Source organism: Buttiauxella sp. S19-1 (assembly GCF_022134725.1).
GTDB lineage: Bacteria > Pseudomonadota > Gammaproteobacteria > Enterobacterales > Enterobacteriaceae > Buttiauxella > Buttiauxella ferragutiae.
The window spans coordinates 1-42,560 of record NZ_JAHWLU010000034.1 but is presented as its reverse complement, the minus strand read 5'-3'; the positions used below and the strand labels follow the sequence as shown (position 1 = coordinate 42,560).

General features: G+C 50.9%; 33 protein-coding genes and 1 pseudogene. 23 read left to right on the top strand and 11 right to left on the bottom strand.

Annotation, left to right across the window (positions count from 1 at the left end; all coding sequences use genetic code 11):
* Positions 1–636 (bottom strand): flap endonuclease Xni (gene xni, locus MES37_RS10220; RefSeq protein ID WP_237931254.1); only part of this gene is annotated, 636 nt, incomplete at its 3' end.
* Positions 637–856: 220 nt separating this feature from the next.
* Between xni and MES37_RS10215 the strand changes: the two genes are divergently transcribed.
* Complete coding sequence (locus MES37_RS10215; protein WP_064543837.1) at positions 857–2,041, top strand: aminotransferase-like domain-containing protein; 1,185 nt, start codon at positions 857–859, stop codon at positions 2,039–2,041.
* Between the two features lie 53 nt (positions 2,042–2,094).
* On the opposite strand, the gene kdgT is transcribed toward MES37_RS10215, so the two are convergent.
* A complete protein-coding gene (kdgT, locus tag MES37_RS10210) occupies positions 2,095–3,087 on the bottom strand; it encodes a 2-keto-3-deoxygluconate transporter (protein ID WP_064543839.1) in 993 nt (330 codons plus the stop codon).
* Positions 3,088–3,497: 410 nt separating this feature from the next.
* Between kdgT and kduI the strand changes: the two genes are divergently transcribed.
* Positions 3,498–4,334: a 5-dehydro-4-deoxy-D-glucuronate isomerase gene (gene kduI / locus MES37_RS10205; RefSeq protein ID WP_232886954.1), complete on the top strand. Its 837-nt coding sequence runs from the start codon at positions 3,498–3,500 to the stop codon at positions 4,332–4,334.
* Positions 4,335–4,819: 485 nt separating this feature from the next.
* Here kduI and MES37_RS10200 read toward each other — a convergent pair whose 3' ends face one another.
* From MES37_RS10200 to queF, 4 genes are all read right to left on the bottom strand, one after another.
* Positions 4,820–6,184, bottom strand: coding sequence for an L-serine ammonia-lyase (locus MES37_RS10200; protein WP_121815000.1), 1,365 nt, complete (start codon positions 6,182–6,184; stop codon positions 4,820–4,822).
* 69 nt (positions 6,185–6,253) lie between these two features.
* On the bottom strand, positions 6,254–7,552 hold the full coding sequence (locus MES37_RS10195; RefSeq protein ID WP_064543846.1) for an HAAAP family serine/threonine permease: 1,299 nt from the start codon (positions 7,550–7,552) through the stop codon (positions 6,254–6,256).
* A 485-nt stretch (positions 7,553–8,037) separates the two neighbouring features.
* Positions 8,038–9,402: a nucleotide 5'-monophosphate nucleosidase PpnN gene (ppnN, locus tag MES37_RS10190; protein ID WP_121815002.1), complete on the bottom strand. Its 1,365-nt coding sequence runs from the start codon at positions 9,400–9,402 to the stop codon at positions 8,038–8,040.
* Positions 9,403–9,517: 115 nt separating this feature from the next.
* The gene (gene queF / locus MES37_RS10185) at positions 9,518–10,360 is read right to left on the bottom strand and encodes an NADPH-dependent 7-cyano-7-deazaguanine reductase QueF (RefSeq protein ID WP_121815003.1); all 843 of its coding nucleotides are present in this window, start codon (positions 10,358–10,360) and stop codon (positions 9,518–9,520) included.
* Positions 10,361–10,427: 67 nt separating this feature from the next.
* Between queF and syd the strand changes: the two genes are divergently transcribed.
* The 8 genes from syd to MES37_RS10145 all read left to right on the top strand — a co-directional run bounded on the left by syd (position 10,428) and on the right by MES37_RS10145 (position 18,840).
* Complete coding sequence (syd, locus tag MES37_RS10180) at positions 10,428–10,976, top strand: SecY-interacting protein (protein WP_064543852.1); 549 nt, start codon at positions 10,428–10,430, stop codon at positions 10,974–10,976.
* A 670-nt stretch (positions 10,977–11,646) separates the two neighbouring features.
* A complete protein-coding gene (locus MES37_RS10175; protein WP_121815004.1) occupies positions 11,647–11,976 on the top strand; it encodes a YqcC family protein in 330 nt (109 codons plus the stop codon).
* Positions 11,976–12,746 carry a tRNA pseudouridine(65) synthase TruC gene (truC, locus tag MES37_RS10170; protein ID WP_064543856.1) on the top strand — a complete coding sequence of 257 codons (771 nt, stop codon included), beginning with the start codon at positions 11,976–11,978 and terminating at the stop codon, positions 12,744–12,746. The genes MES37_RS10175 and truC overlap by 1 nt, the downstream gene beginning before the upstream one ends.
* A 27-nt stretch (positions 12,747–12,773) precedes the next feature.
* The gene (locus MES37_RS10165) at positions 12,774–13,223 is read left to right on the top strand and encodes a flavodoxin (protein WP_064543857.1); all 450 of its coding nucleotides are present in this window, start codon (positions 12,774–12,776) and stop codon (positions 13,221–13,223) included.
* A 337-nt stretch (positions 13,224–13,560) separates the two neighbouring features.
* Complete coding sequence (locus tag MES37_RS10160) at positions 13,561–14,922, top strand: MFS transporter (protein ID WP_232886953.1); 1,362 nt, start codon at positions 13,561–13,563, stop codon at positions 14,920–14,922.
* Positions 14,919–16,259, top strand: coding sequence for a glucarate dehydratase family protein (locus MES37_RS10155; protein ID WP_237931253.1), 1,341 nt, complete (start codon positions 14,919–14,921; stop codon positions 16,257–16,259). The genes MES37_RS10160 and MES37_RS10155 overlap by 4 nt, the downstream gene beginning before the upstream one ends.
* A 28-nt stretch (positions 16,260–16,287) precedes the next feature.
* Positions 16,288–17,622, top strand: a complete 1,335-nt coding sequence (gene gudD / locus MES37_RS10150; RefSeq protein ID WP_133523155.1) for a glucarate dehydratase — start codon at positions 16,288–16,290, stop codon at positions 17,620–17,622.
* 72 nt (positions 17,623–17,694) lie between these two features.
* Positions 17,695–18,840 (top strand): glycerate kinase, encoded by a 1,146-nt coding sequence (locus MES37_RS10145; RefSeq protein ID WP_133523156.1) that lies wholly within the window; start codon positions 17,695–17,697, stop codon positions 18,838–18,840.
* 51 nt (positions 18,841–18,891) lie between these two features.
* Here MES37_RS10145 and barA read toward each other — a convergent pair whose 3' ends face one another.
* On the bottom strand, positions 18,892–21,651 hold the full coding sequence (barA, locus tag MES37_RS10140) for a two-component sensor histidine kinase BarA (RefSeq protein WP_237931249.1): 2,760 nt from the start codon (positions 21,649–21,651) through the stop codon (positions 18,892–18,894).
* Positions 21,652–21,711: 60 nt separating this feature from the next.
* Here barA and rlmD point away from each other — a divergent pair, with 60 nt between their 5' ends.
* The 6 genes from rlmD (at position 21,712) to adhP (ending at position 30,655) form a co-directional block, all read left to right on the top strand.
* Positions 21,712–23,025 carry a 23S rRNA (uracil(1939)-C(5))-methyltransferase RlmD gene (gene rlmD, locus MES37_RS10135; protein ID WP_237931248.1) on the top strand — a complete coding sequence of 438 codons (1,314 nt, stop codon included), beginning with the start codon at positions 21,712–21,714 and terminating at the stop codon, positions 23,023–23,025.
* 53 nt (positions 23,026–23,078) lie between these two features.
* On the top strand, positions 23,079–25,307 hold the full coding sequence (gene relA / locus MES37_RS10130) for a GTP diphosphokinase (RefSeq protein ID WP_064543865.1): 2,229 nt from the start codon (positions 23,079–23,081) through the stop codon (positions 25,305–25,307).
* 114 nt (positions 25,308–25,421) lie between these two features.
* Positions 25,422–26,213 carry a nucleoside triphosphate pyrophosphohydrolase gene (gene mazG / locus MES37_RS10125; RefSeq protein WP_237931243.1) on the top strand — a complete coding sequence of 264 codons (792 nt, stop codon included), beginning with the start codon at positions 25,422–25,424 and terminating at the stop codon, positions 26,211–26,213.
* Between the two features lie 225 nt (positions 26,214–26,438).
* Positions 26,439–28,079, top strand: a complete 1,641-nt coding sequence (gene pyrG, locus MES37_RS10120) for a glutamine hydrolyzing CTP synthase (protein WP_064543868.1) — start codon at positions 26,439–26,441, stop codon at positions 28,077–28,079.
* Positions 28,080–28,163: 84 nt separating this feature from the next.
* Positions 28,164–29,468 (top strand): phosphopyruvate hydratase, encoded by a 1,305-nt coding sequence (gene eno / locus MES37_RS10115; protein ID WP_064543870.1) that lies wholly within the window; start codon positions 28,164–28,166, stop codon positions 29,466–29,468.
* A 170-nt stretch (positions 29,469–29,638) separates the two neighbouring features.
* On the top strand, positions 29,639–30,655 hold the full coding sequence (gene adhP, locus MES37_RS10110) for an alcohol dehydrogenase AdhP (protein ID WP_064543872.1): 1,017 nt from the start codon (positions 29,639–29,641) through the stop codon (positions 30,653–30,655).
* 48 nt (positions 30,656–30,703) lie between these two features.
* On the opposite strand, the pseudogene MES37_RS10105 reads toward adhP, so the two are convergent.
* Positions 30,704–30,916: pseudogene (locus MES37_RS10105) on the bottom strand (M20/M25/M40 family metallo-hydrolase); the annotation flags it as partial.
* Between the two features lie 98 nt (positions 30,917–31,014).
* A complete protein-coding gene (locus MES37_RS10100) occupies positions 31,015–31,842 on the bottom strand; it encodes a MurR/RpiR family transcriptional regulator (protein WP_237931240.1) in 828 nt (275 codons plus the stop codon).
* 177 nt (positions 31,843–32,019) lie between these two features.
* On the opposite strand from MES37_RS10100, the gene MES37_RS10095 reads away from it, so the two are divergent.
* The 3 genes from MES37_RS10095 to queE all read left to right on the top strand — a co-directional run bounded on the left by MES37_RS10095 (position 32,020) and on the right by queE (position 35,057).
* Positions 32,020–33,576, top strand: coding sequence for a maltose/glucose-specific PTS transporter subunit IIC (locus tag MES37_RS10095; protein WP_237931238.1), 1,557 nt, complete (start codon positions 32,020–32,022; stop codon positions 33,574–33,576).
* Positions 33,573–34,274 (top strand): N-acetylmannosamine-6-phosphate 2-epimerase, encoded by a 702-nt coding sequence (locus MES37_RS10090; RefSeq protein WP_237931237.1) that lies wholly within the window; start codon positions 33,573–33,575, stop codon positions 34,272–34,274. Before MES37_RS10095 ends, MES37_RS10090 begins: the two co-directional genes overlap by 4 nt.
* A gap of 111 nt (positions 34,275–34,385) precedes the next feature.
* The gene (gene queE / locus MES37_RS10085) at positions 34,386–35,057 is read left to right on the top strand and encodes a 7-carboxy-7-deazaguanine synthase QueE (protein ID WP_237931236.1); all 672 of its coding nucleotides are present in this window, start codon (positions 34,386–34,388) and stop codon (positions 35,055–35,057) included.
* Positions 35,058–35,240: 183 nt separating this feature from the next.
* Here the strand turns inward: queE and queD are convergent, their stop codons facing one another.
* The gene (gene queD / locus MES37_RS10080) at positions 35,241–35,603 is read right to left on the bottom strand and encodes a 6-carboxytetrahydropterin synthase QueD (protein ID WP_202914405.1); all 363 of its coding nucleotides are present in this window, start codon (positions 35,601–35,603) and stop codon (positions 35,241–35,243) included.
* 309 nt (positions 35,604–35,912) lie between these two features.
* Here queD and cysJ point away from each other — a divergent pair, with 309 nt between their 5' ends.
* The 3 genes from cysJ (at position 35,913) to cysH (ending at position 40,301) form a co-directional block, all read left to right on the top strand.
* Positions 35,913–37,718, top strand: a complete 1,806-nt coding sequence (cysJ, locus tag MES37_RS10075; RefSeq protein WP_133523160.1) for an NADPH-dependent assimilatory sulfite reductase flavoprotein subunit — start codon at positions 35,913–35,915, stop codon at positions 37,716–37,718.
* A complete protein-coding gene (gene cysI, locus MES37_RS10070; RefSeq protein ID WP_121815013.1) occupies positions 37,718–39,430 on the top strand; it encodes an assimilatory sulfite reductase (NADPH) hemoprotein subunit in 1,713 nt (570 codons plus the stop codon). Before cysJ ends, cysI begins: the two co-directional genes overlap by 1 nt.
* A 139-nt stretch (positions 39,431–39,569) precedes the next feature.
* Positions 39,570–40,301: a phosphoadenosine phosphosulfate reductase gene (cysH, locus tag MES37_RS10065; protein WP_133523161.1), complete on the top strand. Its 732-nt coding sequence runs from the start codon at positions 39,570–39,572 to the stop codon at positions 40,299–40,301.
* Positions 40,302–40,371: 70 nt separating this feature from the next.
* Here the strand turns inward: cysH and MES37_RS10060 are convergent, their stop codons facing one another.
* Complete coding sequence (locus MES37_RS10060) at positions 40,372–41,412, bottom strand: aminopeptidase (protein WP_237931235.1); 1,041 nt, start codon at positions 41,410–41,412, stop codon at positions 40,372–40,374.
* A gap of 268 nt (positions 41,413–41,680) precedes the next feature.
* On the opposite strand from MES37_RS10060, the gene cysD reads away from it, so the two are divergent.
* On the top strand, positions 41,681–42,560 hold an 880-nt coding region (cysD, locus tag MES37_RS10055; protein ID WP_237931234.1), incomplete at its 3' end, for a sulfate adenylyltransferase subunit CysD.

Here is a 42,560-nt window from a genome sequence, read left to right as displayed (position 1 = left end):
CTCCGGGACTTCATCCAGCCGTTCGTACAGTGCTTCCAGCGTAGAAAATTGAGCGATCAGTTGTGTGGCACTTTTCGGCCCGATCCCCGGAACGCCGGAAATTTTGCTGCTGCTTATCCCCGCAAGTCCCCAGAAATCAGCGAGCTGTTCAGGCTGCACGCCATATTCCTGCGCAATAAACGGCGCGTCGAGCCAGCGTTTTTGGAAATAGTCGCGGATTTGAATGGTTGGCGCGAGTAACTGGCAAAAACCTTTATCAGTCGAGACAATGGTGGCGCGATGCCCACTTGCTGCTACTTTTACAGCGAGGGTTGCTGCCAGATCATCTGCTTCATTTCCTTGAGAATGCCAACACGCCACGCCTCTTTTGGCGAAGGCTGCACGTAATATTGGCATTTCTTGATGTAAGGTATCTGGCATTGGCGCACGGCCAGCTTTATAGTCTGGCAAGACCTGATGTCGCCAGCCTTCGCGGCGGTCTTCGTCATCAAACACGGCGACAGCGTGGGTGGGCTGACTGTGTGTTATCAGCGCATCCAGAGCGTGCAGGCAAGTATCAACGCAGGGTGAGCCTTGAACCGCATGAATCCGGCGTATTAAATTCAGGGCATCAACGATAAGTAAATGAATCATCATGGATATTTCGCTTTCAACATTCGCTTTGCACACACTAACATTTCTGTGGGGTGACCGCGAATACGAAAGGTTGATTCAGGAAAGCCGCTCGCAATAAATACATTGCTAACAAATTAGGTTGCTATGTAATACCCATTAGCATTCGAGTTGCAGCCAACACCCCTGCGGCTTGAAGGATGATGGGGATATTTTTAATGAATAAAAAATCAGAGATAACAACATGAGTCATAGTTCACACCTTGCACAACGTATTCAGGCCCTACAACCGTCAGCAATCAGAGAATTGTTAAAGCACAGCAAAATGCCAGGCGTTATTTCCCTTGCTGGTGGCATTCCTTCCAGTGAGTTATTCGATAAAGAAGGTCTGGGCATTGCGACACAAAAAGTGGTCGCTGAGAACTTTAACGACGCGTTTCAGTACGGTTTGACTGAAGGTACTGTCGAATTGCGTCAGCAATTAGTCGGGTTGTGCCAGGAACGGGGAATTACCACCAACCCGGAGCAGCTGCTGATTACCTCTGGTTCACAGCAAGCACTGGATTTGTTGATGCGTGCGTTAGTGAACCCTGGCGATGTTTTTGTTGTTGAACGCCCGACTTATCTGGCAACACTGCAAATTCTCAGCCTGAATGAAGCCGATGTGAAATCAGTTGGTAGCGACGAGCACGGTATGAAAGTCGATGAGCTTGAGGAATTGCTGAAAACCACGCGTATCAAAGGCGTCTATCTGGTGCCAACGTTCGGTAACCCAAGCGGCACAACGTTGAGTGCCAGCCGTCGTGAGCAACTGGTCAAACTGGCCGAAGAGCATCATTTCGTCATCGTTGAAGATGACCCGTACGGTGCGATTAGCTTTACCGATACCCGTGAGAAAACCTTGCTGCAAGTCGCCACTGAACGTGGTAGCCAGGAAAACGTGGTTTATACCTCGACGTTTTCTAAAATCCTGGCGCCAGGGCTGCGTGTTGGCTGGATTGTGCTGCCAGAGTGGATGAAGCAAAAAGTGGCTATCATTAAGCAAGCTACCGATTTGCACGCCAACTCATTTACGCAATCACTGGTATCGGCGTACCTCACGCTGGATCGTCTGAACCCGCAGATTGAGCTGATTCGCGAAGCGTATAAGAAGAAGTGCTTGAGTTTATCGAAGTTCTTACATCAGGAACTGAGCGAGCACATTACCTTTAACCAGCCGCAGGGCGGGATGTTCCTGTGGGCCGCTTTCCGCTATGAATTTGATACCACGCGTTGGTTACAGCAGACACTGGAAAAAGGCGTGGTGTATGTGCCTGGTGAGTTCTTCTTTAGCGATCATGCAGACAAAAAAACGCTGCGTTTCTCTTACGCTACGGCCACAGAAGAACAGCTTTATGATGCTGTTCAGCGACTGAAGTCCGCGCTATAAAATAAAAAATGGAGCCGAAAGGCTCCATTTTATTATGCAATTAAAGAACAATATTAATGAGATAACTCGACTGGCTCATCGTCATTATTATTTTTGGCAGTACCACCCATACGTTTTGAATATAGTGCGGTAATAATTGGCACCAGAATCGCGGTCACAATCACGCTGGCTGCAACCAATGCCGTTGCAGAGGCGGCCACTGGCTCAAACGCTGGGTTGATTTGTGCAATGATAACCGGGTTTGCGACTGCCGCACCTGCGGCGGATGAAGCTGCAATCCCTGCGGTACCGTTGCCACCACCAATGAATTTATCTGCCAGAATCAACGGAATACCGGTGATGACGATAACAGCTACACCCAGCAAGATACCCAGCAGGCCAGTGTGCATAATCACATTCAGGTTGATGGTGTTACCTAATGCAAAGCCGAAGAATGGAATCAGTACCGGCGTTGCTTTGCTGAAGAAGGTACGGAAATCGTGGTCAAGGTTACCTAATGCAAAACCAATCAGGAATGGCAGAACAGCGCCGATGAAGTGGTGCGGTTCAAAAGAGCCCAGACCGGCTGCACCCAGAATAACCATGGTCATCAGTGGGCCAGATTCCAGCGACATCAGAACAAAAGCACCCGATTCTTCTTTAGTACCATACTGGTTCATCAGGCTCGCATACAGGCCGCCGTTGGTCATGTCCATCGCAGAAACGAGGGCCAGAACAGACAAACCTGCAAACATCCCCGTCTGAATGCCACCTTCAGGAATAAACGAGGCGGCAACCATTGCCACAACCCAGGCCACGGCAATTTTAGTCAGAACCAGCGTACCGGACTTACGCAGTACCGTGCCGGTTGCTCGTAGATCTATAGAGGCTCCAATACAGAAGAACCAAACCGCCAGAATGGGAACGGTGCCAGTGATCATCCCTTTAGTAAATGAACCAAAATATGCGCCAGTGTCTGGAGCGAAAGTATTCAGCATTGCCCCAAGTAACAACGGGACTAGCATCATCCCACCAGGAATGCGTTCAATGGTGGCTTTAATTTTCATGGTAATTCCTTATTATTTTTTCATTATATACAAAGTGTTAATGAAAAAATTTCGTAATAATTAACGGTGAGAGCCGTTTGTATTCCTTGGTTGTATAGAGTGTCAGGTCAGTGATGTTGTTTGCTCTGAATGGCTGTTTCATTAACCTTATCGAGTGATTTACCGTAGCATCAATGCCTCGGTGATGATCTCTCCAGACAAACTATCCATCCATTGGAATGATGATTCAATCAAATTGAAACAATATTTCAATTTGGATCACATTATTTTTCTATACAGGTGATAAACTGTCTAAGTGGTGCGGTTAAATGTGGATTCTTTGTGATCAACAATATTTTAATTGCTAAATTTTTATTAATAGTAATGAGTGTTTCTTTTATTGCGCTCATTAATCCCAGTAAGGAAAAGTAATGGACATTCGTCAAAGCATTCATAGTGATCATGCAAAAACCCTGGATACTGCGGGCTTACGTAAAGAGTTTCTGATTGAAACCATCTTTACCGCTGATGAGTACACCATGACTTACAGCCACATCGACCGCATCATTGTTGGTGGTGTGATGCCCGTCACTCGCACTGTGAGTGTTGGCGGTGAAGTCGGTAAGCAGTTGGGCGTAAGCTACTTCCTTGAGCGTCGCGAGCTGGGGGTTATCAACATTGGCGGCCAGGGCACCATTACTGTCGATGGGACTTGCTATGAAATCGGTACCCGCGATGGTTTATATGTGGGTAAAGGCGCTAAAGAAGTGGTGTTTGCCAGCATTGATCCGGCAAACCCTGCACGTTTCTATTACAACTGTGCTCCTGCTCATACCGCTTACCCAACTAAGCGTGTGACTCCAGCCGATGTTGCTCCGGTGACTTTGGGCGACAGCGTTACCAGCAACCGTCGTACTATTAACAAATACTTCGTTCCAGATGTGCTGGAAACCTGCCAGTTGAGCATGGGTTTGACCGAGCTGGAACCAGGTAACCTGTGGAACACCATGCCTTGCCACACGCATGAGCGCCGTATGGAAGTTTATTTCTACTTCGGTCTGGAACAAGATAGCTGTGTCTTCCACATGATGGGCCAGCCGCAAGAAACTCGTCACATCGTGATGCAGAATGAGCAAGCTGTGATTTCCCCGAGCTGGTCAATTCACTCAGGTGTGGGTACGCGTGCGTACACATTTATCTGGGGTATGGTGGGTGAGAATCAGGTGTTCGATGATATGGATCACGTGAAGGTAGGCGATTTGCGCTAGTCGATTTTTGGGTGAGGAGTTGTTTGTTTCCCCTCACCCTAACCCTCTCCCAAAGGAGAGGGGATTGTCCGGTTTTCTCCCTATCCTAAAGGCTGTCTCTTAGTCACATCTTTGAGGGCCGCTTCCTGCCAAGCCGGAGAAGGTTCCGTTCACCAGGCGAAAGTGTATTTATGTCGCCACGGAACCGGTGAACGTCTTAGGGTGACCACCGTCGCCACCCTAAGGACCCGGACTCCCGGCGATTGATTTTCCGGGCGCCTGGATTATCAAGGGGTTGGCGTTAACCCCTTGATACGTTCACCGTTTTCTAGAATTAAAGAGATAACTGAACGCACGGGTGAACGGAAAATCAGCGAGGCTTGCAGATCTTACCCTGACAAAATTGCCAGGGCGAGTTGTGTATAAGAGACAGAGCCTAAAGGAGAGGGGATTGTGCGGTTTTCTCCCTCTCCCGTGGGAGAGGGGCGGGGTGAGGGCAATGATCCCTAATCGCAGGAAACTTTCATCGCCAGGCCACCGCGTGATGTTTCACGGTATTTGGCGTTCATGTCCTTGCCAGTTTCGTACATCGTTTCAATGACTTTATCGAGACAGACTCGTGGTTCACTGGTACGGCGCAGTGCCATACGAGCCGCATTCACTGCTTTCACCGCAGCAATCGCATTACGCTCGATGCATGGTACCTGAACTTGTCCGGCAACCGGGTCGCAAGTCAGACCGAGGTTGTGTTCCATACCAATTTCAGCCGCAATACAAACCTGAGTAGGGCTACCGCCCAGTAACTCAGCAAGACCCGCCGCCGCCATTGAACAGGCCACGCCAACTTCGCCCTGGCAGCCCACTTCGGCTCCTGAAATCGAAGCATTCATCTTATACAACGAACCAATTACACCTGCGGCAAGGAAGTATCGTGCACAAGAGTTAGTGTTCACTTCACGGATAAATTTGTCGTAATAGGCCAGAACCGCAGGAACGATACCGCAAGCGCCGTTAGTCGGTGCGGTGACAACACGCCCACCTGCGGCGTTTTCTTCGTTCACCGCCAGTGCAAACATGTTAATCCAGTCGACAACTGCCATTGGATCGGAGTTGTTCTTATCGCTGCTGACCAACATTCTGCGCAATGCCGCAGCACGACGAGGTACGCGCATCTTCCCCGGTAGCACGCCTTCGGTGGTGATACCACGTTCAATACCGCTGCGCATCACATCCCAGACATTGGCAAAGTGCGCGTCGATTTCAGCCTGTGGGCGCATTGCACGTTCGTTAAGCATCATCAAACCAGACAGCGAAAGCCCGGTATCTTTGCAATGACGCTGTAAATCAACCGCGCTTTTATACGGATATGGGACGGCAACTTGTTGAGTGTCTTCCACGCCAAAATGCGCTTCATCAACGATAAAACCGCCGCCGATAGAGTAATACGTTTGGCTGTAGATAACGCTTTCGCCTGCGAGCGCGGTAATGCGCATCCCGTTTTCATGCAGTGAAAGGTTGTCTTCGTGGAAGTTCATGCAGCTATCGACCGGGAATTCCACTTCATGCTGACCGTTGGCTAACAGCAGACGACCGTGTGTATTCACATCCTGAATGAAATCAGGGATAGCATCGATATCGACAGTGTCCGGCAGATTACCTGCCAGGCCCATAATAATGGCGATATCGGTATGGTGACCTTTACCGGTGAGGGAAAGTGAACCGTAGACATCTACGACGACACGCGTGACGTTGTGCAAAATCCCTTGCGTTTTCAAATCGTCAGCAAATTGAAAACCGGCTTTCATCGGGCCGACGGTATGGGAACTGGATGGGCCAATACCGATTTTGAAAATATCGAATACGCTAATCATGTTGCGTCCGTTGCCTGAGTAACTTTAGAAGCGAAAAAACCGCCCGCATGAGCAGGCGGTTTAGAGCGGTTAGATGAACAGAGAGTATAAAGAGTAAGAGATAGCAGAAATAGCGACCAGACCCATAATTACCACAAATACATTACTGATATGACCACTGTATTTGCGCATGGCTGGGACTTTCTGAATCGCGTACATCGGCATCAGGAACAGAATCATCGCGATGATTGGGCCGCCGAGGGTTTCAATCATACCCAGAATGCTTGGGTTCAGAGTGGCAACAATCCATGTTGTCACCAGCATAAAGATCGCGGTAATGCGGTTCAGTTTACTCACTTCAATGCTCTTACCTTTACCACGCAGGGATTTGATAATCATCCCGTTGAAGCCTTCACGCGCACCTAAGTAGTGGCCGAGGAAGGATTTGGTAATGGCCACAATCGCGATAATCGGTGCCATCCAGGCAATAACTGGCGCGTTAAAGTGGTTAGCCAGGTAAGACAGAATTGAGATGTTCTGTGCTTTTGCTTCAGCCAGGTTTGCTGGAGACAGGCTCAGTACGCAGCTGAATACGAAGAACATCACGGTAATCACCATCATGATGTGTGCGTATGACAGGATGCGAGAACATTTCTTCTCAGCGTCTTCGCCGTATTCATTACGTTTTGCTACCGCAAAAGCAGAAATGATAGGTGAGTGGTTGAAGGAGAACACCATCACTGGGATTGCCAGCCACAAAGTCATCCACAGGCCGCTGCCTGTTGCCGGTGAGGCGCTGAAAGACATAGTTTCAAATGCGGCACTGCTCCAGTTAGGAATCAGATACAACGCCAGAACCATCAGTGCGGCAACAAACGGGAACACCAGAATGCTCATCGCTTTAACAATCATCTGCTCGCCGAAACGAACGATGGTCATCAGGCCAACGATTAGCAGCAGAGATAACAGCGCACGTGGCGGTGAAACCATACCCAACTGGTGAGTGATGAAGCTATCGACGGTATTGGTGATTGCTACGCTGTAGACCAGCAGAATCGGGTAGATAGCAAAGAAATAAAGCAGAGTGATGACTTTACCTGCCCCCACACCGAAGTGTTCTTCAACAACTTCAGTAATGTCTTCACCAGGGTTTTTGCCTGACAGCACGAAGCGAGTCAGCCCGCGGTGGGCGAAGAAGGTCATCGGGAATGCCAGAATCGCCATGATGAACAGCGGAATCAGGCCGCCAACGCCGGCGTTAATTGGCAGGAATAATACGCCTGCGCCAATCGCTGTGCCATACAGGCCCAGCATCCACATGGTATCGGACTTGCGCCATGAGCTTTTGCTCTCGGCTGCGGCAATACTGCCGGTTTGAGTGGTTTCCATCTACTACTTCTCCAAAGGAACATATTGATTCGAAATCTGAGTCAACCGCGATGTATTGCCATTGACCACTGAAACTAAATGCTGTTTCACGGCGCTTTTATAGTAATTTTTGCCAGTGATAATCAGAGGGCGGAAAGATACATTCATGACGTCAATTCATCAGTGATCAAGATCGCAATTGTAAGAATCCACTATTTGTGTGGTTTTTTGCAGTTTTTATGCCTGCGTTTGAGATTTTGATTGATATTTATACCCTTAAAAGTGTTTTATTTTAGATAATAAACCGTCGTTTCATTTTTATCGTGTAGCGTAATTGTCTGTATAAACACGGTTTCTGGAACGAGTGCGCACAAAATCATCACCTTTTGTGTAGATGAATATGCTGATACCGGTAACACTATGGTTGGAGGAATTGACGGTAATTTGTCAGAAAAAGTGGGAGAAATTCAGGAAAAAAAAAGGCGGAGTTGCTCCGCCCTGGGGATTCAGGTACAGATTTCGTAGCAAGGAATGTAGGCACTGCCTGGTAATTTCATGCGGTGCTGGGCAACAAAGCCTTTCAGCAGATCGTCCATGCGCTTCATCATTTGTACGTCGCCGTGGATTTTATACGGCCCGTACTGTTCAATTGCGCGGATCCCACCTTCTTTAACGTTACCCGCAACAATACCAGAAAACGCCCGGCGCAAAGAGGCGGCCAGTTGTTCTGCCGGTTGATCCGGGTACAACTTGAGGTTAGCCATGTTTTCATGGGTTGGCTCAAACGGGAGTTGTAGATCTGGCACAATACGAATCGACCAGTTAAAGCTGTAAGCATCGCCAGTTTCACGGCGATTCTCTTTCACTCTTGGCATCGCTTTTTTCATCTGACGTGCCACTTCAGCCGGGTCGTCGATAATGATTTGATAATGACGACGCGCCTGCTCACCCACGGTATTGACGATAAATTCGTCCAGTACGCGGAAGTAATCAGCACTCTCTTTTGGTCCGGTTAAAATTAATGGCAGCACTTGATCGTGATTGTGCGGGTTCATCAAAATACCGAGCAGATAAAGCAGCTCTTCTGCAGTACCCACGCCACCCGGGAAGATGATGATGCCATGCGCGATACGAACAAACGCTTCAAGGCGTTTTTCGATATCCGGCATGATGATCAGCTCGTTCACCAGCGGGTTTGGTGGCTCAGCAGCAATAATTGACGGTTCCGTCATACCGATAAAACGGCTTTCTCTGTAACGTTGCTGCGCATGACCCACCGCTGCACCTTTCATGGGCGCTTCCATCGCACCTGGGCCACAACCGGTACAGATGTTGAGCTCACGCAGGCCTAATTGAGTACCGACGCGACGCGCATAGAGATATTCGTTTTCGTTAATGGAGTGGCCGCCCCAGCAAACGACAAGGTTTGGCGCTTCGCCAACATGTAGTGCGCGGGCATTGCGTAAAATCGAGAACACCATATTGGTGATATTGGCAGGGTCTTCCAGGTCGAGATTCTGGAAGCGACCAGCGCTAGAAAGCTGGCCGTTGACGAACAAAATATCGCGCAACACGGCAAACAGGTTAGCTTGCAAAGCCCGGATGATTCGCCCATCGACAAAAGCGTCATCAGGCGGATTTATGAGTTCGAGTTTGACACCACGCTCGCGGCGCAAAATGTTGATATCGAAGTTTTCGTAACGCGACAACAGCTCTTTACTGCTATCCGTCTGGCTTCCTGAGTTAAGTACGGCAAGTGAACAATTGCGAAACAGTTGATAAAGGTCGCTACTGGCCGTGCGTTTAAGCATATCGACTTCCAGTTGCGACAACATATCCATTGAGCCTAGCGGGCTAATATGTGTAATCAAGTTAACTCCTTACGAAGCGTAAAGTGCTGCTCCCAATGATTACAATAGCCCTGGCGCGTTGAATTTAACAACCTGAAAACAACATTCCCTCCGCAGGCTGCGAGGTGTTTCGCACTTATTGACGAACCAGACGGCCAAATGCCGGATGGAAATCGGTATTTGTACGCCACGGGTTGATGTCCAGACCGCCGCGACGAGTGTAACGTGCATACACGCTCAGGCTTTGCGGCGCGCAGAAATGCTGGATGTCGTTGAATATGCGCTCAACACACTGCTCGTGGAATTCGTTATGCTGGCGGAACGAAATGAGATAACGCAGCAGCTTTTCGCGGTCGATACGTGGGCCACGGTAGCGAATTTGAACAGAGCCCCAATCCGGCTGATGGGTAATCAGGCAGTTGGATTTCAGCAAATGACTGACCAGCGTTTCTTCGACAATCTCATCGCCCGCCGCACCGCTCAGGTAATCGGCGTTAAATTCGTAATTCTCAATCGTGATATTTTGCTCATCAATACACTCGCCAGTGAACGCGGCGATCTCCTGGCCTTCAAGCTCATGCAGGCGGAATAGCACCACGCTGACGTCGCCTTGTGCACAGGCACTTAAATCGCGTCTTAAGGCTTCTTCGACGGCTTCCCAATCGGCAAATTGCGTCTGGTTAAAGCTGTTCAAATAGAGTTTGAAGCTTTTGGACTCGACCAGGTTTACGCTGTTGGCATCAAGCTGTACATGCCCAACGGCGACCTGCGGCAAACCGTTGCTGTTTAGCCAGGACAGTTCGTATAGCGTCCAGATATCGCCGCCACTAAACGGTAGGTTATCCGCCTGTAGGCCGAGTGGATCACGATTCAGGCTACGTGGTACGGCTTGTAATAACGACGGTTGGTATTGATCCTGGTAAGCGGTTGGCTTACCTAGCGTCAGGCCGCTCAGCGCCTGGTGTTTTTCATAAGACATGTGTCACCGATAGAATGCAGGTACAATTGGTCTTTATTGTACCGCACCTTGAGAGAGTGAGAAATTGGTGGATAACGACGTACGTCAGGCGCTGGAAGATTTTACGAATCGCTTTTGTCACGCATGGCGTGAACAGGCTGGGGGATGGCCCGCGAGTGAAGAACTCTATGGTGTACCTTCACCATGTATCGTGACAACAACCGGTAATGATGTGCGCTGGCAACCACAGCCTTTTACTCCTGCAAACGATCTCAGCGCAGTCGAACGGGCGATGGATATTGCTCTGCAAGCTGGTGCGCATCAGTTTTATACCACTCAGTATGCTGGCGACATGCCCGCTTTGTCTGGTCATCAGGCATTAACGCTTTTGCAGGCCTGGAGCGAAGAGGATTTTCAGCGCGTTCAGGAAAATCTGATTGGCCATCTGGTGACACAAAAGCGCCTGAAGCTCTCTCCGACTCTGTTCCTTGCTACCACGCCTGACGAAATGGAAGTGGTTTCACTTTGCAATCTCACGGGAGAAGTCGTGCTGGAAAAAATCGGCACTAAACAGCGGACAACACTCGCACCGTCATTGAGTTTGTTCCTTCAGGAGCTTCAACCGCAGGTTATTTAAGCGTTGATCGCTGCTGAGTTTGTGAGAGATCTCTTACACAAGCTGTAAGAGATCTCTAACTTTTCATTCGGAGTTTTATTAATAATTAATGTAATAGTTGTTATTTATTAATTAGTTGTGTTGATTTCTTGTCGCTTTTGAATGAAAGGAAACGTAAGCATTGGTTGTGAGTGCCTTGCGAGATTGAACGAAATAGAGGATTCTATGTCCGTCGACAGGATGTCGGGAAATGAAGGAGATGTCAGGATGATGTCACTTCATTGAAGAAGGGGAACACACCAGGATGGTGTTGCACGGAAGGCTTCATGATGAAGCAAGGAGCACTCAGGAAGAGTAAGGGACACCTCCAGGATGGAGAATGAGAGCCGAGCCAGGACGTTCGGTGGGTCTGGAAGACTAAAGGATATTGCATCAGGACGATGCCGGAACACCTCAGGATGATGGTAGCAGGACGCGAGTACGATGGATTGTAGGTCAGGAGACCACAGGACATAGTTGTCACGGACGAGCAGGGAGCAACAAAAGTAGCCGGATTAGCTGCGAAACGAACCGGGAGCACTGTTTATACAGTGCTCCCTTTTTTTATGCTTTTTTCACCCGCACTAAGAAATCATGAAAGTAAGAAGTGGTATGCTTGCCGGCTTCTTTTTAACTGATGCCTGAGGTTTTCATGGAACGCCACGCGCTGGTTCGCCAGCATCTACAGATCATCGAACAGGTTTTGCGTGACCATCAACTTTGGCAGGGCTGCGCCCCGAGTGCCGAAGCCTTTGAAAGCACGCAACCATTTTGCCTGGATACTCTGCAACCGACCGAATGGCTGCAATGGGTTTTGATCCCGCGTATGCACGCCCTGATTGAGGCGCAACACCCTTTGCCCGCTGATTTCGCCGTAGCACCCTATTACGAAATGGCGCTCGATGCGGCACACGCTGGCCGTGAGCCGCTATTAAAAGCCCTGCAAGAACTCGATGCGCTGTTTGCGAGCGACAAATCCTGATGCTGGAAATTATTTATCAGGATGAATGGCTGGTGGCGGTGAACAAACCCTCGGGTTGGTTAGTCCACCGAAGCTGGTTGGACAGGCATGAAACCGTGTTTGTGATGCAAACCGTGCGCGACCAAATCGGTAAGCACGTCTTTACCGTTCACCGTCTCGACAGGCCCACTTCCGGCGTCTTATTGATGGCGCTTTCCAGTGAAGTCGCGCATTTGTTATCCCAGCAATTTGAAAATCACCAAATCCAGAAACGCTACCATGCGGTTTCTCGTGGCTGGCTGGAAGATGAAGCGGTGCTTGATTACCCGCTGGTTGAAGAGCTGGACAAAATCGCCGATAAAAAAGCGACACAGAATAAAGACCCGCAACCAGCAGTTACGCATTATCGCGGTCTGGCAACGGTTGAAATGCAAGTCCCGGTTGGCCGCTACCCAACGGCACGCTACAGCCTGGTAGAACTGGAACCTAAAACCGGTCGAAAACACCAGTTACGCCGCCATTTATCGCATTTACGCCATCCCATTATTGGTGATTCTAAACATGGTGATTTGCGCCAGAACCGTGGTGCTGCCGAGCATTTTGGCTGTGAACGTTTAATGTTGCACGCAAGCCAGCTTTCGTTGACTCACCCGATTACCGGTGAACCTTTATGCTTAAGGGCAAATCTTGATGATACCTGGATGCAGATGATGTCACAGTTTGGCTGGCGCGGATTGCTCAGTGATATAGAAAGGGTTGAGTTTGTGGCGAGCAACGGCCAGGATGAATAATACAGCCGTAACGCAAGGAGTTAACTGATGGCCGAAGTGGGGATTTTTGTCGGAACAATGTACGGAAACTCGCTGTTGGTGGCGGAAGAAGCCGAAGCGATTCTAAAAAAGAAAGGTCATAAAGCCACAGTATTCGAAGATCCTGAGCTGGCAGACTGGCAGAAATATCGCGACCAATATGTGCTGGTTGTCACTTCAACCACCGGTCAGGGCGATTTGCCAGACAGCATCGTCCCTCTGTTTCAGGCAATTAAAGATGAAGTCGGATACCAGCCTGAATTGCGTTACGGTTTGATAGCGTTAGGTGACAGCAACTACGAACATTTTTGTGGTGGCGGTAAACAATTCGATACCTTGCTACAAGAGCAGGGCGCAAAACGCATTGGCACCGTGTTAGCCATTGATGCCAATGATCATCCTGAGCCAGAAGCTGTCTCCAACCCATGGGTTGAGCAGTGGGCTGCGTTGTTAGATTAAGCCAATATCCTGGGTGGATTAGCGCCAGCGACATCCACCACTTTGCAGTGAACCCTGAACGTGATTTACCCCTCCTGGTTATAGTGTTGTTTCAAAAATCGTGAACCATCCCGCAACGTGTTGGACAGACGCCATAAAGTGCTCATTTAGCGAGCGGTAAACTTGTGTCTTTGCACGATGAGGCGTTGTAACTCCCTTCATATACTTTCTCTCGGTCAAATATAAAAACCACAGATACAGATTCACAAAAATACTGTGGACAGGCCAATACCTCATTCTGATAACCCTACAAGTGCAGAATGGACTGTAGCTAAAAGCTATGTTTCAGGAGTGCCACATGAATACAATTAGCCAGGCAGCGAGCGTTGCTGAAAAAAGAACCAACGCTCGTTATTGGATAGTAGTAATGCTCTTCATCGTCACCTCGTTTAACTATGGCGACCGCGCCACGCTATCGATTGCCGGTTCCGAAATGGCAAAAGATATTGGCCTTGACCCGATTGGCATGGGTTATGTGTTCTCTGCATTTTCATGGGCATACGTCATCGGGCAAATCCCCGGCGGCTGGTTGCTGGATAAATTCGGTTCAAAACGCGTTTACTTCTGGTCGATCTTTATTTGGTCGATGTTTACCTTGCTGCAAGGTTTCGTCGACATCTTCAATGGCTTTGGCATCATCATCGCGCTGTTTACCTTGCGCTTCCTGGTGGGGCTGGCCGAAGCACCTTCTTTCCCTGGCAACAGCCGAATCGTCGCAGCGTGGTTCCCGGCACAAGAACGCGGCACCGCGGTGTCCATTTTTAACTCCGCACAGTATTTTGCCACCGTTATCTTCGCGCCAATCATGGGTTGGCTGACCCACGAAGTGGGCTGGTCACATGTGTTCTTCTTTATGGGTGGGCTGGGCATCATCATCAGCTTCGTGTGGCTAAAAGTGATTCATGAGCCGAATAACCATCCAGGCGTAAATCAAAAAGAACTGGAATACATCGAAGCCGGCGGCGCGCTGATCAACATGGATCAGAAGAAAGCCAAAGAACATATCCCAATGGCGCAGAAGTGGGCGCAGATCAAACAGTTGATCGGATCACGCATGATGATTGGGATCTATATCGGCCAGTATTGTATCAACGCCTTAACTTACTTCTTCATTACCTGGTTCCCGGTTTACCTGGTACAGGAAAAAGGGATGTCGATACTGAAAGCCGGTTTTGTGGCTTCTGTTCCAGCGGTGTGTGGGTTTGTCGGCGGTGTGCTCGGTGGTGTGATTTCAGACTGGCTGATGCGCCGCACCGGTTCGTTAAATATTGCGCGTAAAACGCCAATCGTACTGGGGATGTTGCTCTCCGTCAGCATGGTGTTCTGTAACTATGTCGAATCAGAAATGATGGTTGTCGGCTTTATGGCAATGGCGTTCTTCGGCAAGGGTATTGGGGCACTGGGCTGGGCTGTTATGGCCGATACCGCACCAAAAGAGATCAGTGGCTTGAGCGGCGGCCTGTTTAACATGTTCGGTAATGTCTCCGGCATCGTGACGCCAATTGCTATCGGTTACATTGTCGGCACAACCGGTTCATTTAACGGCGCGCTGATCTACGTTGGGGTTCACGCAGTTATCGCGGTACTGAGCTACCTGGTCATTGTTGGCGATATCAAACGTGTTGAACTGAAACCTGTCACGGTAGGGCAATCATCATGAATACTCAGGCAAGCCCGATTATTACTGATATGAAAGTCATTCCGGTGGCGGGGAATGACAGCATGCTGCTGAATATTGGCGGTGCGCACGGCGCCTTTTTCACCCGTAATATTGTGGTGCTCACTGATAACGCCGGGCATACCGGTGTGGGTGAAGCGCCAGGCGGCGAAGTGATTTATCAGACACTGGTGGATGCGATACCGCAGGTCGTCGGGCAAGAAGTTGCGCGAATGAATCGCGTGGTGCAAAACGTCCACCAGGGTAACCAGGCAGCGGATTTCGATACCTTCGGTAAAGGTGCATGGACGTTTGAATTACGAGTAAATGCAGTGGCGGCGCTGGAAGCCGCACTGCTCGACTTACTCGGCAAGGCGTTGAATGTCCCGGTTTGTGAGCTATTAGGGCCTGGCAAACAGCGCGATGAAGTCACTGTGCTGGGTTACCTGTTCTATATCGGCGATCGCAACAAAACTGATTTACCGTATCTGGAAGGGCAACATGCCCGTCACGACTGGTACGAGTTACGCCATCAGGAAGCGTTGGGTAGCGAGTCGATTGTGCGGCTTGCAGAAGCTGCGCATGACCGTTATGGATTCAAAGATTTCAAACTCAAAGGCGGTGTACTGCCTGGCGAGCAAGAACTGGATGCCGCAAGTGCACTGAAAAAGCGTTTCCCGGATGCACGAATTACCGTTGATCCGAATGGGGCATGGCTACTCGATGAAGCCATCGCGTTGTGCAAAGGCATGAGCGATGTGCTGACCTACGCTGAAGATCCCTGTGGTGCGGAGCAAGGTTATTCCGGACGCGAGATCATGGCTGAATTCCGCCGTGCCACAGGTTTACCGGTGGCGACCAATATGATTGCCACCAACTGGCGTGAAATGAGCCACGCAATCATGCTCAATGCCGTCGATATCCCGTTAGCCGACCCACATTTCTGGACGCTCAGCGGTGCTGTTCGTGTGGCGCAGATGTGCGATGAATGGGGCCTGACGTGGGGTTGCCATTCCAATAATCATTTCGACATCTCACTGGCGATGTTTACCCACGTTGGCGCAGCGGCGCCTGGCAAACCGACCGCCATCGACACGCACTGGATTTGGCAGGAAGGTGACCAACGCCTGACGAAAAACCCGCTGCAAATCGTTAACGGCAAAATTGCTGTTCCGGACGTTCCTGGATTAGGTGTGGAACTAGACTGGGAACAGGTGCAGAAAGCCCACGAAGTGTATAAATCCCTTCCGGGTGGCTCGCGCAATGACGCGACGGCAATGCAATATCTGGTGCCGGGCTGGAAGTTTGATCGCAAACGCCCGGCATTTGGCCGCAACTAATTCATCTTGATAACAAGGAATGAACAACATGACGACTTCAACCCCGAAAGTCACCGCAATGCAGGTTATTCCTGTTGCGGGTCACGACAGTATGCTGATGAACCTAAGCGGTGCGCACTCGCCATTCTTCACCCGTAATATTGTGATTATCAAAGATAACTCAGGCCATACCGGCGTGGGTGAAATTCCGGGTGGCGAGAAAATCCGTCAGACCCTTGAAGAAGCCGCCGCGTTGGTGATTGGCAAAACTCTGGGCGAATACAAGAATATCCTCAACCTGGTGCGTGCAGAATTTGCCGACCGTGATTCCGGTGGCCGTGGGTTACAGACTTTTGATTTACGCACCACCATTCACGTGGTGACGGGTATTGAATCGGCCATGTTGGATTTGCTTGGGCAGCATTTGGGCGTGAATGTGGCATCTTTACTCGGCGATGGGCAACAGCGTAGCGAAGTCGAAATGCTCGGCTATTTGTTCTTTGTCGGCAATCGCAAACAAACGCCACTGCCCTATCAAAGCCAGCCTGATGAGAAATGCGACTGGTATCGCATTCGCCACGATGAAGCGATGACGCCCGATTCAGTGGTGCGCCTGGCAGAAGCGGCCTATGAAAAATATGGTTTCAATGACTTCAAACTTAAAGGTGGCGTATTAGCCGGTAGCGAAGAAGCCGAAGCGGTGACCGCGCTGGCAAAACGTTTCCCACAAGCGCGTGTGACGCTGGACCCGAACGGTGCCTGGTCGCTTGACGAAGCGATTAGCATTGGCAAGCAACTGCGGGGTGTGCTGGCGTATGCAGAAGATCCGTGTGGCGCGGAACAAGGTTATTCAGGCCGTGAAATTATGGCTGAATTCCGCCGTGCGACTGGTCTGCCGACCGCAACCAATATGATTGCCACCGACTGGCGTCAGATGGGCCACACGCTTTCTCTGCAATCAGTCGATATTCCGCTGGCTGACCCGCATTTCTGGACCATGCAAGGTTCGGTACGTGTCGCGCAGATGTGCCACGAATTTGGCCTGACCTGGGGCTCACATTCCAACAATCACTTCGACATTTCGCTGGCAATGTTCACCCATGTCGCCGCCGCAGCACCTGGTAAAGTCACCGCGATCGACACGCACTGGATTTGGCAGGAAGGCAATCAGCGCCTGACAAAACAGCCTTTCGAAATTAAAGGCGGTATGGTGCAGGTGCCAACTACCCCAGGCCTGGGCGTGGAGTTGGATATGGATCAAGTGATGAAAGCGCACGAGCTTTATCAGCAACATGGTCTGGGCGCGCGCGATGACGCAATGGCTATGCAGTACTTGATCCCACAATGGACTTTCAATAATAAACGACCTTGCATGGTGCGTTAGACTATAGCTAATCCTTCTTACAAAAGAGATTTTGTAGGTTGGATTAGCGTAGCGACATCCGACGGAAGGCACATGAAAATTGTAATCGCACCAGATTCATACAAGGAGAGCCTCAGTGCTCTGGAAGTAGCGACACAGATTGAAGCAGGGTTTCGGGAAATCTTCCCTGAAGCCTGCTATGTGAAGTTACCCATCGCTGATGGGGGGGAAGGGACTGTTGAGGCGATGGTGGCCGCAACAAACGGTGACATCATTGAAGTGGATGTCACTGGGCCACTGGGTGACCCTATCCACTCTTTTTATGGAATTTCAGGCGACCGGCAGCAAGCCTTTATCGAAATGGCAGCGGCGAGTGGTCTGGAGCAAGTTGCACCTGAACTGCGTAACCCGATGAATACCACGTCGTGGGGAACGGGTGAGTTGATTCGTTATGCGCTCGACAGCGGCGTGCAAAGTATCCTGATTGGGATTGGCGGCAGCGCTACCAACGACGGTGGTATCGGCATGGTACAGGCGCTGGGCGCGCGTTTGCTCGACAGCGACGGCGAGCCATTGGGACTGGGAGGCCGGGAAGTTGCGCGCCTGGCTTCTATTGATATTTCCGGGCTGGATAAACGGCTGAAAGCGTGTCGTATCGAAGTTGCGTGTGATGTCACTAACCTGTTGACCGGCAAGGAAGGGGCGTCGGCGGTATTTGGCCCACAAAAAGGCGCCACTCCTGAAATGGTCACTAAGCTCGACCAGGCGCTGGAGCACTACGCAAAAATCATTTCCCGTGATCTCGATATTGACGTCATGACGCTTTCCGGCGGCGGTGCGGCGGGAGGTATGGGCGCGGCACTTTTTGCTTTCTGCGGTGCGCAATTGCAACAAGGTATTGAGATAGTCACTAGAGCGTTGAAACTAGATGAACTGGTGCGTGATGCAGATCTGGTGATTACCGGAGAAGGCCGTATTGATAGCCAGTCAATTCATGGCAAAGTGCCGATCGGCGTGGCAAAAGTAGCGAAGCGCTATAATATCCCGGTTATTGGGATTGCCGGAAGTTTAACGCCAGATGTAGCCGTGGTGTACGGCCATGGCCTGGATGCAGTTTTCAGCGTGTTGTATCGCATTTGTACGCTGGATGAAGCATTGAACGAAGCCGGAGATAATCTGCGAATGGCTGCACGAAATATCGCGGCAACCATTGCGATAGGTAAACACAAAACCTTCTGAATCCGCCCTGGTCGGATTAGCGATATTCGACATTAATCACCCACACGGCGCCTAACCGAACATCCGTTGGGCTTCTTTCGAGACATTATTCATCTCATCGAGTAGCTCAAAGAGTTCAGGCTCCAGATCTTCTGGCTTCACGCCACTGCGCAGTTCATGTTCCAGCGTCAGGCAGAGGTTTTTCAACCGTGGCACACCGCTGTAGCTACAACTTCCGTGAAGTTTATGAATGATATCAACCAACTCCTGCGGGTTTTCCCCGACCAGTTGTTCTTCAACGGTATTGCGGACTTCAGGTAAGAATGCCAGCAGCATCTGGAGGAGATCGCGCGCCAGATCTGGCTTGTTGGCGGCTTGTTGCAATGCAAGTCGCCAATCAAGAGTCTGGTTTGGGCTACTAGTTTGCGCAGCAGAATCGACATTCGCCACCAGCACAGGTGCGGCAATCGCCCCCGGCTGATAACGTAACAGCAGGCTATACAACTTTTTCTCTTCGATTGGCTTGGCAAGATAGTCGTTCATACCCGCGCTTAGCAGCTTCTCTTTTTGCCCTGCCATGGCGTGTGCCGTTACCGCGATAACCGGCGTTTGCTGGTGGTGTGGCAATTGACGAATGACTTCGCAGGCGCGAATACCATCCATCTCAGGCATCTGAATATCCATCAGAATGATGTCTATCTGCATCTGTTTTGCCCGCTCAATGGCTTGTAAACCGCTGCCACACAGCTCAACGTTTTGCACATGATCATCGAGCAATGCGCCGATCAGTTTTAGGTTGGCTGGGTTGTCATCAACGGCCATAACCGTCAGCGGTAATTTTTTGTTCTCAATGTTATCAGCCAGTGCCGGGTGCGCATTGAAGATGTGCTCAGCCAACAGCGGCAGCAGACGCGGTGCGGTGACCGGTTTCAGTAAGCAAGCAGCAACGCCTTCTTTTTTAAGCGATTCAGCATCAATCTGGCAATGGCTTGGCAGAGCCAGAATCAGGCAGTCTGTCATGGTGACGGCTTTCGCCAGTTTTGGATTTTTAATGGATAGCGTGTCACGGAAGGTGACCGGCATACCGAGCAGCATAATGTCGTAGTGCGCTTCGGCGAGGGCGGTAAACGTTGGGCTATACACCACCTCAAGCGGCGTATTGGCTAAAATGTTGAGCGTGCTTTGTGCCGCAGAAGCATTTTGTTCGATATAAGCGATGCGTTTGCCCGCCAGATTCTCGGTCGAATAACCGTCCAGCACCGCGTTAGAGTTCAGGTCCAGATTGATATAAAACCAGAAAGTAGAACCTTGATTTGGCTGGCTATGGAACGAGATATCCCCGCCCATTTCACTGACCAATTTCTGAGTGATAACCAGCCCCAGCCCGGTGCCACCATGACGCCGTGAAATACTGGCATCAGCCTGACGAAACGCCTGGAACAGACGCGACTGCTCCTGTTCAGGAATACCAATACCAGTATCATGAATGCGCATCTCAACCTGGACTTTATTGTTTCCTTGCGAGCGCTTCTCGACCACCAAATCAATATTGCCGCTCTCGGTAAACTTAATCGCATTTCCCACCAGGTTGGTCACTACTTGCTGCAAGCGCAGTGGGTCGCCAATCACGTTATCCGGCACATCGTTTTTAATGTTCAGCGTCAGCTCCAGACCTTTGTCATGGGCTGAATGCGCCAGCAATGTCACGACTTCATCGAGCGTATTACGCAGCGGGAATGGAATGCTTTCCAGAATCAGTTTACCCGCTTCCAGTTTGGAGAAGTCCAGCACGTCATTGATGATGGTGAGCAGGTTATTGGCTGAACGTTCGATGGTATACAGATGGTCGCGCTGGGTGGCATTCAAATCTGTTTTCAGCGTCAAACGAGTAAAGCCAATCACCCCATTGAGCGGCGTGCGCAGTTCGTGCGACATATTGGCGAGGAATTCAGACTTAATACGTGCAGCTTCCTGCGCGCGTTTCTTGGCGAGATCCAGTTCAACGTTCTGGATTTCCATCTGCTCAAGTGTTTCGCGCAGGTCAGAAGTGGCCTGGTCAATATTGTGCTGCATCTCTTCGTGATAGGCGGTCAACGACATCGCCATCGAATTGATACCGTTTTTCAGCATATCCAATTCGCCGAGCATGAAACCTTCGACGCGGCTATCGAGTTGACCGCGGCGTATCCGGTCGACGGTATTCACCATGTTACGGATTGGCCCTGTGACATCGCGCATCAGGCGATAAGCGAACAGCATGGCAATGCCAACGCAGAACAACATCATCAACGTCGAGATAAAAATTTCCCGGTATTGCTGCAAACGCACCGATTTCAGGTCGAGCTCAATCGCGACATAGCCGAGCGAATTGCCCGCAGGCTTAGCGTCGGTCACTTCAGATTCGTCTGGTGAATAACTTTCAGAAATAATGGGTGTGCGCAGAATTATTGAATCACCGTGACGTGAAATGCTCAGGCTGTGCGGCGGTTTTTCATGGTTTGGTAGCTTCAGTACCGAAGCATTTAACTGATAATTCGAGGTGACAAACAGCTTGTTGTTTTCATCGAATACTGAAATTGCCCGCACAATATCGGAGTGGCGGCGGTGCAACACACTGACCAACTGGCGTATCGATTCGCGGCTATGGAAACTCATGCCATATTCGCTGGCAACTGCCAGCGGCTCGATAATGTTGGCACCCGAGTCTTCGAGCTGACGCTGCAAGTCGTTGTAGCGATGGACGACAAAAAAGATACTGAGCAATAAACCGATCATTAATGTCGGTGCCAGAATCAGGATCATCATGCGTGCGCGCAGGCTGTAGTTGGTCATGGGGTTCCGATATGGGACAATTGAAGCAATAGTTAATATTTTGAGAGAGCATACAGGCTCATGGCGCAATTCTACTCTGCAAAGCGACGGGTTACGACTCGTCAAATCATAAGCGTGACGGTTAACGACCTTGATCCGTTTGGTCAGGGCGTTGCCCGCCATAACGGTAAAGCGCTTTTTATCCAGGGTGCACTGCCTGGCGAACAGGTCGAAGTCACGGTTACTGATGACAAACGTAACTTTGCACAGGCTAAAGTTAAGCGACGTTTAAATGATAGCCCGCAACGTGTTGCGCCGCGTTGTCCGCACTTTGGCATTTGCGGAGGGTGCCAGCAGCAACATGCCAGCATCGAATTACAGCAGCAAGCAAAATCCCGTGCGCTTGCCCGCATGATGGGGACGCGTGAAACCCCTGCGGTGGTCAACGAAATAATTTCTGGTTCGCCATGGGGTTATCGTCGCCGTGCGCGCTTGGGGTTGAATTACCTGCCTAAAACACAAACCTTACAGATGGGATTTCGCAAGTCGCAAGACAGTGAACTGGTGAATATTCACCATTGCCCTGTTTTGGAACCCCAACTTGAGGCATTGCTGGAACCTTTGCACCAATGTTTATCAACATTAAAAGCGGTGCGTCGTTTAGGCCATGTTGAACTGGTACTTGCAGATAATGGCCCGCTGATGGTGTTGCGTCATTTAGATGCACTAAATGACGACGACAGGCAAAAACTGGAATGCTTTTCGCATTCTACTGGCGTCGCGCTGTTTTTAGCGCCGGACAGTGAGACACTCACGGCGCTGGGTGAGGACGAGCCTTGTTATCATTCAGACGGGCTACGCTTAACGTTCAGTCCGCGCGATTTCATTCAGGTGAACGATGGTGTGAACCAGCAAATGGTTGCGCGTGCTATTGAATGGCTGGATATTCAGCCAACTGACCGCGTGCTGGACCTGTTCTGCGGAATGGGAAACTTTACGCTCCCGCTCGCAACCCGCGCTGAAAGTGTCGTTGGAGTGGAAGGCGTTGCTGCGCTAGTGGCGAAAGGCGAATATAATGCTCGATATAATTCGCTGAAAAATGTCACATTCTTCCATGAAAACCTGGAAGATGATGTGACTCGTCAACCCTGGGCTGCCCAGGGTTTTGACAAAATATTGCTCGACCCCGCACGAGCGGGTGCACCAGGCGTCATGCAACACGTGATCGCACTTGCTCCTAAGCGAGTGGTCTATGTTTCATGTAATCCGACAACACTTGCCCGTGATAGCAAGGCATTGCTGGCAGCGGGTTATCAACTGCGCCAATTGGCAATGCTGGACATGTTCCCGCATACCGGGCATCTGGAGTCGATGGCGCTGTTTGAGCGAAATTAAGTATTTGGATCAAGTCGTGTGAATGATTCAAGCCCCACCGAAGAGGACGGACAATGGTTGCGGTAAGAAGTGCACATCTCAATAAAGCTGGCGAATTTGCGCCCGATAGATGGATTGCTAGTCTCGGGATCACCAACCAGCAGTCATGTGAACGCTTAGCCGAAACCTGGCGGTATTGCGAGCAACAAACTAAAGGCCATCCTGACGCGGAGTTGCTGTTGTGGCGCGGCGTTGAAATGGTCGAAATCCTGTCGATGCTGAGCATGGACAACGATACGCTGCGAGCCGCCTTGCTGTTCCCTCTTGCCGACGCGGGCGTGGTCACCGAAGAGGTGATGCGCGAAAGCATCGATAGCCAGGTCGTCACGCTGATTCACGGCGTGCGCGACATGGCCGCCATCCGCCAGCTAAAAGCCGCACATACCGATTCAGTCTCTGCTGAACAGGTTGATAACGTGCGTCGCATGTTGCTGGCGATGGTGGACGATTTCCGCTGCGTGGTGATTAAACTCGCAGAACGCATCGCTCACCTGCGTGAAGTGAAAGATGCGCCGGAAGACGAACGCGTTCTGGCGGCAAAAGAGTGCACCAATATCTATGCGCCGCTTGCCAACCGCCTGGGCATTGGCCAGCTCAAATGGGAGCTGGAAGACTACTGCTTCCGCTATTTGCATCCCGATGAATACAAACGTATCGCGAAATTGCTGCACGAGCGTCGTATCGACCGTGAGCATTACATCGACGAGTTTGTCAGTGCGTTGCGTAAATCGATGAAAGAAGAGGGCGTGAAGGCTGAAGTGTATGGCCGCCCGAAACACATCTACAGCATCTGGCGCAAGATGCAGAAAAAATCCCTCGCCTTTGACGAGCTGTTTGATGTGCGTGCGGTGCGCGTGGTGGCGGAGCGTTTACAGGATTGCTACGCGGCACTCGGCATCGTGCACACCCATTATCGCCATATGCCCGACGAGTTTGACGATTACGTCGCCAACCCGAAACCCAACGGTTATCAGTCGATTCACACCGTGGTGTTGGGGCCAAATGGCAAAACTATTGAAATCCAGATCCGAACCAAGCAGATGCATGAAGACTCGGAACTGGGGGTTGCTGCCCACTGGAAGTACAAAGAGGGTAATGCCAAAAGCGGCAGTTCGGGCCACGAAGACCGCATTGCGTGGCTGCGTAAACTGATTGCCTGGCAAGAAGAAATGGCCGACTCCGGCGAGTTGCTGGATGAAGTGCGCAGTCAGGTGTTTGATGACCGCGTGTATGTGTTTACCCCGAAAGGTGACGTAGTGGACTTGCCTGCCGGTTCCACGCCACTGGACTTTGCCTACCACATTCACAGTGATGTTGGGCACCGTTGTATCGGCGCGAAAATAGGTGGCCGCATTGTGCCGTTTACCTATCAGCTGCAAATGGGCGATCAGATTGAAGTTATCACTCAGAAACAGCCGAACCCAAGCCGTGACTGGCTGAACCCAAACCTCGGTTACATTACTACCAGCCGGGGCCGCGCGAAAATCCACAACTGGTTCCGTAAACAGGACCGTGACAAAAACATACTGGCCGGGCGCCAAATCCTTGATGATGAAATTGAGCATCTGGGTATCAGCCTGAAAGAAGCCGAAAAATCGTTGCTGCCACGTTATAACTTCAATGAAGTTGAAGAGTTGCTAGCGGCGATTGGCGGCGGTGATATTCGTCTTAACCAGATGAGTAACTACCTGCAATCGCAGTTTAATAAGCCGACTGCAGCTGAACAGGATGAGCAAGCTCTTCGTCAACTGAAGCAAAAGACCCACACGCCACAATCGCGCAGCAAAGATAATGGCCGTGTGGTGGTGGAAGGGGTTGGCAATCTGATGCACCACATTGCACGTTGCTGCCAGCCGATTCCTGGCGACGAAATCGTCGGCTTCATTACACAGGGGCGTGGGATCTCTATTCACCGTGCAGACTGCGACCAGTTGGCGGAACTGCAATCCCATGCGCCAGAACGTATTGTTGATGCGGTTTGGGGGGAAAGCTATTCCAGTGGTTATTCGCTGGTGGTGCGTGTGACGGCTAATGACCGTAGCGGCCTGTTGCGAGACATCACCACCATTCTGGCGAACGAAAAGGTCAACGTTTTGGGTGTTGCAAGCCGTAGCGATACCAAACAGCAACTGGCGACCATCGACATGAATATCGAAATCTACAACCTGCAGGTATTAGGCCGTGTACTGGGTAAATTGAACCAGGTGCCGGATATCATCGACGCGAAGCGTTTGCACGGCTGATTTATTGCCCCTCACCCCGACCCTCGCCCCTTTGAGGCGAGGGAGAAAAGATCGTTCCCTCTCTATCAGGGAGAGGGCCAGGGTGAGGGTTGTTTTTATTTGTAAGGATTCCTAATGACTCAAATTACCCGCCTGCTGAATATCATGAAGCGCCTGCGCGATCCGGAAACGGGTTGTCCGTGGGATAAAGAACAAACCTTCGCCACTATCGCACCCTATACCCTGGAAGAAACCTACGAAGTGCTCGACGCCATCAACCGCGAAGATTTTGATGATTTACGCGGTGAACTGGGCGATTTACTGTTCCAGGTGGTGTTTTACGCGCAAATGGCTCAGGAAGAAGGGCGCTTTAATTTCGATGACATCTGCGAAGCCATCAGTGACAAACTTGAAAGTCGCCACCCACATATCTTTGCTGATGCTATTGCTGAAAACAGCACCGAAGTGCTGGCTCGCTGGGAACAAATCAAAAGCGATGAGCGTGCTGAAAAGGCGCAACATTCTGCGCTCGATGATATTCCTCATTCCTTACCTGCTTTGATGCGTGCGCACAAAATCCAAAAGCGATGCTCAACCGTTGGCTTCGACTGGACCACTCTTGGCCCTGTGTTAGACAAAGTCTATGAAGAGATCGACGAAGTGATGTTTGAGGCAAAACAGGTTGTCGTTGACGAAGCGAAACTGGAAGAAGAAGTCGGTGATTTATTGTTCGCGACCGTTAATCTTGCGCGTCATTTAGGCACCAAAGCGGAGACTGCTTTGCAAAAAGCTAATCTGAAATTCGAGCGCCGTTTCCGCCAGGTGGAACAGATTATCGCCGCCAGGGGCCTGACAATGACCGGTGTTGACCTGGAAATCATGGAAGAAGTCTGGCAAGAAGTTAAACGCCAGGAAACTGAAATTTAACGCGTTTTTGTGGTCAAACACATTTAATGGCAATTTCAATTTAACAAGCGATTGATTTACGTCAAAAACATTTATTCCAGACGGGCTATTTTCAGTGCCCTGACAAAGTGCGAGGTCAGGGCTTTGCAGACAGAATGAAAGTTTGTGGCGCCGATACTGTTCGGGTATACTACTTTCCCGTCCTGGTACTCCCATCGTCTTTAAACCTAACTTCTCAGGTTCAGCATGACAACGAACTATATTTTTGTGACCGGCGGGGTCGTTTCCTCTCTGGGTAAAGGCATTGCCGCAGCCTCCCTCGCAGCTATTCTCGAAGCCCGTGGCCTCAACGTATCCATCATGAAACTCGATCCGTACATCAACGTCGATCCGGGTACCATGAGCCCTATTCAACATGGGGAAGTGTTCGTTACAGAAGACGGCGCTGAAACCGACCTGGATTTAGGTCACTACGAGCGTTTCATTCGCAACAAAATGACGCGTCGTAACAACTTCACCACTGGCCGTATTTACTCAGATGTTCTGCGTAAAGAACGCCGTGGCGACTATCTGGGCGCGACTGTCCAGGTTATTCCACACATCACGAACGCTATCAAAGAACGCATCCTTGAAGGTGGCGAAGGCTACGATGTTGTTCTGGTTGAAATCGGCGGTACTGTAGGTGATATCGAATCCCTGCCGTTCCTCGAAGCGATTCGCCAGATGGCTGTCGAAGTGGGTCGTGAGCACACGCTGTATATGCACCTGACTCTGGTGCCATACATGGCCGCTGCCGGTGAAGTGAAAACTAAACCGACTCAACACTCCGTAAAAGAACTGCTTTCCATCGGTATTCAGCCAGATGTGCTGATCTGCCGCTCTGACCGCGTGGTTCCGGCAAATGAACGTGCGAAAATTGCATTGTTCTGTAACGTCCCGGAGAAAGCGGTTATTTCTCTGAAAGATGTCGATTCTATCTATAAAATTCCAGGCCTGTTGAAATCACAGGGGCTGGACGATTATATTTGTAAACGATTCAGCTTGAACGTTCCTGAAGCTAACTTGTCCGAATGGGAACAAGTTATTTACGAAGAAGCGAATCCGACAAGCGAAGTTACGATTGGTATGGTCGGCAAGTACATTGAACTGCCAGATGCCTACAAATCTGTGATTGAAGCGCTGAAACACGGTGGTTTGAAAAATCGTCTGACCGTTAACATCAAGCTGATTGACTCGCAGGATGTTGAAACTCGCGGTGCTGAAGAAATGCTGAAGGGATTGGATGCTATCCTTATTCCTGGCGGTTTCGGTTACCGTGGTGTGGAAGGCAAAATCGCCACCGCGCGCTATGCTCGTGAACAGAACATTCCGTATCTGGGTATTTGCTTAGGTATGCAAGTGGCGCTGATCGAGTTCGCACGAAACGTTGCAGGTATGGCTAACGCCAACTCAACTGAATTTGTGCCAGACTGTAAATACCCGGTGGTTGCCTTAATCACCGAGTGGCGAGACGAAGAAGGTAACGTTGAAGTTCGTACTGAAAAGAGCGACTTGGGCGGCACCATGCGTCTTGGTGGCCAGCAGTGTCAGTTGACCGATGGTAGTCTGGTGCGCCAGATGTACGGTGAACCGACAATTACTGAGCGTCATCGCCATCGTTATGAAGTCAACAACATGTTGTTGAAACAAATTGAAACAGCAGGTCTGCGCGTTGCGGGCCGTTCCGGTGATGACCAACTGGTAGAAATCATCGAAGTACCAAATCATCCGTGGTTTGTTGCTTGCCAGTTCCACCCGGAATTTACTTCGACTCCGCGTGATGGCCACCCACTGTTTGCAGGCTTTGTGAAAGCTGCAGGTGAGTACCAGAAGCGCCAGGAAAAGTAAGCAGAAAGTTAGAACGACAACGCGCGAATGTTTCGCGCGTTGTTTGTCTGGAGTTTTAGTTTAACTTGTACTGAGGAAAATCTAATGTCCAAAATCGTTAAAGTCATCGGTCGTGAAATCATCGACTCCCGTGGTAACCCGACTGTTGAAGCTGAAGTTCATCTGGAAGGCGGTTTCGTAGGTATGGCTGCTGCACCATCAGGTGCTTCAACTGGTTCCCGCGAAGCGCTGGAACTGCGCGATGGCGACAAATCTCGCTTCCTGGGCAAAGGCGTTCTGAAAGCCGTTGCTGCAGTTAATGGCCCGATCGCTGCGGCTGTAACTGGTAAAGATGCGAAAGACCAGGCTAACATCGATAAAATCATGATCGACCTGGACGGTACCGAAAACAAATCTAACTTCGGTGCTAACGCAATCCTGGCTGTTTCTCTTGCTGCTGCTAAAGCTGCTGCTGCCTCTAAAGGCCTGCCGCTGTATGCACACATCGCTGAACTGAACGGCACTCCAGGCAAATTCTCTATGCCACTGCCTATGATGAACATCATCAACGGCGGCGAGCACGCTGATAACAACGTTGATATCCAAGAGTTCATGATTCAACCAGTTGGTGCGAAAAACCTGAAAGAAGCCATCCGTATGGGTTCTGAAGTTTTCCATACCCTGGCTAAAGTTCTGAAATCTAAAGGCATGGGTACTGCTGTTGGTGACGAAGGTGGCTATGCGCCAAACCTGGGTTCCAACGCTGAAGCATTGGCTGTAATCGCTGAAGCGGTTAAAGCTGCAGGTTACGAGCTGGGTAAAGACATTACTCTGGCTATGGACTGTGCTGCTTCTGAATTCTACAAAGACGGTAAATACGTTCTGGCTGGCGAAGGCAACAAAGCTTTCACCTCTGAAGAATTCACTGCATTCCTGGAAGATCTGACCAAACAGTACCCAATCGTTTCTATCGAAGACGGTCTGGACGAGTCTGATTGGGATGGTTTCGCACACCAGACTAAAGTTCTGGGCGACAAAATCCAGTTGGTTGGTGACGATCTGTTCGTAACTAACACCAAAATCCTGAAAAGAGGTATCGACAACGGTATCGCTAACTCCATTCTGATCAAATTCAACCAGATCGGTTCTCTGACCGAAACTCTGGCTGCGATCAAAATGGCGAAAGATGCTGGCTACACTGCAGTTATCTCTCACCGTTCAGGCGAAACTGAAGACGCTACCATCGCTGACCTGGCTGTTGGTACTGCTGCAGGCCAGATCAAAACTGGTTCTATGAGCCGTTCTGACCGTGTTGCTAAGTACAACCAGCTGATTCGTATTGAAGAAGCTCTGGCTGCTGCGGGCACACCAGCTCCGTTCAACGGTCTGAAAGAAGTTAAAGGTCAGTAATTCGTTACTGCTTTAAATTCTTACAAAAAACCCGCTTCGGCGGGTTTTTTTATTTCTATTTTTGCTGGCTCCTGAACAACATATAGCCGATCTCACTAGTAGAGTTTGCAGATCCCCCACCTGTCGACCAGGCTTACGGGGACTTTTCACTCACAGGTCAGGAGACCGACATGAAAGCAGCAGTTGTTAATAAAGATCACTCTGTAGGGATCATCGACAAACCTGTTCGAGCCCTTAAACACGGCGAAGCATTGCTGACAATGGAATGCTGTGGCGTATGCCATACCGATTTACATGTGAAAAATGGAGATTTTGGTGATGTAACAGGCATTACGCTGGGGCATGAAGGTATTGGCGTAGTGAAAACAGTTGGCCCAGGGGTGACTTCCCTGAAAGTGGGCGACCGCGCAAGCGTTGCCTGGTTCTTCCGCGGCTGCGGCAACTGTGAATACTGTAATACTGGCAATGAAACTCTGTGTCGCAGCGTCACCAACGCGGGTTATACCGCCGATGGTGGCATGGCTGAAGAGTGCATTGTCGTTGCCGATTACGCGGTAAAAGTCCCTGATGGACTTGAATCTGCGGCGGCCAGCAGCGTGACTTGTGCTGGTGTCACCACTTACAAAGCGGTGAAAGTCTCGCATATCAAACCGGGGCAGTGGATTGCGATTTATGGCCTTGGCGGCCTTGGCAACCTCGCGCTGCAATACGCTAAAAACGTCTTTAATGCCAAAGTCATTGCCATCGACGTCAATGATGCACAGCTCGAATTCGCCAAAGAGTGTGGCGCGGATTTGGTCATCAACTCACGCAATGAAGATGCGGCAAAAGTCATCCAGGAAAAAGTAGGCGGTGCCCATGCTGCGGTAGTGACTGCGGTGGCGAAAGCGGCATTCAACTCTGCGGTAGACGCTGTTCGTGCGGGTGCGCGTATCGTTGCGGTAGGGTTACCATCAGAATCCATGAGCCTGAACATTCCACGTCTGGTACTTGATGGTATCGAAGTCGTCGGTTCTTTGGTTGGAACGCGCCATGATTTAGCTGAAGCCTTCCAGTTTGCTGCCGAAGGAAAAGTGGTTCCTAAAGTGACCATGCGTCCACTTGAAGATATCAATGCTATCTTCAAAGAAATGGAAGACGGTAAAATCAAAGGCCGCATGGTGATTGATTTTAAAACCAAAAAGTAAGCTATGTGATTAGCTAAAAGTGGCCGGGAAACCCCGGCCATTGGTTTTTTAAAGCGACTGAATCACCCGCTTAAGCAGGCGGATTCTTGGCTCAATGCTATCCAGTTCCAGATACTCTGACGTACTGTGGAAACCGGCACCTATTGGCCCGAAACCGTCCAGAGAAGGGATACCCAACTCTGCCGTATGGTTAACATCAGAGCCACCACCGACGGACTTCCACTTCACGTCGATACCTTCTGCGACACCGGCCTGCTCAACCCGTGGGTCACTAAACCGGTTTTGTAGGGTGGATAAGCGATAGCGCCATCCACCATTTGCGTCAGTTTGTCGGATGGCACTGCGCTTATTACCCGATATCAGATAAGCAATGGCAGCGTGGCGCTGGCGGTTTGCTGGCTCGTGGCGGCGTATTGGTTATCGTGAGTAATCAGCTCTCCCACCAGTACCTCCACCAACAACATGGCTCCCACTTTGGCGTTTAACGCACCGGCGCTTAATGGGCCTTCTGGTTTAGCGGCAACCAGCAACAGATCGGCAAGATCGGCGAGAGGGCTGCGCAAAGTGTTACTAATCAGCAGCACACAGGCATGGCGCTTTTTGGCGAGTTTCACCACATGCATTAAATCTTTGGTGGAACCGGAACTCGAAATCACCACTACCAGATCACGCTCGTTAAGCGTTGCTGCATTCATCGCTGCGCGGTGCATATCGCTAAACAACTGTGCAGGTTTGCCTAAGCGCAGCAATTTGTAATGCAGGTAATCCCCCATAATTGCGCTGGCTGCAACGCCATAAATTTGCACCGAAGTGGCACGATGCAGGGCAATGCCCGCCTGTTGCAGCACCTCGCGATTGAGCAGTTTCCCGGTATCTCTCAGCGCCTGCACAGACTCTTCGATTAACTCATCAATACTGTCTTCGCTCACGGGAGCGGGAGGCTGCTGCTGCTGAACATCCAGCGCCAGCGCCATCTTAAATTCGGTATATCCCTTGCAGCCTAAATGGCGGCACAGGCGAGTGACGCTGGCCTCGCTGGTTTCACTTTCACGCGCCAGCTCGGTGATGGTCAGATACAGCACCTTCTGCGGCTCGCCAAGAACGAACTCGCCTAGTTTTTGTAACGTTGGGCTGTAACCTGGCAGACCCTGACGCAAGTGCAGCAATAAATTTTCGTTTTCTGTCATCGGACCCATCCCACGGCCTTACTTAATTACTGGACATAGTGTGGAGGAAAGCGGCCCCGCAGTGCCAGCAGATTCGGTTAACTGTGATGTGGATCGTATTGATGGTGAAAATTTTCACTCTCTACGTCTTATTGTGGTAATAATTTTCATCACAATAATTTGGCAGGAAGAAAATTTATGTCAATCTTTAGCGGTACCTCTTCAGGGGGCTGGTTTGAAAAGGCCCAGCGTTTTGGCAAGTCGTTCATGTTACCTATCGCCGTTTTACCGGCAGCCGGGCTGTTGCTGGGGATTGGCGGTGCGCTGTCTAATCCCAATACTGTTGCGGCCTATCCCTTCCTGGATGTCGCCTGGTTGCAGGGTATTTTCACCATCATGGCGAGTGCGGGTTCAATCGTGTTTGCTAACCTGGCGGTGTTATTTGCCGTCGGCGTGTCTGTAGGGCTGGCAAAAGGGGATAAAGGCACAGCGGGTCTGGCGGCATTACTGGCTTATCTGGTAATGAACTCTACCATCAATGCGTTGCTGACACTGAGCGGCACACTGGCGGCAACCAATCCAGGTGCGGTCGGGCAGGGGATGGCATTAGGTATCCAGACGCTGGAAACCGGCGTTTTTGGTGGCGTGGTCATCGGTATCGTCACTTCACTGCTGCATAACCGCTATAACAAAATCGCGCTACCGCAATTCCTTGGTTTCTTCGGTGGTTCACGTTTTGTGCCGATAATCAGCTCGCTGGTCGCTATCCTGGTTGGCGCGGCGATGACCGTCATCTGGCCGCATTTCCAGAAACTCATTTTTGGCATGGGCGGCCTGGTGGATGCCACCGGTTACCTCGGGACATTTATCTACGGCTTCGTGCTGCGTATGCTCGGCCCATTCGGTCTGCACCATATCTTCTACCTGCCATTCTGGACGACGGCGCTTGGCGGTACCGAGATGGTTAACGGTCAACTGGTTGAAGGCACACAGCGCATCTTCTTTGCCCAGTTGGCTGACCCGAACACCCAGCAGTTCTACATCGGCACTTCACGTTTCATGTCTGGCCGCTTTATCACCATGATGTTTGGTCTGGTGGGGGCGTGCCTGGCGATGTATCACACTGCGAAACCTGAGAATCGCAAGCGTGTGGCGGGGCTGTTACTTTCTGCGGCGTTGACCTCTTTCTTAACCGGTATTACCGAACCTATCGAGTTCTCTTTCCTGTTTATCGCCCCGGTGTTGTACGTGATCCACGCGTTGTTCGATGGCCTGGCATTTATGCTGGCGCACATGCTGCACATCACCATCGGCCAGACATTCTCTGGCGGCTTTATTGATTTCATTCTGTTTGGTGTGTTGCAGGGCGAAGCTAAAACCCACTGGATGTACGTCCCGCTCGTCGGTATTCCGTGGTTCTTCCTGTACTACTTCACCTTCCGTTTCGTGATTACACGCTTCAATTTCAAAACGCCGGGCCGTGAAGATGCGGGAACGGAAAGCGTGCAGGTCACAGCAGGCGAGCGCCCGTTGCAAGTCATCATCGCGTTGGGCGGCAAAGAGAATATTGTCGAGCTTGATTGCTGTGCCACTCGTCTGCGCGTCACGTTACATGATGGTTCACTGGTTGATGAAGCCCTATTAAAAGAGACCGGCGCTCGTGCCGTTATCCAGCGCGGCAATGGCGTACAGGTGATTTACGGCCCGCACGTCACGATTATTAAAAATGAAGTAGAGGAGATTCTCGCCATATGAAACCGTCCATGTTGTCGCTGATTGAGGGAAAACTGATTGTTTCCTGCCAGGCGTTGGAAAATGAACCGTTACACAGCTCGTTTATTATGTCGAAAATGGCGCTGGCAGCCGCACAAGGTGGTGCTTGTGCGATTCGCGCCAACAGTTTGCCAGACGTTCAAACAATCATGGAAATGGTTGATTTACCGGTGATTGCTATCATCAAACGTGATTATCCGGGCAGCGGTGTTTACATCACGCCAACTCTCAAAGAGGTGGATGAGTTAATGGTCGCAAACCCAGCGATGATTGCGCTGGATGGTACCGGGCATGAACGCCCTGGCCAACTGGACTTGCGCGGCCTGGTGGCGGCAATTCGCCAGCGTTATCCGCAACTGCTGTTGATGGCGGATATTGCCACCGTTGAAGAAGCTCGTGATGCCGCCGCACTGGGTTTTGATTGTGTTGGCACCACGCTACATGGTTATACCGCTGAAACGAAAGGGCAAATTCTGGCAACGAATGGCTGCCAGTTCTTGCGCGATGTTCTGGCGGCGGTCGATGTGCCGGTTATTGCTGAAGGGAATGTGGAAACGCCGGAAATGGCTGCGCATTGCCTGGCTCTCGGGGCTCATGCGGTGGTAGTCGGCGGGGCGATTACTCGCCCGCAGCAAATCACACGCCGCTTCGTAAATGCCATCGCAACTTCCAGGTTGTGATGGCAGTGACAGGCCCAGTCTCCCCCTGATTGGGCCTGTCACACCGTTACGCATGATCTCAACCGTCACTTCTGCGATAATCACTCTTTACGCCCATTATTTGAGAAGACTATGCAGTATCCGATTAACGAGATGTTCCAGACCCTGCAAGGGGAGGGCTATTTTACTGGTGTGCCCGCCATTTTTATTCGCCTGCAAGGCTGCCCGGTGGGCTGCGCGTGGTGCGATACCAAACACACCTGGGATAGACTCGCGGATCGTGAAGTCTCTTTGTTCAGCATCCTTGCTAAAACCAAAGAAAGCGACAAATGGGGCAACGCTAGCCCTGAAGATTTGCTGGCGATTTTCCAGCGCCAGGATTACACCGCGCGCCATGTGGTGATTACCGGTGGCGAGCCATGCATTCACGATCTCACGCCATTAACCTCGCTGTTTGAGCACCACGGTTATAGCTGCCAGATTGAAACCAGCGGCACGCATGAAGTGCGTTGCACTGCCGGAACCTGGGTGACCGTTTCCCCGAAAGTGAATATGCGTGGTGGTTACGACGTACTGTCTCAGGCTTTAGAACGTGCCGATGAAATTAAACATCCGGTGGGGCGAATGCGGGATATCGAAGCGCTGGATGAACTGTTAGCGACCCTGGTTGACGATAAAAAACGGGTGATTGCGCTTCAGCCTATCAGCCAGAAAGAAGATGCAACGCGTCTGTGTATCGAAACTTGTATCGCCCGCAACTGGCGGCTTTCAATGCAGACGCATAAGTATTTGAATATCGCTTAAAACCAAAAAGGCACCTCTACGGTGCCTTCAGATTGCTGACAAAGGGTGATAAATGTGTTTTGTAGGGTGGATAAGCGCAGCGTCATCCACCATTTACGCCAGTGGTGTCGGATGACGCTGCGCTTATCTGACCTACGAAGAAGTTTGTCATCAGTCTCAAGGCACCTTTACGGTGCCTTTCTTTTAACCCTTATACACGCAACCGGCGGTACAGGTTTCTTTCACCATCACTGAACTTAGCAGCGGTACAAGCGGCTTCATTTCGTCCCAAATCCATTTTGCCAACACTTCGCTGGTTGGATTCTCAAGCCCAGGAATATCATTCAGATAGTAATGATCAAGCCTGTCATAAGTCGGTTTAAACGCCGCCTTCAGCTCAGAAAAATCCATAATCCAGCCGGTATACGGATCAACCTCGCCAGTGATTTCCAGGCGCACCATAAATGAATGACCATGTAAGCGACCGCATTTGTGGCCTTCTGGTACATGTGGCAGGTGGTGAGCGGCTTCGAAGGTAAAATCTTTAAACAGGGTGGTGGACATAATTAAGTCTCTTTCATACAAAATAACCGCGGCATAGTACAGGAAATGACTATTTCACGCATTAACTATACCTGCCAGGCGGGTGCCAACTCCCCCTGATAGTATTTTTCTTTCTGTTATCTTTTATTTTTCATTAAGTTAACTAATCACTTTTAACGTTATGGATTACCCGTAAAAGTGGTTAGTCGTTTTGGTTATTTGTTATTTCTATCCCTTCTTTAATTGTTATTATCGCGATGGTTACCCTTACACCATTCCCGTTTATTCGTTCGATATTAAAAACGGATCTTTTGCTACTGGAACTCACAACGCATGACAATTCAGGCCCCACCGACCGCACTGTTACCGCTAACCCCGGAGCAACTGGCACGCCTCCAGGCGGCGACGACAGATTTCTCGCAGACTCAACTGGCCTGGTTATCCGGCTATTTCTGGGGAATGATTAATCAACAACCTGGTACTGTTGCGGCAGCTCAACCTGCTGCGGCTGAAGTTCCGGTCATTACGCTGATTTCTGCATCGCAAACCGGTAACGCGCGCCGCGTCAGCGAACAACTGCGCGACGATTTACTGGCGGCTAAACTAAACGTTAACCTGGTTAACGCGGGCGACTATAAATTCAAACAAATTGCCCAGGAAAAACTGCTGATTGTTGTCACTTCAACGCAAGGCGAGGGCGAACCGCCGGAAGAAGCCGTGGCGTTGCACAAATTCCTGTTCTCGAAAAAGGCACCAAAACTGCCAGGCACTGCGTTTGCAGTCTTTAGCCTTGGCGACACCTCTTACGAATTCTTCTGCCAGTCGGGTAAAGATTTTGATAACAAACTCGCGGAACTCGGCGGTGAGCGCCTGTTGGATCGTGTGGATTGTGATGTCGAATTCCAGCCAGCCGCCGCGCAGTGGCGGGCAAAAATTGTCGACGTTCTGAAATCCCGCGTACCGGCAGAAACTCCGGCGCAAGCGGCAGTCACCGCCACGGGCGTTGCCAACGAAATCTTCACCAGCCCGTACAGCAAAGAAGCGCCGCTGACCGCAACGCTTGCGGTTAACCAGAAAATTACCGGTCGCGATTCTGAAAAAGACGTGCGTCACTTTGAGATTGACCTGGGTGATTCCGGTTTGCGTTACCAGCCGGGGGATGCGCTGGGCGTCTGGTACCAAAACGATCAAGCATTGGTGAAAGAGCTGGTCGAACTGCTGTGGCTGAAAGGCGATGAAAGCGTCACTGTCGATGGCAAAACTTTGCCACTGAGCGAAGCGCTGGAGTGGCATTTCGAGCTGACCATCAATACCGCCAACATCGTTGAGAAGTATGCGCAGGTTACCCGCAACGCCGCGTTGCTGGATCTGGTGGGTGATAAAACCAAATTGCAGCACTTTGCTCACAACACGCCGATTGTCGACATGGTGCGTTACGCGCCAGCGGAATTAACTGCTGAGCAGCTGATTGATTTACTGCGCCCGCTGACGCCGCGCCTGTACTCGATTGCTTCTTCGCAGGCTGAAGCGGAAAGCGAAGTGCACATTACCGTTGGCGTGGTGCGTTATGACATCGAAGGCCGCGCCCGTACCGGCGGTGCTTCTGGTTACCTTGCTGACCGCCTTGGAGAAGATGGCGAAGTACGTGTGTTCATCGAACATAACGATAACTTCCGCCTGCCTGCCAACCCAGAAACGCCGGTGATTATGATTGGCCCAGGCACCGGCATCGCACCATTCCGTGCCTTTATGCAGCAGCGTGAAAGTGATGGGGCAACCGGTAAAAACTGGCTGTTCTTCGGCAACCCGCACTTTACCGATGATTTCCTGTATCAGGTTGAATGGCAGCGTTACGTCAAAGATGGCCTGCTGACGAATATCGATCTGGCCTGGTCTCGCGACCAGCAACACAAAATATACGTACAAGATAAACTGCGCGAAAAAGGCGCGGAACTGTGGAGCTGGATTAAAGAAGGTGCCCACATTTACGTCTGCGGCGATGCGAATCGCATGGCTAAAGACGTTGAGCAGGTTTTACTGGAAGTGGTAGCCGAGTTCGGTGGCATGGATACCGAAACGGCCGATGAATTTTTAAGTGAGCTGCGCGTTGAGCGCCGTTATCAGCGAGATGTCTACTAATGAGCGAAAAACACCCAGGACCATTAGTGGTCGAAGGCAAACTGTCTGACGCCGAGCGCCTGAAACGCGAAAGCAATTACCTGCGCGGCACTATCAAAGAAGATTTGCAGGACGGGCTGACCGGTGGCTTCAGAGGCGACAACTTTTTGCTGATCCGCTTTCACGGCATGTATCAGCAGGATGACCGTGATATTCGTGCAGAACGTGCAGAACAAAAGCTCGAGCCGCGCCATGCGATGATGCTGCGCTGCCGTCTGCCGGGTGGGATTATCACCACCGAGCAATGGCGAGCGATTGATAAATTTGCCGAAGACAAAACCATTTACGGCAGCATTCGTCTGACTAACCGCCAGACTTTCCAGTTCCACGGCATTCTGAAAAAGAACGTGAAACCGGCACACGAAATGCTGCATGAAGTTGGGCTGGATGCGCTGGCAACCGCTAACGACGTGAACCGCAACGTGCTGTGTACCTCAAACCCGGTGGAGTCTGAACTGCACCAGGAAGCGTACGAATGGGCGAAAAAGCTTTCTGAACATCTGCTGCCGCGCACCCGTGCTTATGCCGAGATCTGGTGGGATCAAGAGAAAGTCGCCACCACCGACGAAGAGCCGATCCTCGGTGAAACGTATCTGCCGCGTAAGTTTAAAACCACGGTGGTGGTACCGCCGCAGAATGACGTCGATCTTCATGCCAATGACATGAACTTCATCGCCATTGCCAAAGACGGCAAGCTGGTGGGCTTCAACCTGCTGGTGGGTGGCGGTTTGTCCATCGAACACGGCAACAAAGCAACCTATGCCCGCACCGCGAGCGAGTTCGGTTACATTCCGCTTGAGCACACGCTGGCGGTGGCGGAAGCCGTTGTCACCACACAACGCGACTGGGGCAACCGTACCGATCGTAAAAATGCCAAGACCAAATACACCCTTGAGCGTGTTGGCGTGGAGGTGTTTAAAGCCGAAGTTGAACGCCGCGCAGGCATCAAATTCGAGCCGACTCGCGCGTATGAATTTACCGGACGTGGCGATCGTATTGGCTGGGTAAAAGGCATCGACGACAAATGGCACCTGACGCTGTTTATCGAAAATGGCCGTATCCTGGACTACCCGGACCGTCCGCTGAAAACCGGCCTGATGGCGATCGCGAAGATCCACAAAGGCGACTTCCGCCTGACGGCAAACCAGAACCTGATCGTCGCTGGTGTACCGGCCAGTGAAAAAGCAGCTATCGAGAAGATCGCCAAAGAAAGCGGCCTGATGAACGCGGTGAAACCACAGCGTGAAAACTCAATGGCCTGCGTTTCCTTCCCGACTTGCCCGCTGGCGATGGCCGAAGCTGAACGCTTCCTGCCGCAGTTTGTGACTAAAGTTGAAGAAGTGCTGGAAAAACACCAGGTGCCAGATGAACACATCGTCACCCGTGTTACCGGCTGCCCGAACGGCTGTGGCCGCGCGCTGCTGGCGGAAATCGGCCTGGTGGGCAAAGCGCCAGGCCGCTATAACCTGCATATTGGCGGTAACCGCATCGGCACGCGTATCCCGCGCATGTACCGTGAAAACATCACTGAGCCGGAAATTCTGGCCTCCATTGATGAGCTGGTCGGGCGCTGGGCGAAAGAGCGTGAAGCTGACGAAGGCTTCGGTGATTTCACCATCCGCGCCGGGATTATTCGCCCGGTACTGGACCCGGCCCGGGACTTGTGGGACTAGCACTATTCTTCTCCTTCTCCTGGGGGAGAAGGCCGGGATGAGGGCGTCTGGGCTTACTACGTGCGTCAGCACTCGACATGGGTCGCCCTCACCCTAACCCTCTCCCCAGGGAGAGGGAATACTATTTAGCGAGGTATCTATGCCTGTACTCGATCTAAAAGCGCTGAACGAACTCCCTAAAGTCGAGCGCATCATGGCGCTGGCGGAGGTCAACAGCCAGCTTGAAAAACTCAGCGCCGAACAGCGTGTCAGCTGGTCGCTGGAAAACTTGCCTGGTGAGTTTGTACTCTCCTCGAGTTTTGGGATTCAGGCTGCGGTGTCTCTGCACCTGGTCACCCAACAGTTCCCGGATATTCCGGTGATCCTCACCGACACCGGTTATCTGTTCCCGGAAACCTACCAGTTCATTGATGAACTCACCGATAAGCTGAAGCTGAATCTGCAAGTCTTTAGCGCGAAGGAAAGTGCCGCGTGGCAGGAAGCGCGTTACGGAAAACTGTGGGAACAGGGCGTTGAAGGCATTGAGAAATACAATGATATCAACAAAGTTGAGCCGATGAACCGTGCGCTGCGTGAACTCAACGGGCAAACCTGGTTTGCTGGTTTGCGCCGTGAACAATCGGGCAGCCGTGCCCATTTACCGGTGCTGGCGATTCAACGCGAAGTGTTTAAAATCCTGCCGATCATCGACTGGGACAACCGCCAGGTTTACCAATACCTCACCGCCAATGGCCTGAAATACCACCCGTTGTGGGATCAAGGCTACCTTTCCGTGGGCGATACCCACACCACGCGTAAGTGGGAAGAAGGCATGGCTGAAGAAGAGACGCGTTTCTTTGGGCTTAAGCGCGAGTGCGGTTTGCACGAGTAATTATCTGATTGTTGTATATAAAAAACCCTTCGCGCTATGCAGAAGGGCTTTTTATTGGTTAAACAAAGAATTAATGCTTCGCCTTAGCCAGCTCCTTCACCAATGGCAACATCACGCGCACTACGTCACGGCTGCGTTTTTCAATGCGCTGCGGTAGCCACTTATCCAGATATTGCTGGTTATCAATTAAGGCATTATGCCAACTGGTTCCATCGGGGAACGCTTTGCTTTTTACGCGTTGCTGATAGCCATCTTTCTTACCCAGCGACCAGTTGGTGGCTTCCACTGAAAGCACCGGGATCCCGGCTTTATCAAACACTTCAGCATCGTTACAGCAGGCAGTGCCTTTTGGATAATGGGCATTAAGTCCAGGATTGGTCGTGGCCTTAATATTTAACTGCCGTGCCAACGCTAATGCGCGGTCGCGTGTCATTTTAGTGACGGCGGTCGGCGTCGATTTACCGCTGTTGAAATAGAGCTTGTCGCCGACAATCAGACTATCGAGATTAATCACCAGCAGGGTGTTTTTCTTGTCGCTGGCACTCATGCGTTTCAGGATATCTTCCGCGCCCAACGAACCAAGTTCTTCACCGCTGGTGGCGATAAAACGGATGCCGTAGCGTGTTGGTATATCTTTCAGGTGGGTGGCAAGCTCCAGCATCACGCCCAGGCCTGAAGCATTATCATCCACGCCTTGTAGCGTTAAACCGCCAAGGTTGTTATTCACGTCGTTGTCATTGAGCGGCGAAAAAGTATCGAGATGCGCCATGATGATGATTTGCTGCGGTTCAATACCTTCACGAGCGGCGATCACCGAGCTTGCGCTGACGTTATGCCAGTTCTGATGACCGTCTTTGCTGGTGTAAAGGTAACGGGTGTTGAAGCGGCGAATATCGCTTTGGTAGCCAAGCTGGCTAAATTGTTGATTAAGGTAATCCGCGGCCATCATTTCCGCCGGGCTGCCTGTCATTCGGCCTGGGAAAACGGTCGCGATGTGGCGCGTTTGTTGGTCGGCAATGTTGCCCATCGTGGTTGCGTTGGCAAACGCAGGCAAGGTACAGCAAATTCCTAACGCCAGGCTGGTAAGCGTTTGGCGCAATGCGGAAAACATAGTGAGTCCCTTTTAAACCGGAAAATTTTTTGCCTGCATAGTATGAAACTGTGATGGAGACTACACAATTTCTATCGTTCCGAAACCCAGGATAATTCGAGGGTTAAGCACATTTTGTCATTTGCTTTTGCATCTCGTTATTCTTTTGTGGAACTAGTCATTCCAATTAGTAATTTCATAACAAATCAACCTCAGCCGTATAGTCCCTGCATGAATTTAAAACGGCGGGCCATGACCCACCGTACTAAACCTCGGTTAAGGGAAGGTTATGGACCAAAAACGACTCACACACTTACGGCAACTGGAGGCAGAAAGCATCCATATCATCCGTGAGGTTGCCGCCGAATTTTCCAATCCGGTAATGATGTATTCCATCGGTAAAGACTCATCGGTGATGTTGCATTTGGCCCGTAAAGCCTTTTATCCAGGCACACTTCCGTTCCCGCTGCTGCATGTCGACACCGGCTGGAAATTCCGCGAAATGTACGATTTCCGTGACCGTACCGCGAAGAATTACGGTTTTGAATTGTTGGTGCATAAAAACCCGGAAGGGGTGGCGATGGGCATTAACCCCTTCGTGCATGGCAGCGCCAAACATACTGACATCATGAAAACCGAGGGCCTGAAGCAGGCGCTGAGCAAATACGGTTTTGATGCCGCCTTTGGTGGCGCTCGTCGTGACGAAGAAAAATCACGCGCTAAAGAACGTATCTATTCATTCCGTGACCGCTTCCATCGCTGGGACCCAAAAAACCAGCGCCCTGAACTGTGGCACAACTACAACGGCCAGATTAATAAAGGCGAAAGCATTCGTGTGTTCCCGCTTTCCAACTGGACCGAACTGGATATCTGGCAGTACATCTTCCTGGAAAATATCGAAATCGTGCCGCTGTATCTGGCAGCACCGCGCCCGGTTCTTGAGCGCGATGGCATGCTGCTGATGGTGGATGACGACCGCATCGATTTGCAGCCAGGTGAAGTGATTGAGCAGAAAATGGTGCGCTTCCGTACCCTGGGCTGCTGGCCGCTAACCGGTGCCGTTGAATCCGAGGCGCAGACGCTGCCGGAAATCATCGAAGAGATGCTGGTTTCGACCACCAGTGAACGTCAAGGGCGGGCAATTGACCGCGACCAGGCAGGCTCCATGG

Coding starts and splice junctions, on each gene's coding strand:
- MES37_RS10215 (WP_064543837.1), top strand. CDS start 857: ATGAGTCATAGTTCACACCTTGCACAACGTATTCAGGCCCTACAACCG.
- kdgT (WP_064543839.1), bottom strand. CDS start 3,087: ATGAAAATTAAAGCCACCATTGAACGCATTCCTGGTGGGATGATGCTA.
- kduI (WP_232886954.1), top strand. CDS start 3,498: ATGGACATTCGTCAAAGCATTCATAGTGATCATGCAAAAACCCTGGAT.
- MES37_RS10200 (WP_121815000.1), bottom strand. CDS start 6,184: ATGATTAGCGTATTCGATATTTTCAAAATCGGTATTGGCCCATCCAGT.
- MES37_RS10195 (WP_064543846.1), bottom strand. CDS start 7,552: ATGGAAACCACTCAAACCGGCAGTATTGCCGCAGCCGAGAGCAAAAGC.
- queF (WP_121815003.1), bottom strand. CDS start 10,360: ATGTCTTATGAAAAACACCAGGCGCTGAGCGGCCTGACGCTAGGTAAG.
- MES37_RS10175 (WP_121815004.1), top strand. CDS start 11,647: ATGGAACGCCACGCGCTGGTTCGCCAGCATCTACAGATCATCGAACAG.
- truC (WP_064543856.1), top strand. CDS start 11,976: ATGCTGGAAATTATTTATCAGGATGAATGGCTGGTGGCGGTGAACAAA.
- MES37_RS10165 (WP_064543857.1), top strand. CDS start 12,774: ATGGCCGAAGTGGGGATTTTTGTCGGAACAATGTACGGAAACTCGCTG.
- MES37_RS10160 (WP_232886953.1), top strand. CDS start 13,561: ATGAATACAATTAGCCAGGCAGCGAGCGTTGCTGAAAAAAGAACCAAC.
- MES37_RS10155 (WP_237931253.1), top strand. CDS start 14,919: ATGAATACTCAGGCAAGCCCGATTATTACTGATATGAAAGTCATTCCG.
- gudD (WP_133523155.1), top strand. CDS start 16,288: ATGACGACTTCAACCCCGAAAGTCACCGCAATGCAGGTTATTCCTGTT.
- MES37_RS10145 (WP_133523156.1), top strand. CDS start 17,695: ATGAAAATTGTAATCGCACCAGATTCATACAAGGAGAGCCTCAGTGCT.
- barA (WP_237931249.1), bottom strand. CDS start 21,651: ATGACCAACTACAGCCTGCGCGCACGCATGATGATCCTGATTCTGGCA.
- rlmD (WP_237931248.1), top strand. CDS start 21,712: ATGGCGCAATTCTACTCTGCAAAGCGACGGGTTACGACTCGTCAAATC.
- relA (WP_064543865.1), top strand. CDS start 23,079: ATGGTTGCGGTAAGAAGTGCACATCTCAATAAAGCTGGCGAATTTGCG.
- mazG (WP_237931243.1), top strand. CDS start 25,422: ATGACTCAAATTACCCGCCTGCTGAATATCATGAAGCGCCTGCGCGAT.
- pyrG (WP_064543868.1), top strand. CDS start 26,439: ATGACAACGAACTATATTTTTGTGACCGGCGGGGTCGTTTCCTCTCTG.
- eno (WP_064543870.1), top strand. CDS start 28,164: ATGTCCAAAATCGTTAAAGTCATCGGTCGTGAAATCATCGACTCCCGT.
- adhP (WP_064543872.1), top strand. CDS start 29,639: ATGAAAGCAGCAGTTGTTAATAAAGATCACTCTGTAGGGATCATCGAC.
- MES37_RS10100 (WP_237931240.1), bottom strand. CDS start 31,842: ATGACAGAAAACGAAAATTTATTGCTGCACTTGCGTCAGGGTCTGCCA.
- MES37_RS10095 (WP_237931238.1), top strand. CDS start 32,020: ATGTCAATCTTTAGCGGTACCTCTTCAGGGGGCTGGTTTGAAAAGGCC.
- MES37_RS10090 (WP_237931237.1), top strand. CDS start 33,573: ATGAAACCGTCCATGTTGTCGCTGATTGAGGGAAAACTGATTGTTTCC.
- queE (WP_237931236.1), top strand. CDS start 34,386: ATGCAGTATCCGATTAACGAGATGTTCCAGACCCTGCAAGGGGAGGGC.
- cysJ (WP_133523160.1), top strand. CDS start 35,913: ATGACAATTCAGGCCCCACCGACCGCACTGTTACCGCTAACCCCGGAG.
- cysI (WP_121815013.1), top strand. CDS start 37,718: ATGAGCGAAAAACACCCAGGACCATTAGTGGTCGAAGGCAAACTGTCT.
- cysH (WP_133523161.1), top strand. CDS start 39,570: ATGCCTGTACTCGATCTAAAAGCGCTGAACGAACTCCCTAAAGTCGAG.
- MES37_RS10060 (WP_237931235.1), bottom strand. CDS start 41,412: ATGTTTTCCGCATTGCGCCAAACGCTTACCAGCCTGGCGTTAGGAATT.